Annotated in this window: 48 protein-coding genes, 1 tRNA gene and 1 riboswitch (2 of these 50 cut by a window edge); of the genes, 9 read left to right on the forward strand and 40 right to left on the reverse strand. The window is 57.9% G+C overall.

Going from position 1 to position 57,671, the window contains the following annotated elements:
* Together PM3016_RS35915 and PM3016_RS35920 are read right to left on the reverse strand one after the other, a co-directional pair.
* Positions 1–158 carry the start of a winged helix-turn-helix transcriptional regulator gene (locus PM3016_RS35915; protein ID WP_013921443.1) on the reverse strand. The gene continues 658 nt to the left of window position 1, outside the view, so 158 of the gene's 816 nt are visible here — the first part of the coding sequence; it begins with the start codon at positions 156–158; its stop codon lies beyond the left edge, outside the window.
* Positions 128–520: a Fur family transcriptional regulator gene (locus PM3016_RS35920; protein ID WP_014372694.1), complete on the reverse strand. Its 393-nt coding sequence runs from the start codon at positions 518–520 to the stop codon at positions 128–130. Before PM3016_RS35920 ends, PM3016_RS35915 begins: the two co-directional genes overlap by 31 nt.
* Positions 521–624: 104 nt before the next feature.
* Here PM3016_RS35920 and PM3016_RS35925 point away from each other — a divergent pair, with 104 nt between their 5' ends.
* A complete protein-coding gene (locus PM3016_RS35925; RefSeq protein WP_014372695.1) occupies positions 625–1,221 on the forward strand; it encodes a YdeI/OmpD-associated family protein in 597 nt (198 codons plus the stop codon).
* Positions 1,222–1,415: 194 nt separating this feature from the next.
* On the opposite strand, the gene PM3016_RS35930 is transcribed toward PM3016_RS35925, so the two are convergent.
* From PM3016_RS35930 to PM3016_RS35975, 11 genes are all read right to left on the reverse strand, one after another.
* On the reverse strand, positions 1,416–1,628 hold the full coding sequence (locus tag PM3016_RS35930; protein WP_014372696.1) for a hypothetical protein: 213 nt from the start codon (positions 1,626–1,628) through the stop codon (positions 1,416–1,418).
* Between the two features lie 123 nt (positions 1,629–1,751).
* Positions 1,752–2,087 (reverse strand): hypothetical protein, encoded by a 336-nt coding sequence (locus PM3016_RS40625; RefSeq protein WP_238540402.1) that lies wholly within the window; start codon positions 2,085–2,087, stop codon positions 1,752–1,754.
* Entirely contained in the window at positions 2,084–2,776 is a 693-nt protein-coding gene (locus PM3016_RS35935) for a dienelactone hydrolase family protein (RefSeq protein WP_238540403.1), read from the reverse strand. The genes PM3016_RS40625 and PM3016_RS35935 overlap by 4 nt, the downstream gene beginning before the upstream one ends.
* A 130-nt stretch (positions 2,777–2,906) precedes the next feature.
* The gene (locus tag PM3016_RS35940) at positions 2,907–4,427 is read right to left on the reverse strand and encodes a glycoside hydrolase family 28 protein (RefSeq protein WP_014372697.1); all 1,521 of its coding nucleotides are present in this window, start codon (positions 4,425–4,427) and stop codon (positions 2,907–2,909) included.
* Positions 4,428–4,448: 21 nt separating this feature from the next.
* Complete coding sequence (locus tag PM3016_RS35945) at positions 4,449–5,570, reverse strand: glycoside hydrolase family 88/105 protein (RefSeq protein ID WP_014372698.1); 1,122 nt, start codon at positions 5,568–5,570, stop codon at positions 4,449–4,451.
* Between the two features lie 64 nt (positions 5,571–5,634).
* The gene (locus PM3016_RS35950) at positions 5,635–6,867 is read right to left on the reverse strand and encodes an MFS transporter (protein WP_014372699.1); all 1,233 of its coding nucleotides are present in this window, start codon (positions 6,865–6,867) and stop codon (positions 5,635–5,637) included.
* Between the two features lie 6 nt (positions 6,868–6,873).
* Positions 6,874–7,995: a hypothetical protein gene (locus tag PM3016_RS35955; protein ID WP_014653115.1), complete on the reverse strand. Its 1,122-nt coding sequence runs from the start codon at positions 7,993–7,995 to the stop codon at positions 6,874–6,876.
* 81 nt (positions 7,996–8,076) lie between these two features.
* On the reverse strand, positions 8,077–9,522 hold the full coding sequence (locus PM3016_RS35960) for a family 43 glycosylhydrolase (RefSeq protein WP_014372701.1): 1,446 nt from the start codon (positions 9,520–9,522) through the stop codon (positions 8,077–8,079).
* Between the two features lie 22 nt (positions 9,523–9,544).
* On the reverse strand, positions 9,545–10,426 hold the full coding sequence (locus PM3016_RS35965; protein WP_014372702.1) for a carbohydrate ABC transporter permease: 882 nt from the start codon (positions 10,424–10,426) through the stop codon (positions 9,545–9,547).
* 30 nt (positions 10,427–10,456) lie between these two features.
* Positions 10,457–11,413 carry an ABC transporter permease gene (locus PM3016_RS35970; protein WP_013921453.1) on the reverse strand — a complete coding sequence of 319 codons (957 nt, stop codon included), beginning with the start codon at positions 11,411–11,413 and terminating at the stop codon, positions 10,457–10,459.
* Between the two features lie 101 nt (positions 11,414–11,514).
* Positions 11,515–13,038: an extracellular solute-binding protein gene (locus PM3016_RS35975; RefSeq protein WP_014372703.1), complete on the reverse strand. Its 1,524-nt coding sequence runs from the start codon at positions 13,036–13,038 to the stop codon at positions 11,515–11,517.
* 315 nt (positions 13,039–13,353) lie between these two features.
* Between PM3016_RS35975 and PM3016_RS35980 the strand changes: the two genes are divergently transcribed.
* Positions 13,354–15,666, forward strand: coding sequence for a helix-turn-helix domain-containing protein (locus PM3016_RS35980; RefSeq protein ID WP_014372704.1), 2,313 nt, complete (start codon positions 13,354–13,356; stop codon positions 15,664–15,666).
* 169 nt (positions 15,667–15,835) lie between these two features.
* Here PM3016_RS35980 and PM3016_RS35985 read toward each other — a convergent pair whose 3' ends face one another.
* The 3 genes from PM3016_RS35985 to PM3016_RS35995 form a co-directional block, all read right to left on the reverse strand.
* On the reverse strand, positions 15,836–16,447 hold the full coding sequence (locus tag PM3016_RS35985) for a hypothetical protein (protein WP_014372705.1): 612 nt from the start codon (positions 16,445–16,447) through the stop codon (positions 15,836–15,838).
* Positions 16,448–16,624: 177 nt separating this feature from the next.
* On the reverse strand, positions 16,625–18,289 hold the full coding sequence (locus PM3016_RS35990; RefSeq protein WP_013921458.1) for a sensor histidine kinase: 1,665 nt from the start codon (positions 18,287–18,289) through the stop codon (positions 16,625–16,627).
* Positions 18,286–18,969 (reverse strand): response regulator transcription factor, encoded by a 684-nt coding sequence (locus PM3016_RS35995; protein WP_014372706.1) that lies wholly within the window; start codon positions 18,967–18,969, stop codon positions 18,286–18,288. Before PM3016_RS35995 ends, PM3016_RS35990 begins: the two co-directional genes overlap by 4 nt.
* A 278-nt stretch (positions 18,970–19,247) precedes the next feature.
* Between PM3016_RS35995 and PM3016_RS36000 the strand changes: the two genes are divergently transcribed.
* Both PM3016_RS36000 and PM3016_RS36005 read left to right on the forward strand, forming a co-directional pair.
* A complete protein-coding gene (locus PM3016_RS36000) occupies positions 19,248–19,979 on the forward strand; it encodes a helix-turn-helix domain-containing protein (RefSeq protein ID WP_014372707.1) in 732 nt (243 codons plus the stop codon).
* 242 nt (positions 19,980–20,221) lie between these two features.
* Positions 20,222–21,076 (forward strand): ABC transporter ATP-binding protein, encoded by an 855-nt coding sequence (locus tag PM3016_RS36005; protein ID WP_013921462.1) that lies wholly within the window; start codon positions 20,222–20,224, stop codon positions 21,074–21,076.
* Positions 21,077–21,170: 94 nt separating this feature from the next.
* On the opposite strand, the gene PM3016_RS36010 is transcribed toward PM3016_RS36005, so the two are convergent.
* The 4 genes from PM3016_RS36010 to PM3016_RS39055 form a co-directional block, all read right to left on the reverse strand.
* Positions 21,171–23,561: a putative bifunctional diguanylate cyclase/phosphodiesterase gene (locus PM3016_RS36010; protein ID WP_238540658.1), complete on the reverse strand. Its 2,391-nt coding sequence runs from the start codon at positions 23,559–23,561 to the stop codon at positions 21,171–21,173.
* A gap of 166 nt (positions 23,562–23,727) precedes the next feature.
* Positions 23,728–25,779, reverse strand: coding sequence for a methyl-accepting chemotaxis protein (locus tag PM3016_RS36015; protein WP_013921464.1), 2,052 nt, complete (start codon positions 25,777–25,779; stop codon positions 23,728–23,730).
* Positions 25,780–25,959: 180 nt separating this feature from the next.
* The gene (locus tag PM3016_RS36020; protein WP_014372709.1) at positions 25,960–31,272 is read right to left on the reverse strand and encodes an OmpL47-type beta-barrel domain-containing protein; all 5,313 of its coding nucleotides are present in this window, start codon (positions 31,270–31,272) and stop codon (positions 25,960–25,962) included.
* Positions 31,273–31,366: 94 nt separating this feature from the next.
* Positions 31,367–31,463: riboswitch (cyclic di-GMP riboswitch) on the reverse strand.
* Positions 31,464–31,683: 220 nt separating this feature from the next.
* A complete protein-coding gene (locus PM3016_RS39055; RefSeq protein ID WP_187297991.1) occupies positions 31,684–31,845 on the reverse strand; it encodes a hypothetical protein in 162 nt (53 codons plus the stop codon).
* A 460-nt stretch (positions 31,846–32,305) separates the two neighbouring features.
* Here PM3016_RS39055 and PM3016_RS36025 point away from each other — a divergent pair, with 460 nt between their 5' ends.
* Positions 32,306–32,563, forward strand: a complete 258-nt coding sequence (locus PM3016_RS36025) for a GlsB/YeaQ/YmgE family stress response membrane protein (RefSeq protein ID WP_013921466.1) — start codon at positions 32,306–32,308, stop codon at positions 32,561–32,563.
* A 286-nt stretch (positions 32,564–32,849) separates the two neighbouring features.
* Here the strand turns inward: PM3016_RS36025 and PM3016_RS36030 are convergent, their stop codons facing one another.
* The 13 genes from PM3016_RS36030 to PM3016_RS36090 form a co-directional block, all read right to left on the reverse strand.
* Positions 32,850–33,074, reverse strand: a complete 225-nt coding sequence (locus tag PM3016_RS36030) for a cold-shock protein (RefSeq protein ID WP_013921467.1) — start codon at positions 33,072–33,074, stop codon at positions 32,850–32,852.
* A gap of 146 nt (positions 33,075–33,220) precedes the next feature.
* Positions 33,221–33,421, reverse strand: a complete 201-nt coding sequence (locus PM3016_RS36035) for a cold-shock protein (RefSeq protein ID WP_014372710.1) — start codon at positions 33,419–33,421, stop codon at positions 33,221–33,223.
* Positions 33,422–33,683: 262 nt separating this feature from the next.
* Entirely contained in the window at positions 33,684–35,396 is a 1,713-nt protein-coding gene (locus PM3016_RS36040; RefSeq protein WP_014372711.1) for a methyl-accepting chemotaxis protein, read from the reverse strand.
* Positions 35,397–35,527: 131 nt separating this feature from the next.
* A complete protein-coding gene (locus tag PM3016_RS36045; RefSeq protein ID WP_014372712.1) occupies positions 35,528–37,216 on the reverse strand; it encodes a glycerol-3-phosphate dehydrogenase/oxidase in 1,689 nt (562 codons plus the stop codon).
* Between the two features lie 159 nt (positions 37,217–37,375).
* The gene (gene glpK / locus PM3016_RS36050; protein WP_014372713.1) at positions 37,376–38,866 is read right to left on the reverse strand and encodes a glycerol kinase GlpK; all 1,491 of its coding nucleotides are present in this window, start codon (positions 38,864–38,866) and stop codon (positions 37,376–37,378) included.
* A gap of 63 nt (positions 38,867–38,929) precedes the next feature.
* Positions 38,930–39,751, reverse strand: a complete 822-nt coding sequence (locus PM3016_RS36055) for an MIP/aquaporin family protein (RefSeq protein ID WP_013921472.1) — start codon at positions 39,749–39,751, stop codon at positions 38,930–38,932.
* 211 nt (positions 39,752–39,962) lie between these two features.
* Positions 39,963–40,529 (reverse strand): glycerol-3-phosphate responsive antiterminator, encoded by a 567-nt coding sequence (locus tag PM3016_RS36060; protein ID WP_014372714.1) that lies wholly within the window; start codon positions 40,527–40,529, stop codon positions 39,963–39,965.
* Positions 40,530–40,808: 279 nt separating this feature from the next.
* Positions 40,809–41,774, reverse strand: a complete 966-nt coding sequence (locus tag PM3016_RS36065) for a siderophore ABC transporter substrate-binding protein (protein WP_014372715.1) — start codon at positions 41,772–41,774, stop codon at positions 40,809–40,811.
* A gap of 78 nt (positions 41,775–41,852) precedes the next feature.
* Complete coding sequence (locus PM3016_RS36070; RefSeq protein ID WP_014372716.1) at positions 41,853–42,611, reverse strand: iron ABC transporter ATP-binding protein; 759 nt, start codon at positions 42,609–42,611, stop codon at positions 41,853–41,855.
* Entirely contained in the window at positions 42,605–43,555 is a 951-nt protein-coding gene (locus PM3016_RS36075) for an iron chelate uptake ABC transporter family permease subunit (RefSeq protein ID WP_013921476.1), read from the reverse strand. Before PM3016_RS36075 ends, PM3016_RS36070 begins: the two co-directional genes overlap by 7 nt.
* The gene (locus PM3016_RS36080; RefSeq protein ID WP_014372717.1) at positions 43,548–44,498 is read right to left on the reverse strand and encodes an ABC transporter permease; all 951 of its coding nucleotides are present in this window, start codon (positions 44,496–44,498) and stop codon (positions 43,548–43,550) included. Before PM3016_RS36080 ends, PM3016_RS36075 begins: the two co-directional genes overlap by 8 nt.
* A gap of 256 nt (positions 44,499–44,754) precedes the next feature.
* Positions 44,755–45,933: an NAD(P)/FAD-dependent oxidoreductase gene (locus tag PM3016_RS36085; RefSeq protein ID WP_013921478.1), complete on the reverse strand. Its 1,179-nt coding sequence runs from the start codon at positions 45,931–45,933 to the stop codon at positions 44,755–44,757.
* Between the two features lie 31 nt (positions 45,934–45,964).
* Complete coding sequence (locus PM3016_RS36090; RefSeq protein ID WP_013921479.1) at positions 45,965–46,411, reverse strand: DUF1641 domain-containing protein; 447 nt, start codon at positions 46,409–46,411, stop codon at positions 45,965–45,967.
* Positions 46,412–46,828: 417 nt separating this feature from the next.
* Between PM3016_RS36090 and PM3016_RS36095 the strand changes: the two genes are divergently transcribed.
* Positions 46,829–46,905: transfer RNA gene (locus tag PM3016_RS36095), tRNA-Asp, on the forward strand.
* A 157-nt stretch (positions 46,906–47,062) separates the two neighbouring features.
* Positions 47,063–48,028, forward strand: a complete 966-nt coding sequence (gene gluQRS / locus PM3016_RS36100) for a tRNA glutamyl-Q(34) synthetase GluQRS (RefSeq protein WP_014372718.1) — start codon at positions 47,063–47,065, stop codon at positions 48,026–48,028.
* A 155-nt stretch (positions 48,029–48,183) separates the two neighbouring features.
* Here the strand turns inward: gluQRS and PM3016_RS36105 are convergent, their stop codons facing one another.
* The 4 genes from PM3016_RS36105 to PM3016_RS36120 form a co-directional block, all read right to left on the reverse strand.
* Entirely contained in the window at positions 48,184–49,707 is a 1,524-nt protein-coding gene (locus PM3016_RS36105; protein WP_013921481.1) for an extracellular solute-binding protein, read from the reverse strand.
* A gap of 265 nt (positions 49,708–49,972) precedes the next feature.
* The gene (locus PM3016_RS36110) at positions 49,973–50,650 is read right to left on the reverse strand and encodes a YceI family protein (RefSeq protein ID WP_014372719.1); all 678 of its coding nucleotides are present in this window, start codon (positions 50,648–50,650) and stop codon (positions 49,973–49,975) included.
* Between the two features lie 106 nt (positions 50,651–50,756).
* Positions 50,757–51,578 carry a M56 family metallopeptidase gene (locus PM3016_RS36115; RefSeq protein ID WP_238540404.1) on the reverse strand — a complete coding sequence of 274 codons (822 nt, stop codon included), beginning with the start codon at positions 51,576–51,578 and terminating at the stop codon, positions 50,757–50,759.
* Between the two features lie 36 nt (positions 51,579–51,614).
* A complete protein-coding gene (locus PM3016_RS36120) occupies positions 51,615–52,028 on the reverse strand; it encodes a BlaI/MecI/CopY family transcriptional regulator (RefSeq protein ID WP_014372721.1) in 414 nt (137 codons plus the stop codon).
* 242 nt (positions 52,029–52,270) lie between these two features.
* Between PM3016_RS36120 and PM3016_RS36125 the strand changes: the two genes are divergently transcribed.
* Positions 52,271–53,176: an SDR family oxidoreductase gene (locus PM3016_RS36125; protein WP_014372722.1), complete on the forward strand. Its 906-nt coding sequence runs from the start codon at positions 52,271–52,273 to the stop codon at positions 53,174–53,176.
* Positions 53,177–53,254: 78 nt separating this feature from the next.
* On the opposite strand, the gene PM3016_RS36130 is transcribed toward PM3016_RS36125, so the two are convergent.
* The 3 genes from PM3016_RS36130 to PM3016_RS36140 all read right to left on the reverse strand — a co-directional run bounded on the left by PM3016_RS36130 (position 53,255) and on the right by PM3016_RS36140 (position 57,430).
* Positions 53,255–54,610 carry a dicarboxylate/amino acid:cation symporter gene (locus tag PM3016_RS36130; RefSeq protein ID WP_013921486.1) on the reverse strand — a complete coding sequence of 452 codons (1,356 nt, stop codon included), beginning with the start codon at positions 54,608–54,610 and terminating at the stop codon, positions 53,255–53,257.
* A gap of 157 nt (positions 54,611–54,767) precedes the next feature.
* Positions 54,768–56,486 carry a methyl-accepting chemotaxis protein gene (locus PM3016_RS36135; RefSeq protein WP_014372723.1) on the reverse strand — a complete coding sequence of 573 codons (1,719 nt, stop codon included), beginning with the start codon at positions 56,484–56,486 and terminating at the stop codon, positions 54,768–54,770.
* Positions 56,487–56,653: 167 nt separating this feature from the next.
* Entirely contained in the window at positions 56,654–57,430 is a 777-nt protein-coding gene (locus PM3016_RS36140) for an AAC(3) family N-acetyltransferase (RefSeq protein WP_014372724.1), read from the reverse strand.
* 166 nt (positions 57,431–57,596) lie between these two features.
* On the opposite strand from PM3016_RS36140, the gene PM3016_RS36145 reads away from it, so the two are divergent.
* On the forward strand, positions 57,597–57,671 hold the 5' portion of the coding sequence (locus tag PM3016_RS36145; RefSeq protein WP_014372725.1) for a hypothetical protein. Its footprint extends 225 nt past the window's final position; the window shows 75 of its 300 coding nt (coding positions 1–75); the start codon lies at positions 57,597–57,599; its stop codon lies beyond the right edge, outside the window.

Here is a 57,671-nt window from a genome sequence, read left to right on the forward strand (position 1 = left end):
CTCAGCAGGCCCACGCGGCGCGGGGCGGTGCAGCGGTCACCGGCGGACGTCGACTGGCTGCTGCCCGGCGTCTGCGGCATGCCGCTGCCCGTCCAGCTCTCGTAAGCGCCGGCGCGGGAGGGAGCCGTTAAGGTTTCACTGTTAAACAAGCTGCACACACCCCTTCTAACACCGCATGGGCATGACTGACCGCATATCCGGTCACCTGCTCGACTTCCTTGACCCATGTGGCTGGAATTTCGTTCATGACTTCATCCACCCGGCCGCAGCGCTGGCAGATAATATGATGATGATCTTCGGTCCGGGCATCGTAACGGGAAGCCGTCTCGCCAAGCTTCAGTTCGCGGATCAGCCCCATGTCGGTCAGATACCGGAGCGAATTGTAGACCGTACCGTAGGCGAACTGGTCTCCCTTGGCACGGAGGCGTTCGATGACCTCCGAGGCCGTGGGATGGTCTTCCGACGCCTGCAGCACTTCATACACAGCCCTGCGCTGTGTCGTCCAGTTGATTTTAGCCATGGCTTTGTCATTCCTTGTCTTGTATCGTAGTATTTAGACTTAGTATAAATTTAATGGAGTCAAAAGTCAAGATATTCCCGCCTGATTCGAAGGAGGAAGGACTCATGAATCCCATGTTTTTTGCCTCGCCGGCCGAACTGCGCGCCTGGCTCGAATCTCATCATGCAGACGCTTCGGAACTGTGGGTGGGCTATTACAAAAAAGGGACCGGCCGTCCCAGCCTCACGTGGCCCGAATCGGTGGACGAAGCCCTGTGCTTCGGATGGATCGACGGAGTCCGCAAGCGCATCGACGACCAGAGCTATACCATCCGGTTCACCCCGCGGCGGCCGGGGAGCATCTGGAGCTCGGTGAACATCGCACGGGTAGAGGAACTCACCGGGCAGGGCCGGATGAGGCCGGCCGGCCTCAAGGCGTTCGATGGGCGCTCGGAGGAGAAGTCGTCTGTCTACGCCTACGAGCAGAAGGAAACGGCGGTGCTGACTGCTGAGTATGAAGCGATGTTCCGTGCCAGACCCGGGGCTTGGGCCTACTTCCAGGCCCAGCCTCCAGGCTACCGCAAGACAGCGGTGTGGTGGGTCCTCTCCGCCAAGAAGGAGGAGACGCGGCTGCGGCGGCTCATGCAGCTGATCGAAGATTCCGCGGCCTGCTGCAGGATGCCCCAGCTGACGTGGGAGAAAAAACGGCAGCCGGACTCCTGAGGAGCGGCTCTCCGCAGCAGCCGGGTAATCGGCGGGTGATCCAAGCGCCTGCAAGCGGGCAGTACTCCCCCGGCACCGTCCTGGTCCCGGGAAACCCGGCCATGCCAAAAAGCAGCAGACCGCCCTGAGGGCCGCTGCTGCTTTGCCGTTTGCTATATGGCTGTGTGTGAGCCCCTCTTCGGATCCCCGCCGTGTTACACTTTCACGGTAGTCCGCTTAAAACGCTGAGGCTGGCTGACATAGCTCTGAATGATGATGCCGCAGTCGGTACAGAACACGTGCACGATCGGCGAGCCCGGCTTCAGCGGCTTGCCCCGGTGTCCCATCTGCGAATATCCCGCCTGCTCTCCCTCCGCCAGCTCCGTACCTCCGCAGGCCGGACAGGCCTTCCCCTCTACGATTGCCATGCTTATTCCCCCTCCTGCCGTACTGACCTGCTGTGCGATGATCCCGGCATGCAGACATGCTCAGTGCCAGGAAACGCTTTGGTCTTCGGGCCATTCTCTTACCTCTGCGGTCCGCCGTATCCGCTAAGCCTTGAGCCGGGAAGCGATCCAATCGAAGGACCGGCGGCCGCAGATTTCATGCTTGCCTTCGAAGACGTCCAGACCTATGGCATCCCCTGCCCCCAGTGATTGATACAGTTCCGCCAGCCCCTGATAGACCGCTTTGACCTGTTCGACAGGGAACAGGTGATCTTCCGTCCCCGCCTCGAGATACAGCTCCCTTGGGGCGATCAGCGCCAGCAGATCCGGCATTTCCGCTTCCGCCAGGATCCCCGGAATATAATTGTCGAGACAATGGCGTCTGTCCAGAATGCTCGTCTTATACGTATTGCTGTAACCCGTGATGACCGTCGCCTTCATCCGGTCACGAGCGCCGCGGACAGCGAGGCCACCATCCCGCCGCCCGAGAAGCCGAAGCAGCCGATCCGCTGCCCGTCCACGTCGTCCCGGGTGAGCAGATAATCCGCTGCCCGGCGGGCTTCCCACGCCCGCAGACCGGCAATCGTGCGGCCGGCCAGGAGCAGCGCAGCCCCGATCGGGAAACAGGAGTTCGAGCCGGGCTCGCCGTCCGCTTCCTGCCGGATGCGCCGGTCCCCGAAGCCGACGATCTCCGGCACGAGAACGACAAGCCCCCGCCGCGCCAGCTCCACTGCGAAGTTCCGGTGAATGCCCGGCGGGCCCGGGTTCAGCGTGCCGTCCGGCAGCAGGCCGACCGCTTCCCGGCTGCCATAGCCATGGCCGTGCCAGGCGAGCACCGCCGGCCGGCGGCCGGTGCGGGCTTCCTTCGGCAGGAGCAGATAAGCCGGAACCCGGAGTCCCTCCGCCGTGGAGTATTCGATCCGCTGCCGCGTGATGCCGTCCGCCATCTCTTCGCTCTCAAGAAGCTTCGGCTGCAGCGGCGCTTCCTCCTCTTCGAAGCGGCCCAGCAGATCCTGCAGCCGGCCCCGCAGACGCTCGCGCTCCGCCGCGGACGGCCCCTGCGATGCCGTCTTCCTCTGTTCTTCCAGCTTGCGGTAGAGTCTTTCCAAATAATCGTCCGGATGCCACATGAAGCTCTTCCTCCCCATCGGTCATAACGTTCTCCACCCACCCGCATCGGCCGGTTCGTTTGTCCGGCTGCCTGCGGCGCAGTCTGCTGATAAAAGAGAGGCCCGCCCGCTAGCCGGGCCGGCCTCCTGATTACTTCGCGGCGGCCGGGTCGGCTTTCGCCAGATAAGGAGCCTGCCCCTTCTCTTCCCGGAAGCCGGATACTTCCACTTCGTCGGTATTCTTCATCGTGATGACCGGCGTATCCGCGTGGCGCTTCTTCATGCGCAGACCGTCGATCTCAATCTCGCGGCTGTCCTCGAGCAGCAGAGCCGGGCCCTGCCGGGTCTCCACCCGCACGTGATGGAGCTCGAGGCCCTGGACATGACGGCACAGGATGCCGTCGCCGGCCATGATCCGCTCTTCCCGCACCATGTCGGGCTCTCCGCCCTCTTCAGCCGGATCGAGGGTCATCTCGAAGGTTACGTGACGCAGCGCGACATCCTCGATCGGCATCTCCGGCAGGCCGTAGATGAAGCCGGCGGCCGCCCGGGCGTTCTTCGCCGTCACATCGCTGATCTGGATGTGGCGGATGACCGGCGTGCCTTCGGTGACCGGTACGGCCTCGGGGCTCGTCAGCAGCGGGTTGCTCTCGTCGATGCCGTGCTTGTAGAAAGCGTTGATCGCCAGCGGGCACAGCACATCCTCCATATAGATGTTGCTGATCCGCACGTTCTCCACGCCGCCGCCCCGCGCCCGGTTCGTCTTGATCCGGATGCCCCGGTCCGTACCGATGAAGATGCAGTTGGAGATCGTTACATTACGGATCCCGCCGGCCGTCTCGCTGCCGAGCACCACGCCGCCGTGGCCGTGCAGCATCGTGCAGTTCGTGACCGCTACGTTCTCCGTCGGCCGTCCGACCCGGCGGCCGTCCTCGTCAATGCCGGACTTCAGGCAGAGACAGTCATCCCCTACGTCGAAGTGGCAGTCGGAGATTCTCACATTGGAGCAGGAGTCCACGTCCAGGCCGTCCCCGTTCGGGGTCGTCGACGGGTTCTTGAATTTGACGCCGCGTAGGGACACATCGTCGCAGTAGACGAGGTGCGTATTCCAGAATGGTGAGTTCTGCAGGGTAATGCCCTCCAGTACCACCTCTTCGCAGTGCATGAGCTGCAGAAGCGGCGGACGCAGGAACTGCGTCTGCCATTCGACGATATTGCTTTTGACCGTATCGGTCAGCACCCGGTTGAGCTCCACCAGCTTCGGCAGATGCTCGGAGGCCGGTGCCGCGCCGCCTGCGCGGATAACGCGGTAGGCGTCCCACCAGGCTTGGCCCTGGCCCTCGATCACGCCTTCGCCCTTGATCGCCACCTGCTTCAGCCCATTGCCGTAGATGAGCGGCGAGTAGCCCCACATCTCGTAGCCGGACCAGCGGGTCTGCACCGGCGGGTACGCATCGAAGCGCGGGGTGAAACGCAGCACGGAGCCCGCCTCCAGCTGCAGTGTGATATGGCTTCGCAGCACAATCGGTCCCGTTACATAATCGCCGGCCGGTACGTAGACCGTCCCGCCTCCGCCTGCCGAGCAGGCTTCAATCGCAGCGGCAATGGCTGCCGTGTTGTCCTGCAGCCCGTCGCCCTGTGCACCGTAGCTTGTAATATCATAAATGGCCATCGCTTCTCGTCCCGCTCCTCTCTATTTCTGCAGACCCTGCAGCTTCTGCATCTCGGCGCACGCCAGAATGAACGCGCCGACGCCGTGCAGATCGTTCTCGCTGACAGGCCGCGTCACGTAGTTGGTGTAATCGCCGGCCGACGTGCCGATGCAGATCTCCGGCACGACAAGACCGAACTCATCCGTACGGGTGCGCCCGATCAGGCCTTGGTAGGCCCGCTCGGCCGCTGCCCGGCACTCTTCGCCTACGGCTCCATAACGGATCGCCTTGGCAATCGTATAGATGAACAGCGAGGTGCAGGAGGTCTCGAGCCAGTTGTCGGCTTCCGATCCCTTATCGACCACCTGATACCACAGGCCGGTCGCGCTGTCCTGATAACGGATCAGCGCCTCCACGAACGGCCTCAGCGCCGCCTTCACCACTTCACGGCCCGGATGCTCCGGCGGAAGTTCATCGAGGAAATCGGCGAGCGCCATCCCGTACCAGCCGAGGGACCGTCCCCAGAACTCCGGCGAGCAGCCGGTTTCCTCGTCCGCCCACGGGAAGCTCCGGCTCTCGTCCCATGCATGGAACAGGAGCCCGGTCCGCTCATCCGTCATGTGCCTGCGCATCAGGCTCTCCTGATAAAGCACCATGTCGAAGAGGTCCGCTTCACCAAAATACCGCGCATACTGCATGGCGAAGACGCCGCCCATATACAGGCCGTCCAGCCACATCTGGTAAGGATACTTGTCCTTGTGCCAGAAGCCGCCCTCGGATGTGCGGTTCAGCGTATGGAACATGCCCCGCAGCTTGGCCGCGGCGATCCGGTAGCGCTCCTCGCCGAACTCCGCATGAAGCGGGAAGAGCAGCAGTCCCGGCATCATCGCGTCAAGCTCGTCGCGGGCAAACTTGAAGCTGCCGTATTCGTCGATCAGCTTGTCGACATACTCCTTCGCATAGACCAGATATGCCTCATTACCTGTCGCTTCCCACACCTTCAGCATACCGTACAGGAAGATCCCTTGATGATAGTGCCAGCGGCCCTCCGGCGGTAGCTGCTCCGGCCGGTATTTGGCCATCAGCGCATCACAGGAGGCCTGGGCCCAGTCGATCGGGTTCTTCAGCGCAGCAGCGGCGGCATTCGATTCGATTCCGTTCATGAATGGGATACCCCTTTCCTAAGATTGTCACTCGATTTTCAACTCCAGCGCCGGCTCCGCCCTTCTATCCGGCAGCCGACACCCGTGCCGCAGCCGGCGGATCGGTTAACCGGGCGATCCACAGCTGCGAGGCCATCACCGCCACCAGCACCCACGGCATCCAAGCCTGCGCCTGCGGACCGGAGAACATCATGAAGATCAGCACACCCAGCGCGCGGCCCATATTGATCGCCGTCTCCCTCATGACCACGGCCTCGATCCGGTAGTGCCCGCCAAGCGGCAGCCCGCTGCTCAGGTCGTAGTAATGCGCCGTGAAGGCATTGCCCTGCAGCGGCTTCACCCACGAGTACACCGCCATGAAGAGGACGACCGTCCACAGCTGCAGCCCCCACAGGAGCGGCAGCGAGGAGAGCACGAAGCCCAAGGCCGCTTGCGTCAGGTACGTCCGGGTTCCCTCCGTCCGGGCCTTCCTGGCCAGCAGATAAGATGAGAGCACCGCAAGTCCGGTGAAGCCCACGTTCATATAGCCTACGAACGATTCCTCCGGCAGCGCCTGGTAGAGGATAATCGACGGCACATAGGCCATGATCCCCTGCGGCAGTCCGGCGACGAACCAGCCGGCCAGGGCCCGTCCGTAGGAGGGGTGCTTGCGCACCATGAGACCCGTATATCTCAAATAGTAGGTTTTGTGATGCATCGGCGCCGGCTTCAGCTTCAGGGACAGCAGCGATGCGGCCAGGAAGAGCGCGAACGCCAGAGAGTAAATGACGGTATATCCGTGCAGCGCATCGAACCGGGAGATCAGGATTCCAGCGAGCGCCGGACCGGCCAGCATCGCGCTGTTCGTGATGATTTGATTGAAGCCGATATACTTATGCCGGCTGCCGCTTTTCGTCACATCATAGATCATCGTAAAGTGACCGAGCCAATAGAACGCCGTAGAGACCCCCTTCATCAGGGCGAAGAGGACATAATAATCGACCATGCTTTCCCTGGCCACGAGGATCATCAGGTAGAACAGCGCCGTCAGGAAAATGCCCATCCGGTAGGCGAGCAGGCGGTCCTTCTGCTTGGCGATCCGGCCGATATAGATGGTGGCCAGCGGAGCAGAGATCAGTGTGATGAGATTGAACGCCCCGTTGATCCAGAGGTCGTTCGTTAATCTCCAGAGATACAGGTTGACGAAAATGACCGACAGCGCATTCGCGAACTGGTAGATGCCGTGGTTGATCTGGGTGAGCTTGGCCTGGGAGAGGCCCCCGCTGCCGGAGGCCTCTCTGCTATGCGCTTTGTCCATGGTCTGCTACCGTACAGCCCCGTACTTTGCGAAGAGCCCTTCGGGCAGCTCGAGCGGCGGAACAGGCAGACCGGCCAGCTCATAGCAGAGCCAGCGGATCAGGATCGCCTGGGTTCCGGCATTCATGTCTCCCTCTGCGAGACCGAGTCCCAGATGAACGGCCTTCGGCATATCCGGGTAGAACTCGTTCGCCTTCACCTGGGCGACGTTCGGCGCGGTCGGCGAATGCCCGAGCTCCCGGGAGAAGCCCCCGTCCGCCTGCTTCAGCCGCTTCATGTTGGCGAGCGTAATCTCGGTGATCTCCCGCATTTCCTCCGGCGGGATCGCCAGCTTCATGGAGTGAAGCAGGTTGATCGGGTTGCGGATGTAGCACATGTCGAACGCCTCTTCGGTCCGCAGACAGCGGAGGATGCTGGCGTACATCTCCCGCACTCTCGGCATCGGCACCCCGAAGCGGTTGTAGAAGGTGTGCAGCTTGAACGTGCCGGAGATCTGCACATAGAGCGAGCCCTCGCCCCACAATCCGCTCTCGCGGTCCTGGATCCGCTCGAAGAAGCCGAAGGCTTCCTGCAGATACGGTGCACGCTCGGCCTCGTTCATCTGGAAGATATACGGCGCCGAGTTGCAGAGCCGGTCGCAGCCGCGCCACGAGTTGACGAGCTCGATGCTCTCGAGCCAGCGGGCATACGTCTCGGGCGTCGCCATATAATCCGGTGCGGCGCTCGAGCGGCCCGGCAGCGGATACAGGGGCTCCGCCCCCAGCTTAGCCAGGGCATGCGAGCTGTATCCGATCGCCCGGCCGACCATCACTTCGTCATCCTTCATGTTCGGGTCCGCATCATAGAAATAGCCTGTCGGATCCTGCTTGCTCTGATAGAACCGGACCGCTGCTGCCTTCAGCTCCGGATCCCAGCCCTCGAGCAGGCCTACCCGTTCCATAATATTGATCGCCTGGGAGGTGGATTCGATATCCGGCGTGAACCGGCCGCTCTCCTTGGAACTGCGGGCGTAGAAGAAGCCTCCCGTTGCCGGATCATACTGCTCCTCCAGCCACTCGAAGAATGCTCCGAACTGGCCGTCCATTTCCTTCAAGAGCTGGGTCGTTTCCTCGCGTGCTGACTTCATCATCTTTTGTTCCCCTTCCCGTAGAGGCTCTGGTAAGTAAACCCGAAGTGCGCCTTAAGCAGGCGCCCGTAAGGGGCGCCTGCCTTACAGCGGTCTGTAGACAAAATCGGTAAACGTGACGTTCCCTTCCCCTGCCGCGTCCAAGCCGATGCGGAGGCTGAGGAAGCCGCCCAAGGTGTTGTGATGAAGACCGGAGGCTTCCACCACCTTGTCATATTTGCTCCATGCCGTGCCGTCCGTGCTGAAATAGAAGGACACGGTGTTCTCACGGTTGCGGATCTTGAGATAGACAGGTGTCTCCGGGCAGGGCATCGCCCCGTAGTTCTTGAACGACCGGAAATGCCGTACGCCCTTGGACGAAGCCCCGATCCCGAGGTAATGGGCATCATTGTAGTAGAGCATGAGCCTGCCTTCCGCATCGCCCTGCACCGTAACCTTCACCTGCACTTCGTAGCTCTCATGGCCGGCCATATAGAGCAGCGGGGACCCTTCGGTCCTGCCGTCCCCCACCAGGCCATCGGCTCCGGGATGGAACCGCTTCTGCGGCAGATGCCCGCTGCACTGCCAGTGCAGCCCGATCTCCCCGCCGCGCAGCCCGTCCTCGGTCGGCCAGCCGTGAGGACCGGCCGCCCCCGGCGGCTTGGCGATGGAGAGGTGCGAGGCAATGTCCGGCTGGATCGTGAACCAGCCGTCCGGCGTCCACTCCACCGGCTCCAGCATCGTTACCCGGCCCAGGGTATGCAGTCCCTTCTCATAGGCATGATAGACCATCCACCATTCGCCTTCGGGCGTATCAACCAGGGTTCCGTGCCCCTTCGACCACCAGCGGTCCTTCTTGGAGGCCGCACGGACGATCGGGTTGTAGGGGGAATGCTCCCAAGGGCCGAAGGGCGATACGGCACGGGACGAGACGACCATATGGCCCGTCGCCGGACCGGCCGTGCCCCCGACGGCCACGGTCAGGTAGTAATAACCGTTGCGGTACGTGATCTTGGGTCCCTCGAGCGAGTAAGCCTCGACTTCCCAATCCTCGGGATATTTCCATCCGTCGTAGACATGCTGCGGCTCTCCGATGACGGACAGCCCGTCATCCGCCAGGCGAACCAGTTCGCCGCCCGACATCACCAGATACCGCTCGCCTTCCGGCGTGACCAGATGCCCGGGGTCGATCCCCTTGATTTTCAGGTCGACGGGCTTGCTCCAGGGCCCTTCGGGAGAAGAGGCCGTGATGACCCAGTTCGTGCGGTTCGCCGGGAAATAGATGTAGAACAGACCCTGGTAGTGAATGAATTCCGGCGCCCACACATCCCCGACATTCTCATGAAGGGCCGCACCGATCGGACTCCAGTGAATGAGATCCTTCGAATGCCAGATGATCAAGCCCGGCAGGGCATGGTATGACGTATGCGTCATATAATAATCGGTGCCGACCCGTACAATCGACGGGTCGGCATAGTTGCCGCGGAGCACGGGATTGAGATACATCCCATTCCCGAGATCCGCGGAGAGTGATTTGGTTACAACGTTCATAAGTCAGACAGCCTCCCAGCCATTAACCTTTGATCGATCCGAGCAGCGCTCCTTTGGCGAAGTGCTTCTGAAGGAACGGGTAGACAAGCAGGATCGGAAGAGTCGCTACCACGATAACCGCCATCTTCACCGTCTGCTCCGGAGGAGCGGTGAAGCCGTCGCCGAGATCCGACGTATCGGCGCTCATGCCGCTGGCCAGGATGACGATCTGGCGCAGAATGACCTGCACCGGCCACTTGGTGGAATCATTGAGATACAGGATGGCCTGCTGATACGTGTTCCAGTAAGTAACCGCGTAGAACAGGGAGATCGTTGCGATCGCCGCCATGGAGAGCGGAATCACAATACGGAACAGGATGCCCCAGTCGCTGCAGCCGTCGATCTTCGCGGACTCTTCGAGGCCGTCCGGCAGGTTCTGGAAGAAGTTGCGCATGATGATCAGGTTGAAGGCGTTAATCGCACCAGGGATGATCAGCGACGCATAAGAGTCGATCAGGCCCATTTCTTTGACCACGAGGAACGTTGGAATCATGCCGCCGCTGAACAGCATCGTGAAGACAACCATGAACATGATCGGCCCGCGGCCGTCCAAGTCGCGCCGTGCCAGTCCGTAAGCCATCAGCGAAGTAAGGAACATACTCACGAAAGTACCGACCGCCGTTACGCCGATAGAAACACCCATGGCTTTGAAGAGCGTATTGGTTGAAAGAATATACCGGTAGGCATCCAGCGAGAAGACCGTCGGGATAAGAACGAACTGCTTCTCCGCCAGCTCCTGCACCGTGGTGAACGAACCGGCAATGACGTGGACGAAAGGCAGAATGGTAATCAGACCGACGAGGGCCAGAAGGGTGTAGTTGACGGCATCGAACACGCGGCTGCCGAAGGATTTATCTTGGTTCATAGAGGTGTCTCCTCCGTTCTCTCAGAGTTTTTAGTAGATGCCGTCTTCGCCGGCTTTCTTCGCGAGCCAGTTTGCTGCCATGACCAGCATCAGGCCGACAACCGACTTGAAGAATCCGATGGCGGTCGAGAAGCTGTACTGCCCCTGCTTCAGACCTGCGGTGTAGACGTACGTATCGAAAATTTCCGCCACTTCACGGTTCATCGAGTTCAGGAGCAGGTAGATGTGCTCGAAGCCGAGCTCCAGAACGTCACCGATCTTGAGGATGAGCAGGGTCATGATGACGCTGCGTACGGACGGAAGCGTAATATGCCAGATTTGGCGGAACCGGCCGGCGCCGTCCATGCGGGCGGCTTCGTACAGGCCCGGGTCGATCGCGGCCATGGCCGCAAGGTAGATGATCGTCCCCCATCCGGCTTCACGCCAGATCACCTGCAGAATGTACATCGGGCGGAACCATTCGTTGCTGAGCAGGAAGTTGATTTTTTCAAAGCCCATCATCACCAGAATTTCATTGATGAGACCGCGGTCCATCGAGAGCATGACGAACGTGATCGACACGATGATAACCCAGGACATGAAGTGTGGCACGTAGACAAGGGTCTGGACCCATTTCTTGAACATCGCATGACGCACTTCATTGAGCATCAGGGCGAGAATAATCGGTACCGGGAAGTAGAACAGCAGGTTCATCCCGAAGAGCAGCAGCGTATTGCGCAGAATCGTAAAGAACATATCGTCGGAGAACAGCCGCTCGAAGTGCTCGAAGCCTACGAAGGGGCTTCCTGTAATGCCGAGATACGGTTTATAGTCCTGGAATGCGATGATAAGGCCCCACATCGGGACATACTTGAAGATAAGGAAGAACAGAAGTCCGGGCAAAATCATGAGGTAAATGGCGCGGTTTTTCAGCATGCGTTTGAACAGTCCGGATTCGTTGCCCCGCTTCTTGGCGATGGCGTTTGACTTGGCTGCAACTTGATTCATGACTCGCACTCCTCTCCTGGTAGTAGGGGGGCGCCCGGAGGAAACCTGCAGGCCGCCCGGCATGTCCTACTGTCTCTATAGTTGATTTATGTGATTTATGGTTATTTCTTGGACTGCTGGTACGAAGCGTTGTATTCTTCGATGATCTTGTCTCCGCCTTCTTTCTGCCATTTCTCAACGGCACTGCGGAAACCGGCTTCGTCGATCGCACCCAAGATGAATTTGTACGTGGCGTCTTTGATGCCTTCCTGCAGCCTCGCACCCTTCTCCGTGTACGTCTTGGAGTCCAGCGGAGCGGTCGGGTCGTGGATCAGGATCGAGTTATTGTCTTTGACCAGCTTCTCGGCTTTATCTTTAACCGGGATCTTGAAGTAGCTTTCCTTGAAGCCCTTGATCGTGTTCTCGCCGCCCACCTGAAGCGCCTGATAAGGCTTGATCTCGCGGTCGGTCAGCTTGAGGTCGTCCACCTGGGACACTTTGCCTTCCACCAGGGTGAAGTGCTTGCCCTCGATCCCGTGGTAGATCAGGTTGCCGAGCTCGGCGCCCATCAGCTTGTCATAGAAGGAGAGGATCTGCTTCAGCTCCGCCTCCGTTTTGACCGCGGATTTCGGGAAGAGCACCGCCGATCCATAGCCCGGGATCGCCCAGATGCCCGCTTTGCCTTCCGGCCCGGTGATCCGGTTGGCCACATCGAGCTTCATGTTAGGATTCACCGTGATCAGCTTCTGGTACAGCGACTGCGAATCCGAGAGCGAGCCGATATACATTCCCGCCTTGCCGGTAATGAAGAGATTCTGCTGGTCCGTCTTGCTCGTGACCGGGAAGTCCTGGTTGATCAGCCCTTCCTTATGCAGTCTCTGGAAGTACTTCATCGTCTCGAGATACTGCGGGAACATGAACTCGGGAGCCAGCTTGCCGTCCTTCTCGCCCCAGCCGTTCGGCGTGCCATAGTAGGAAGCTACGGTCTTAAAAGCCCCATAGACGAGATCGTTGCGGTCGGTCAGGCCCATCGTATCGTTCTTGCCGTTCTTGTCCGGGTCCTTTTCTTTGAACGCCTTCATCATCTGATACAGGTCTTCGGTGGTCTTCGGCTCGGGGAGCCCCAGCGCGTCCGCCCAGTCCTTCCGGTAGATGACGCCCTGCCGGGAAAGCGGCCGTTCCTGATAAAGCGAGTAGATCTTCCCATCGACCGAAGTGTTGTTCAGCACGTTCGGATCGAGGTTCTTCAGGTTCGGGTAGTCCTTGAGCAGCGGACCGATCTCCCAGAACTGGCCGCCTCGGATCGCATCACGGAACATAAGCAGCGAGGTCTGGTTCTTCAAATACGTGGCCTGCGGCAGCGAGCCGGTGGCAAACGCGGCGTTGAGCTTCTCTTCGTAGCTGCCGTCCGGCACCCATTGGATCGTGAGCTCGGTATTCGTCTTCTCCTCGACCATCTTCTCGATGGTATCGGAAGGCACTTCCGCCGTGTGGAGATTCGCCATAATGGTGATCTTCGCAGGACCGGCTGGCGCCGACGAGTTACCGCTTTGATCTGACGGAGCCGACGATGGATTCGCACAGGCCGTCACCATGGATGCCGTAAGCGTAGTGACGAGGAGCAGGCTGCCGTGTGACTTTTTCATATCGAAGTTCGACCTCCCAAGTTAAGTTCGTATGCATAGTCCGTGATGTATGGCTTGCCCCTTGGATAGTGCGGTTTGCCGTTGTCTTGCACTCAGCATATAATGGAGTTTGGCGGTACGTACATAATCCTGCGATTGGGAGCTGCCGCGCCCCGCGCAAATCGCCTTCCCGCCGGGGGGATCACCCCTGTAACACGGGCGGAACCAATCAAATGATTATTTTGGCGCAAATGATTATTGCCAGCTCTTCGCAGTTATCCCTACAATGGTTACTTGAGAAACTGTCTTGTACCCGACGGAGAAGGAGGACGACACTTGAGCAAGTACAGTTGGTATACCAAGATGATTTTGTTCGGATGCCTGCTGAGCATCCTGCCCGTACTCGCGCTCGGCTTCTTCTCTTACCTGAAATCCGCCGAATCGATCCAAAGCCAGGTGAACCTCGGCAACATTCAGATCATGAAGCAGACAAACGGCAACGTGGAACAGGTGCTGAAGCGCCTGGACCAGAACCTCACGAACCTGAGCAACTCGACCTTGATGCAGGATGCGCTGTACAGCCATCTGGATTACTACAACTTTCAGATCTATAACAACCTGCGGCGCGAGATGAGCCTCATGCAGTCGATTGACACGCAGGTTACCGATATCGTATTAATGAATGCGGCTAACGGCTGGGTCATCAACAACTCCGGATTGTTCGCCCTCGACAACTACCCGGCAAGGGACAAGCTGCTCGAATTTCAGAAGCTGCCGCTGAACTCCACCTGGGTGCTGCATGAGAGCGGCATTCTGGGTGAGACCATGCCGGGCCGCTGTGCCTACACGCTGTCACAGGTGCGCAAGCTCCCGCTCCTCAGCTCGGAGAAGCGCGGTGTCGTATACGCCTCGATCCCTGCCTGTTCCCTGGCCGCCATGATCAAGGATGACACCGAGAAGCAGGAGGTCATGATCTTCGACAAAGACTTCCGCATCATGGTGCATCCGGATGAGACGCTGATCGGCAAACGCTTACCCGAAATCGGTTACATGAATGAACAGGATCTCGCCCAGTTCACGGAGGAGAAAGTCGGGCAGTTCGAAGCGGATCTTCCTGACGGACGCGCTTCGGTCACTTACGTGCGCTCGGAATTCAACGGCTGGATCTATGCCTCCTTCACGGAAATCAGCGCCATTACGGAAGAAGCCCGCTCGATCGGCTGGTTTACGCTCGTCGTCTGCCTCGTGCTGGCCGGCATGTCCGTCGGCGCAGTCTGGCTGGGCTCCCGCCGCATGTATACCCCGATCCGGGGCATTGTGCGCGCGATCTCGGACAGGCTGCCGGATCCGACGATGAAGGAGCAGAATGAATTCCAGCTGATTCATGAGCATATCCAGGACATGTTCCGCTCGAACACCAGCCTGAAGCATGAGCTTCATCAGAATACCCAGCAGGTGCGTACCTTCTTTCTCACCCGCTGGTATCAGGGCAACGTCAAGCAGGGCGAGCTTGAGGACAAAATGGCACTGTACGGCTATGCGCCTGTCATCGCCTCCTGGGAGCATCTGGCCGTTCTGACGCTGCAGATCGACCGGCTGGAGCAGACCCGCTATGACGCCAAGGATCTCGATCTGCTCCTGTTCGCGGCCAACAACATCATCGAGGATCTGATCCCTTCCCAGAACCGTCTGACTCCCGTCATTGTGGATCAGACCCAGGCTACCCTGGTCGGCCAAGGGAACATGACGCCGGAGGAGTTCAACGCCTACCTGTACGAGGTGACGGAGTCCATCCAGACGCATATCCGTTCCTTCCTGGATCTCGTCGTCTCCATCGGGATCTCCCTGCCCTTCCGCACCTTATCCAAGGCGCCGCGGGCCTATCATGAGGGCATGGAGGCTCTGAAGCACCGGCTCAAGCTGGGGGAAGGCGTCATTATCCACTATGCCAACGTCAACTCAGGCAAGCATACGCTGATCTCCCCGTTCCCTCAGCAGGTGGAGAACGAGCTTATCGATTCCATCAAGCTGGCCGATGAGGAGCGGGCCGATGAGCTGCTCCAGCAGTGGATGGGCGAAGTGTTCCATAAGGAGCGGTCTCCGCAGGAGTACCAAACCTCGTTGATCCGGCTGCTGAACCACCTCATGGGGGTTATGCAGGAGTCGGGCATAGCGCTTAACGTTATCCAGCCGGAAGACGGCTCTCTGTATGAGGAGCTGCTCCAGCTCTACGTGCCGAAGGATATCGAGAAGTGGTTCCGCAAACGGATTGTGGGCCCGATGATCGGGGTGTTCCGCGACCGCAGCGACTCGCAGTTCCGCAGCCTGTCCGAAGAGATTATCGATCTGATCCACCAGCATTTCGATACGGATCTGACCCTGGAGGAATGCGCGGCCAAGCTGCACTACAATGCCTCTTACCTGAGCAGCGTCTTCAAAAAGGAGACGAATCTGTCGTTCAGCGACTATCTGACGACTTACCGGTTCCAGATGGCGAAGCAGTGGCTGGTCGAAACCGATATACCGATCAAGGATATCGCGCAGAAGCTCGGTTACAACAACCCGCAGAACTTCATCCGCTCCTTCCGCAAGCTGGAGGACATGACGCCGGGCCAGTACCGGACCAAGTATGCCGGTAAAGAAGGATAGCCGATCTGACGGAAAGTGCGCAGCAACGCCCGGGATCAAGTCGAATCCTGGTGTCGTATTTTCCCGGGAAATAACCAGAATGCCCCATATCCAATCAGCTCAAATAGGGCAAAAAAAGCGGACCTCCGAAAGGGAGATCCGCTTTTTCTCTTTATGGCTAATGCTGCTCTTATTCGTTGGTTTCGCTTGCCTGCTCCGCTTCACGGGCCGCACGTTCCTGCTCCATCTGGGCCTTCAGCTCATCAACCGTCATGCCCTTCTCCGCTGCGCGCTTTTCAAGCTTCGCCTGACGCTCCTGCTCCATCTGAGCCTTGAGTTCATCGACGGTGATACCCTTCTCCACTGCCAGCTCAGCCAGCTTCGCTTCGCGCTCCTGCTCCATCTGCGCCTTCAGCTCGTCCACGGTGATGCCCTTCTCTGCCGCGAGAGCTTCGAGGTCCTGGCCGCCGCGCGGGCCGCGCTCTGCACGCTCCTGCTCCATCTGCGCTTTCAGCTCGTCGACGGTAATGCCCTTCTCCGCTGCCAGCTCGGCCAGCTTCGCTTCGCGCTCCTGCTCCATCTGCGACTTCAGCTCGTCCACGGTGATGCCCTTCTCCGCCGCCAGCGCTTCAAGGTTCTTGCCGCCGCGGTCTTTCTTGAACGTCATCGACTTCATTACCGATGGGGACCCGGCATCCGTCGTTGTGGTGGTCGCTTCTGCTGCGAAGACCGAGCCCATCGCTCCGATCGCAAATACGGCACCCAGTGTTGTGGCGATGACTTTCTTGTTGAAGTTTTTCATGTGTAATTCCTCCTGTAATTGAATGATGTAAGTTCGTTTTTAGTTGTTCGTTGTTCGGTGGTTTAGGTTCGCGCTTGTTTGTTGTCTTCTATACGCCGCCTTGAAGCACACACAAAAAAACGGCATCCGTCTGCACCTGTAAAGTGCTTGACGAATACCGTTTAATCCGTGACCTGCTTACTTACGCTCCTCCGGCAAAGACAGCGGGTGCTTCGGCAGGATCACCTGGAAGGTGCTGCCTTCCCCTTCGATGCTGCTTACCCCGATCGTTCCGCCATGCGCCTCCACAATGGATTTGGTGATCGCAAGACCGAGACCCGCGCCCCCGTACTTGCGGGTACGGGAAGAGTCGCTGCGGTAGAACCGGTCAAACAGATGCGGCAGATGCGCTGCGCCGATCCCCGGACCGTTATCCTGTACCGACAAAGCGACGCCTTCCTTGGACGGTCCGGCAGCAATCCGGATCCGCCCCTGCTCCGCATCGGTATGCTGAACCGCATTGTGGAACAGGTTGAGAACGACCTGCTTGATCTTGTCGGCATCAAAGGAGCACCGGGTGTCCGGCTCAAGCTGCAGCTCAAGCTCCCGGCTGCCTGCCAGCAGGCGCAGCTGGGGCTCCATCTCACGCAGCACACCCTCCAGGCTGCCTTCCTTGAGCTCGATATGCGGTGTGCGGTCCAGCTTCGCCAGCTGCAGCAGATCGTTCACCAGCTTGTTCATCCGTGCCGACTCCCCGTGCATGCTCTTCAGCGCCTTGTCGAGCTGCTCCGGATGGTGGGCCGCTCCGCGAAGCAGCACCTCCAGGAAGCCGTGAATCGACGTCAGCGGCGTCCGCAGCTCATGGGAGGCATCCGCTACGAAGCGGCGCATGCCTTCCTTCAGTTCCTTCTCGGCCTCGAACGAAGTCTCGAGGCGCTCCAGCATGCCGTTGAACGATTCCGCCAGCCGGTCGATCTCATGCTGCCCCTGGTAAGCGGGGAAGCGGGTCGCGAGATTCCCCGCATCGATCTGCTCCACCGTGCTCACCATATTGTTCAGCGGCACCAGCGTCCGTCTCAGCACCGGCAGGAACCCGATCAGTCCGGCCGCCATCGCCAGTACGGACAGCAGCAGGAAGGTAAGCAGCTGACGGATCAGCACATCCTTCATGGTTCCTGTCGGGGTGCTGATCTGCACCAGCGTATCCGTGCGGCCCGGTCCCGAAGGTACGGCCTGCACTACGACCAGCTGCTCTACCCCTGCGCTGTCCGGCAGGATCCAATAGTTCGGGCCGGGACCACTCTTGCGATTCAGTGCCTCGCTGTACTGGGCCGGATCCAGCTTGGGCGGCTCCGCGCTGCCTGGCCAGTTGGTCAGCACCGTGAATTCGCCGTTCGCATCAATGCGGGCGACCGCCGAATCCGGGAAAACCCAGGGCTGGCGTCTGCCGCCTCCTCCCTGCGTGGCGGACCCGGCTCCGGCGGCCTGTCCTGCATTCCCATCCTGCACGCCGGCCTGCCCCGTACTGCCCGCTCCGCCTGCAGTGCCCCCATCCGCCGCCGAAGACGGCTGACCGCCTCCGGTGCTGCCCGGCTGACTCGCTCCCTGCCCGGGATTGCCCTGCATCGGGCGCTCCTGGACCGCAGCGTCTCCCTGCAGCAGATCCCGCGGAATGGACATCATCTGCCGCTGCATCGTTTCGGCCTTGTTCCGGTAGATGAAATCTTTCATCACCACATACTGGAACACACCGATGAAGGTCAGCAGGACGGCCAAAATGAGCAGGGAACGCGAGAGGAGCTGGATACGGAGAGAGCCGCGCTCGGGAACCAGGCTTCTTCTCCTGTTCCCCGCCCCTCTCATGACAGATCCAGCCTGTAGCCTGCGCCGCGGAGCGTGCGGATCAGCGTATGCTCTTTATCCTGAAGCTTCTCCCGCAGCGAGCGGATATACACCTCGACAATGTTCTCTTCCCCGCCGAAGTCGTAGCCCCATACCTTGTCCAGAATCATCGACTTGCTGAGCACGAGCCCATGGTTGGTCACCAGGAACTTGAGCAGTTCGTATTCAGTCGGAGAGAGCTCGAGCAGCCGTTCGTTCAGCCGGATCTCCTTCCGGCGGTCATCCATGCGGAACGGACCCTTCACCACTTCCCCGAACAGGTGCGGGAACTGGTTGCGTACCCTGGCCTGAATCCGGGCGAGCAGCTCATCGAAGCTGAACGGCTTTACCATGTAATCGTCGGCCCCCAGGTTGAGTCCCTTGACCCGGTCGTCCACTTCGTCCTTGGCCGTCAGCATTATGACGGCTATGTGGTCCGTCTTCTTGAGCATCCGGCATACCTCGAAGCCGTCCATCCCCGGCATCATGACATCGAGAATGGCAATGTGCGGCTGAAATTCTTTGGCTAACGTAATGGCGGTCATCCCGTCCGGGGCCGTTCTCACCTCGAAGCCCTCGTTAAGCAGTCCGAGTTCCAGAAACTGCAGAATATTCGGTTCGTCATCCACCAGCATGACGCGAATGCCTTTTAATTGTCCCATGGCTGTACAACCACCTCTTCGTTTCCTTATGGATATAGTATCGCCGTTCTTCCTGAATACCGGCTGAATGCCCACTGAGAGACCCATGAAAAAAAATCATCTATCCCCCCATTGTACCTCAGTCTGGCGGCTTGTAACAAAAGGGTCTCTCCCTTCTTCCAGCATCATTCCATCAAAGGAGACTGGTCTCTTGAAGGGAATAAAAAAAAGTTCTGGAGAAGCAACCTGTGGATAGCCATCATGGCTCATCCATGCCGTTCAGTGAGCGAGGTTTCTCTATGCAGCTGTATAATCTGTTGACTCCAGAAGAAATCCAGGCTCTGGTCCAGCCCCCGATTGACGGGGCGCAGCCGCTCGCCGCCCCTCCGCCGGGGTTTCAGGGCAGCGGACAGAGCATCCGTTCCATCCGGGAACGCCGAGGCTGGAGCTGCGCGGAGGCCGCCTCGCGTACGGCCCTCCCTCCGGATCTGCTGCGGGCCTGGGAGCAGGGGGAAGCGGCCCCCACTTTAACCCAGCTGCTTCAGCTGGCAGGAGGGCTGGGCGTATCCGTGGACGAGCTGCTGCTCGGCAGCCAGCCAGCCCCCAGCCCTGACAGGCCGCCGGGCCGGCTCCCGCAGGGCATGAACTCCCTGGCCGAGCGGCTGACCTATCTCCGGACGGCGCGGCGCTTGTCCAGGTCCGATGCGGCGGCGGAGATGGGCTTCTCATACTCGGAGCTGACCTCGTACGAAAACGGCTACCGGCTTCCCGAGCTCAAGGCTTTTTTGGCACTGGTGCAGTTCTATAACGTATCGGCCCATCTCCTGCTGACCGGTTCTTCCCCGGCTGCCGTTCCCCAGGAACCCGGACCGGACCGGGGGGACTCCTCCGCCGCAGATCTGTCCACGCTGCTCGACGAGCCCCTGTATTATAGAGGGGTCCCGCTCGACCCCCAGATCAAACAGAGAATCTCCGATCTGCTTCAAGGCTATGAAATCGCTATGAAGCAGGTCGGGCCGGAAATGCACTGACCTCCGTCAGCCTGCTTGGCCGTCTGTCTTTTCCTCATCCAGGCACCCGGTTACGCCTGTCTCCCGTACCATCCTTCAGCTGCTTATATGTAATGCGGGGCCGGGCGGCCCCTATTTTTTGTACACTCCTCTTGAATTCGTCCCCTGCCGTGCTATAATCAAATCTAATGATAATGATTATCGTTCTTATCATCATATAGAGCGGCTGCTGTGCCGCATTTCTCAGGCTGGGAGGACATACCTTGGAACGCTTGTATACCGAAGGACTGACCATCGCTTACGGAGAACGTCCGATTGTAGATAATTTGAACCTGCCGGTGCCGGAAGGCCGAATCACGGCGCTTGTCGGGGCCAACGGGTCGGGCAAATCGACCATTCTTAAGACCATGGCGCGCATCATGAAGCCCCAGAAGGGCGGCGTCTTCCTTGATGGGAAGTCCATCCACGGGCAGTCCACCAAAGAGGTGGCCAAGCAGCTCGCCATCCTGCCCCAGAACCCCGTGGCGCCCGACGGCCTTACCGTCTCCGAGCTCGTGACCTACGGCCGTTTTCCCCACCAGAAGGGCTTCGGCTCCCTTACGGCGGAAGACCGGGAGATGGTCCGCCGGGCGATCGAGCTTACCGGGATGGCCGAATTCCATGACCGGCCTGTCGACCAGCTGTCCGGCGGCCAGCGGCAGCGGGCCTGGATTGCCATGGCTCTGGCTCAAGGGACGGATATTCTGTTCCTCGACGAGCCTACGACGTTCCTCGATATGGCCCACCAGCTTGAGGTACTGAAGCTGCTCGAGAAGCTGAATGCGGAAGAGAACCGCACGATCGTCATGGTGGTTCACGATCTCAACCATGCTTCCCGGTATGCCCACCATATGGTGGCGATCAAGCGGGGGCGTGTAGTGAGCAGCGGCTCGCCGGCCGAAGTAATGACGCATGCGGTCCTTCGGGAAGTGTTCGGTATTGAAGCCGACCTGATTCCCGATCCCCGTACGGGTGTACCGCTTTGCCTTCCTTTTGAACTGGCCCATGCTGCTGCCTCCGGGCTTAGCGTACCGCAGCAGCAGCAGCCGGCTGAACGCAGCAGAGTCCTTGCTCGCTAAGCTCTTCTTGACCAGCATAAGTTAACCCCAAAGAACGTCCGGCTTTGAACACCGGACGTTCTTTGGCATGCTCAGGAGCAGTGCGGCGGGCGGCTTATACCCGAGACTCCCTTCTGGCCTTCAGCCACGCGAGCAGTTCTTCCTCCGGCAGAGGCCGGCTGTAATAATAGCCCTGCACCGCATCGCAGCCCAGCTCCCTGAGCACCTCCACCTGTTCGGCGGTCTCCACCCCTTCGGCCACGACCCTCTGATTCAAGCTGTGGGCCATGACAATCATCGCCTTCACGATATGACGGGTGTGCGGAGCCGAGACGAGGTCATCAATCATTGATTTATCTAGCTTGAAGATGTGGAACGGCAGCGACTGAATCACCGAGAACGTGGAATAGCCCGTCCCAAAATCGTCCATGGCCAGCCGGATCCCCCTCCCTGCAATCTCGGTGAACAAGTGCAGCTGATGCTCTTCCTCCGTGAAGGTGACGCTCTCGGTCATCTCCAGCTGAAGATGCTTCGGCGGAAAGCCGGTCTCCTCCAGAATGGCATCCACGTGGTCCAGATAGCCGCGGCCCGCCAGTTCGCGGTTCGACACGTTAATGGAGATCGACCACTCGCTCCGCCCCCCGCCCGGCTCCGGTCGGGTTATGCCGTCCGATAATTCCATCCAGGCTCGGCCTGTCCGGCACGCTCTCTCCAGCACCCACCGGCCCAGCGGGACGATGGCCCCGTTCTCTTCAGCCAAGCGGATGAACTCTCCCGGCGGGCGGACCGTCCCGTCCTTGTCCACCCATCGGATCAGCGCCTCCACACCGCACACCTCTCCGGTCTTCAGATCGACTTGAGGCTGATAGTACAGGACGAACCGCTCTTCTTTGAGCGCTTCGGCCATTTGCAGCTCCAGGGTATGGACCGCCTCCTGGGCCTGCTTCAACTCGCCGGTGAAAAGCGCATACCGGCCGCGCCCGCTGTTCTTCGCATCGTACATGGCCATGTCGGCATACTGCAGCAGCTGCTCAGGGTTCGTCCCGAAGGCCGGGGAGAGACAGACCCCGATGCTCGCGGATACCCTCAGGCTTTCCCCCTCGTGCCGGAACGGCTCCCGGAATCCGCTCAGGATCTCCTCGCAGAGCCTTACGGCCTCCTCTTCAGTGCCCCGCAGCAGCAGGGCAAATTCATCCCCGCCGAGACGGCAGATCACCTCGGCCCGCCCGGCCTTCTGGCTCAGCAGTCCGGCGACATGCCGCAGCAGCAGGTCGCCGACATGGTGTCCCTTTGTATCATTGACGAGCTTGAACCGGTCCAGATCCATGAGCAGCAGAGCAACCGACGCCTCCTCGCCTCCGGCTGTCCGTTCGAGCATCTCCGGCAGCGTCTCCTGAAGACGCCGGCGGTTGCCGAGGCCCGTAAGCGGATCATGATATGCCATGAAGGTGATCCGTTCCTCGGCTCGGATGCTTTCGGTCATGTCACGGATCAGCAGGTATTCGTACGGCTCCCCGCCGGTGACAATGCGCTCCCGTTCGACTTTGACGATACGCGCCGAACCTGCGGGCTCCGAAGGAACGGTAACCTGGAGTTCACCGCCGTCTCCGATGCTCCGCAGGCTCCCCTTGTAAGCGGCGAGCAGCTCGGAATACTCCGCCTTGAGCAGGAACGCTCTTGGTCGTCCGAACAGCGCCTGGGCCGCCGGGTTGGCGTCGATCACCCGATCCTGCCTGTCGGTCAGAAGGATCGCAAGGGGAGAACGCTCATACAGAATGCGATATCTCCGCTCGATCGACGGAAGGAATTCATATCGCGTCATCGCATAGCGGATCATGAAGGCGAACAGAACGAGCCCGAACAGGCTGGGCTCCGGATAGCTGAAGGCCGAAGTGAAGTAGAGCTTATGATTGAAATATGCCAGACCGATGCAGAGCAGGCCGCCGACCAGAAATGCCATCCGGACCACACGGACTTGTCTGCGCTTGATCAGCATCGCTTCCGAACCGCCCACAAACTTGATCCCCTTATAGAGGAACCATGTACAGGCAATTACGGTATACAGGGCAGTCGAAATAATCACCACGAACAGCAGCGCGCTCGGCTGGGCGTCCCGCCACATTCCCCTCTCTATGAATTGGATAGAGACATAAGGGGACGGGATCATCAGAACGAGCGAACCGAGCAACGGCCAATAACAGAGCAGCGCTGCACGGGTCCGTGACCAATGATCGAAGCAGCCGCTGACCCGCACCGTCAGATGAAGCGCGAAGGACATAATGAAGAAAGCCGGAATCAGCTTAGTCCAGAGCACCATCACCTCCGCATGCTCCTCAGGAAAGACACTCGTCAGGAAGCCGGAAGCAAAGATCAGCATGATCGAGAAGAATAAATAAGACGACAGCCTGTTGAGCAGCGTATGAGCGCGAAGCCGGATCTCCACCGCTATGTAGAAGAAATACCCGATCGGGATCAGATAGCACAGCAGAGACAGAAGAAAGAACACCGCTGACAATGGAACACACCTCCCTGCACCTCAACGTACAAAATCCCGAACGACCCTGCAGCGCTTTGTACCAGGTACAGTAAGCGCTGCGGTGGGTCCGTACGGGCAAGTAGAACATAATGCCGTTTTTTATCGGATCATGATAACAATCCCCATGCTGCTCGTCTTACATCCGGAATGCCCGGACAACATCCTGCAGCTCGTCGGCCATCTTGGACAGCGTCTGTGCGGCTGCACCGACCTCCTGCATCGAAGCCAGCTGCTCTTCCACAGCCGCGGCAATGCTCTGCGTGCTGTCCATCGCCGTATTGGAAATCTCGGAGATCTGCTCCACCGCATCGACCATCGTCCGTGTATCCGAGCGGATGACGGAGGCGGAGCCGGATACGGCCTGCACACGGCGGAACGTATCCTCAACGGCTGTAATGATGTCGCCGAAGGCTGCCGACACGTTCTCAGCGAGAGCCGTGCCTTCATTCACCGCCTGATTGCCTTCCTTCATCGATTGAACGGCACGGTTGATCTCGCTTTGAACCTCGCTGATGAGGCCACGGATATGGTCTGCCGCCTGGGCCGACTGCTCGGCCAGCTTACGGACCTCGGAGGCGACTACGGCGAACCCGCGTCCTTGCTCTCCCGCACGAGACGCTTCGATCGACGCATTCAGCGCGAGCAGATTGGTCTGGCTGGAGATCGTGGTGATCAGGGAGATCATCTGTCCGATTTCCTGGGACTTCGTGCTCAGCACGCCTACGATCTCGGTAGACTGATGCACATTCGCTTGAATCCGCTTCATATGCTCGGTAACTTCCTCGACGGATCGGCTGCCGTTCTTCGCTTTCTCCGCCGTACGGGAGGCGCCTTCGTTCACTCCTTCGATCCCCTCTGCAATGGAGAGGATCTGCTGCGTGATCCCGGTAATCGCTTCTTTGGACGAAGCTACGACCGCAGCCTGCATATCCGTACCGCTGGCCACCTGACCTACGGAATCGGCAATCTGCTCGGTGGCTTTGGAAGTCTCTTCGGCACTGGCGGACAACTGCTCCGCCGTTGATGCCACCAGGTGCGTGTGCATGGAGACCGAGCCGATCATCTCCTTGAGCTTCGCCGTCATCTCGTTCAGATTGTGGCCCATATGACCGAACTCGTCGACGGTTTGAACCTCAATGCTGTGCGTCAAATCGCCGGAAGCAATCCAGCCCGCCATCTCATTGGCATTGCCGATCTGCTTCTTGAGATACCGGCTGAAGAACACAATGATCGCGGCCATCACCGCAATCGCCAATACCCCGCAGACAGCCAGCGATACAACAAGCTTGCGCGTCGGCTCTTGAAGCTCTTTCTCCGGGATAACAAGCGAGAGAACCCAGCCGGTTTCCGCCACCTTCTTGTAATACACCCGGTTGCTGCCGTTCTCGTCCTCGTAGGTTGCTTCTCCCATCGTTCCAGCAAGCATATCCTGCCCGATAGCGGCCAAGGAGGCATTCGGATCCTTCCGGAGGCTGACCTTCATGATCTTGTCCGCGGCCGGATCAGACAGGTAGTTGCCCTCCGCATCGACCAGGAACGCCCAGCCCGTCTCGCCCACTTTCGTCTCCTGAACGAGCTTCTGCAGATTCGCCAGGTCGATATCGCCCGTGGTTACTCCAAGCAGCCCTCCCTTATCGTCATAGAAAGGAACCGATGTGGTCACCATCGTTACTTTGGTCACTTCGTCGTAATACGGAGCCGTATAAGCGAACGTGCTCTTCGTATTCGCTACGATTGTGTACCAGGGCTGCTTCAGATAATCGTAGGACGCTGCGCTGTATTCTTCCGTATGCGTAATTTTGCCGCTATCCTTGAAGCTGTACGTTGAGAAATAGCGCGTACCCGCCTGATACTTGTCAGGTTCGAAGAACACTCCGATCCCGAACGTATCCGCACTGCTGCCAAGCGCCTTAGCTGTGGCCGTTACATAATGGTCCAGTGTCCACAGGGATGGAGCCGTTTCGATCGAACGGGCCAGCATCTCCGCCGTTTTCCGATGGGACAGCAGCTTCGCGTCAATTTCCCCGGCTACGCTGCCGAGCTGCTGCTGCATCTTATCCTGAATCTCCCGGTTGATCAGGGTTTCGCTGCTGTTATAAGCGTACGTAATCATGGACACCAAGGTTATCGTAATTAATGGAACGATCGCCAGCATCGTTTTCGTCTGGATACTCTTCAGTTGAAACACAGTGAATCCCCCTTTGGGCAGATGCGGTTCTAAGCTGTCATGATGGATATACTGAATATATCGACAAAGGATAGAAGCTTGCTTATACCCATGAGGAATGTAAGTTTTGTAAGAGCGTCCTGTTCTCTGGGAAAAATAAAAAAATCCCCCCGCCCAGGGCGGAGGGACAAGCTGAGTGATTTACTTCTGTACTTTAACGGTAGTCTGGCCCGTGACGAGAATGCCGTTCACATAACCTTGGAATACCAGTGTGGCTTCGGAACCGCTCCAAGTGAAGTGGGAACGCTCGAACTTGAACTGTCCGTTCTTCGCCTGGTTGAAGTAGCCGTTATTGTCCGTCAGGGCCTTCACGCCGTTCACCCGGGCCGTGTTCAGATCGAAGCCCTGCGTGCTGTAGCCGGATGGAAGGGTGACGCGGACGGTGAAGACACCGCTGTTGCCTTTGATAACGCCTGGCGTAACTTCAATCGTTGCCGGTACCGCGACCGTCACTTTCTTGGTGAGGGTCGTCGTGAGCCCAGCTGCGTCAGCTGCCGTTACCGTGATCGTGTACGTTCCCGCCTGGTCCAGCTTCAGTGCCGTGCCGTTCGCCACGACCGTGCCGGCTGCAGCGTTCGGAGCCGTTACCGTCATCGTTTCGGAAGCGATACCCGACTGGCTGTCTTTCGCTGTGTAAGAGAGCGTCAGAGAGTCGCCGAGGAGGAAGACCTCTTTCAGATCCATGGTTACTGCCGGTGCAGTACGGTCGATGCTGACCGTAATCTGCTTCGCTTCTTCCACGTTGCCTGCGGCATCGGTGGAGTAGAAGGATACGACATTCGCGCCTTCAGCCGTTACGTTTACTGCCGTGCCTTCGGCGTATGGTGCACCGTTCACGGAGTAGTAAGTCTTGGCCACACCGCTTGCCGTATCGGCAGCATTCAGTACGACCTTCACGTCTTCTTTGGACCAGCCCGCTGGTGCGGAGGCTTCGGTCACAGGTGCCGTACGGTCAATCTGTACGGAAACCTTGCGTGCTTCTTCCTTGTTACCGAAGGTGTCGACGGAGTAGAAAGCAACCTCATGGACGCCGTCCGTACCGATCGCAGCGCTGGTTCCTTCTGCGAATGGTGCGCCGTCTACGGAGTAGTACGTGCTTGCTACGCCGCTGAGTGTGTCTGCTGCCGTCAGCCTGACGATAGCTTCGCCTGCAGTCCAGCCGCTAGGTGCAGCAGCTTCCGTAACCGGAGCCGTGCGGTCAATCACCACATCGACGGTTTGTGCTTTTTCTTCGTTGCCTGTCAGGTCTACCGAGTAGAACGATACAGTGTGCTTGCCTTCGTCTGTTACCTGGACAGATGCGCCTTCAACATATGGAGCGCCGTTTACAGAGTAGAACGTCTTGGCGGTTCCACTCGCAGCATCCGCCGCGGTGAAGCTTACTTTGCCGTCTTCCACGTGTGCTGTGGTTACAGGTGCCGTGCGGTCAATAAGGATCTTCACGCTGCGGGCCTCTTCTTTGTTGCCGGCTTTGTCTACGGAATAGAACCATACTTCCGTTGCCCCTTCGCTGCTGACAACAGCGGAAGTGCCTTCTGCATACGCGCCGCCGCCGATGGAATAGAACGTGCCTGCTACGCCGCTGCCTGCATCGGCTGCTGCGAAGGTAACCGTAACATCACCGGCAGACCAGCCTTCAACTGCCGCCGCTTCCGTTACCGGAGCGGTAAGATCGATCACAACTTCAAGGCTTTGTGCCGTTTCTTTATTCCCTGCAGCATCCACCGAATAGAAGGAAACCTGATGGGTGCCGTCCATGCCGATCTCAACCGTGGCGCCTTCGGCATAAGGAGCACCGTTCACGGAGTAGTACGTTTTGGCCACACCGCTTGCCGCATCCGCTGCCGTCAGGGTAACTACACCCTCAGTCGAAACCTGGGACTGCGTGACCGGTGCCGTACGGTCGATTTTGACTGCAGCCGTGCGCGGCTGTTCTTTGTTGCCTGCTTTGTCCACCGAGTAGAAGGCAAGCGTATGCTCTCCCTCTTCAGTGAAAGTAACCGCAGTGCCGGTCTGGTATTCTCCGCCGTTCACAGCGTAATAAGTTGCCGCCACACCGCTGTCAGTATCAACTGCAGAGAGGGTGACGACCGGCGAACCGCTGACCCAGGAGGCGGAAGCATCCGACGAAGTCACCGGAGCGGCCGTGTCCGTCACAAGACGGGCTGTCACCTTGTTGGACGGTACGGATTCACCGAAAGAGTTGCTGTAGGATGTTACATAGAACTCGTGATTCGCATAAGGCAGATTAGTTACCGTGTAAGACAGGTTGTTCAGGTTCTTCGTCAGCGCGACCGGCTGGCCGTCCACGATCTGGAACACATTATAACCGTTCGCATAGGTAGCGAATGTCCAGGTGAGCTGCGCGGTCTTGCCGTCGATCAGCTTGATGCTCGCTGTTGGCGGCTGCATCTCCGGATAGATGATATTCTCGCTCCAACGCACCGATGGAGCCGACTCGCCGAACCGGGTGCTGACGGCCGTTACTTCGTAGTGATGCGTCGTTTCCGTCAGGTTATATACCTTGTAGGTCAGTGCCGTGCCTTTGTAGAGCAGCTGTCTTGTATTGCCGATCACTTCATAGAGGCGGTACTCGTTCGCCCAAGTAACCGGGTTCCAAGTAAACGTCATGTTATTGGCATTGAACACAGAGCCTTTGAGTGTCGGCGGCTGAACCACCGGCCATACGAGAGTGAAAGCCACCTTGGAAGCTACCGGCGATTCGCCGAAGCGGTCGCTGTAGGAAACCACTTCATACTCGTAGCTGCCTTCCGGCATATTCGACTCTACCATGGACGTGCTCGTTACCGACTTCTTCAGTACGCGCTGACCGCCTTGGATGGCATATACGCGGTATGCTGTTGCGTAGGAGACCGTGTTCCACGAGAGCACGATATCATTGCCCGAAGAAATCGCATGGCGGAAGTTCCCCGGTGCCTGCATGACAGGGAAGTCCAGCGTGAACGTCAGTGTGCTGCCTTCCGGCGATTCGCCGAAGCGGTCGCTGACCGAGTGTACGACATAGGTGTAGTCCGCTTCCGGCTGATTGGCCAGGATAGCCGAAGTGGTTGTAACGGTGTTCACCAGTACCTTCTCGGTACCTTTCATCTGGTACACTTTGTACGATGTGGCATAAGTAGAGGCCGTCCATCTCAGCGTTACATCATTGCCGCTCGAGATCGTGTGCGTCAGGTTGGCCGGCGGCAGCATCGTCTGCTCATTCACCGTTACAGACACCTGGCTTCCCTCCGGAGACTCCCCGAAACGGGTGCTGACGGAGTGAACGACAAACGTGTGCTCACCGTTCGTTAATTTGGAGATCGTAGCATAAAGGGAAGTCACTGTGGTTTTCAGTACCTTTTCCCCGTTCACGAGCTCGTATACTTTATAGCTGTTCGCATAGGTAGCGGCGGTCCAGGTAAGAGCCGCATCGTTGCCGTTCTGGAGCTTAACCGTCAGGTTGGCCGGAGGAGCCACGACCGGATGCACGACCGGTACGATGATTTCCGCACCGCTTGGGGATTCGCCCAGAGTATTGGACACCGAGTGAACGACATAAGTGTATTCCCCAGCCGGAAGGTTCGAGAACCCAACCGATGTTGCAGTAACCGTGTTCTTCAGCACTTTCTGATCGCCGGAAACCAGGTATACCTTATAGCTGTTGGCGTAAGGAACCGCGGTCCATTTCAGCGTCAGATCATTGCCGTTGGCAATGGTATGCGTCAGCCCGGTTGGGGCGGCCATCGTCTCACCATTCAACGTGAACGTAAGCTGTGTGCCCTCTGCCGATTCACCGAAGCGGTTCGAATAGCTGCGAACCTCGTAGGTATAGCTGCCCGGCTGCTGATTATAGAACGTGATGTTGGTGGTGGACACCGTACTCTTGAGCGTGCGCTGTCCATTGACGATTTGATACACCTTGTAAGAGTTCGCGTTGGCGGCCGCATCCCAGGACAGGACGAAGTCCGTCGCGTTCTTGGCCGTCTGGATCAGGTTGGCAGGAGGCTGCATCACCGGAACCTCGACGGAAATGGAAACTTCGCTGCCTTCAGCGGATTCGCCAAACTTGGAAGAATATGAGTGCACTTTGTACGTATACGTGCCGCTTGGCTGATTGGAGAACGTGACCGTCAGCGTGCTTACCGTGCTCTTCAGCACAGGCTGTCCGTCCACGATCTGGTATACCTTGTAGCCGGTTGCGTTCGCAGCGGCAGTCCAGGTCAGGACGATGTCATTCACATTCTGAAGCTTGGCGGCCAGTGCCCCTGGCGCACCCATGGTGACGGAGCCAACGGTGATCGATACGGAGGCCGCCTCGGCGGAATCCCCGTAACGCGTGCTCGTCGAACGGATCTCGAACGTGTAATCGCCTGCCGGCTGGTTCGTGTAGGTTACCGACGTGCCGGTCACCGTACCCTTCAGTACCGGCTGACCGTCTACGATCTGGTACACCTTGTAGCCTGTTGCATTGGCGGCGCCCGTCCAGGTCAGGACGATGTCATTCACGTTCTGAATCTTGGCTGCGAAGTTAGTTGGAGCAAGCATCGTAATGCTGCTTACCGTGAAAGAAACCTTGGCGCCTTCGGCAGACTCGCCGAAACGGTCGCTGTATGAGCGGATTTCGTAGGTATAGTCACCTGCGGGCAGGGCCGTAAAGACCGTGCTCGTGGTGGTTACCGTCTTCTGCAGTACGGGTTGTCCGTCGATGATCTGGTATACTTTATACGAATTGGCATAGGCGGCGGAGTTCCAGCGAAGCGTTACATCACTGCCGTTCGACAGCGTGTATGCAGGATTCGTCGGTGCAGCCATAACCGGTGTTCCCACGGTCACCTGAAGCGGATTGCTGCGCTGGGATTCGCCATAGAGCGAGTTCACAGCGGATACTGCATAGGTATAAGTTCCTGCTTGAGTGTTCGTTATAGTGAACGTCCGTGCAGCCGTAGTCGTGATCAGCGAGGCATTGCCATCGGCCGAAATGCTGTACAGGCTGTACGTCTGGGCGTTCGCGGAGGAACCCCAGCTCAGTACAATATCGTTACCATTCTGGATGGTGTGCGTCAGTGTTGCAGGCGCAGCCATCTCCGGATAAACGACATCCACTTGAACCGGAGCACTCGGTCCCGATTCCCCTTCGGCGCTCAGCGTCGACACCACGTAGGTGTAGCTGCCTTCGGCCAGGTTGTTCAGCGTGTAAGAGGTTGTCGTCGATTTGGCGAGGGGCTTCAACTGACCCTCTCCGATCTCATAAACCTGATAGCCTGTGGCTCCATACACGGAGCTCCACGAAAGCTTTACGTCATCCGGGGTCACAAACTGCGATGCCAAGTTGCTTGGCGGCAGGATGGACGAATTCGTTTCTGCGGCAAAGGCGCTTACTCCCGGAAGAATCAGTTGAAGGAGCAGCATCAAGGAAACAAAGAAAGAGAAATGCGAGCGATACGGTTTGCCCATGAATTTAGTCCTACCTTTCTTGGTGTGTGAGGGGCATTGGTCCAATAAAAAAAGAACCCCGGACAAGGTTCATAGGCATTGAGCTATGATTCCTTGTGGCAACCGGCTGCCTTCCATCAAGAGAATCCCTTGAGGGTTCAGGCCCTGTGGCTTTGCGTCACGCAGTTTCCTGCGTTTTGCCCTTTTCACTAGAATATGATTTGTACATCTCTATCATATTCGATTTAGGGCGAACTGTCTATAGAAAAGCACTAGGTTTCTAGGTACAAATACCTTAAATCATAAGTTTTTGTCGAAAAATATCGAATTACGCGCAAGGATCTCCTTAACTTGGAAAACCCTTTCCCCCGGCTGTTCACTTCACTTGCCGGTACCTGATAACTTACAGCTTTATTCCCCTTTATTACTCTGCTAGAAGAACCGATCTCTCCCCGAAAGGCCCGGCTCCACGCGGCCGATGAGCCGGCGGCCTGCGTGCCGCTCTTGGAAGCAGCCTATCTGCACGGTGTCGATGTGCACATCCAATACGTCGGCGGCACGGTGTCCGCTGCCGTCCTGTCTCTGCTGAATCACGGAGCCCGCATTCCCTATACAGCCAGACTCCCGGTATAAACCGGAGCCGCCCGCCTCGGTCTACGGATGCAAACGGCGCCCCGGGTCAACAGCGCCCTCAAGAAGGGGTTCCAACCAGCGATGACACCCCGCTTCGCCGAAGGATTCAGCACTTGCCGGCCGTCGGGAAGGAGATCTGAAGTACGCCGGGCACCTCATTGAAAGCTTTAAAGGCTTCGATAAGATGCAGGCCGCCTCGCCCTGTTCTCCGCCGGCAATCTGAGCAAGCAGTTCGTGATAGTGTCCGATTGATGGGTAACGTTTGAAGCCTCCTTCCCGAATTCTCTTGTCGCCGGTCTTTGCGGCTGCCCCTGTTCTTGTACGGGGACTGCTTCTTTTATCGGCGTGATTCTACCGCGATTTGATAGGTTAATAGTAAGCATCCAACGCTTCATACACAAATAAAAAGGAGGTAGTTCAAATGGGTTTCTTGTGGTCCTTGATTATTGGCGGTATCATCGGTTGGCTGGCTGGCATGATTATGGGGAAAGATCTCCCCGGCGGCATTATCGGTAACATCATCGCAGGTTTTGTAGGCGCATGGCTCGGTGGTCTTCTCCTGGGTGACTGGGGTCCGGAAGTCGGCGGCTTCTATATCGTCCCTGCGTTGATCGGATCGATCGCGCTGGTCTTTATCGTAAGCCTGATCCTGCGCTCCATTGGACGCAACAGGGTCTAACGAAGCGATACGGACAGCACTGCCGCCGCTATAGTGGAAGCCTTCGCTTTCACTATCACTTTCGACAAGATAAGCAAAGAGCGCCGAAGCTGGATACTTCGGCGCTCTTTGCTGTGCAGGAATAGAACCAGTAAAGACGGGGATCAAGCCGTGGGCTTTATGCCGCAGCAAGCTGCGTCGGTCCCATCCCAAGCCTTAGGACATGCAAAAAACGGTACGGCCCACTCCCAACCGGAGAGAGGCCGTACCGCTGTATAGGGTCATACTTCAGGAGCAGACAGGAACGTCAGGACATCGTAGCGCTTTTCTTCTTCGTTTCACGCTGGGGGACGACAAGCTGCGGGACCATCTTCATGCTTCGAACCATGGGGACATTGCACAGCGGGCAAGCCGGCACATGCTCCATCGCATAGTGATCCCGCATCCAGCTGCGGCAGCCTTCCTGCTCGCAGGACCATACCGCCGTGTTCTCGAGCGGCGCCGCGGGAGCAGGTTTTCTTCGAAAATACATGATTCTCCTCCTTATGATTTTCCCTCAGGAAAGGGGCGCTTCCACCCTGTTCTTCAGCCGAAAAACAGGAAGCCCCCCTTCCATTTGACCATAAAAAACTGCCCCTAACACCGGTTAAGGGCAGTTTTTCTTTTGCATTGTGGGTATTACAGCTTTACAACGTTCTCAGCTTGTGGACCACGGTTGCCTTGAACTACGTTGAACTCTACGCGCTGACCTTCGTCGAGGGTTTTGAAGCCGTCGCCTTGGATTGCGGAGAAGTGTACGAATACGTCGCTGCCGCCTTCAACTTCGATGAAGCCGAAACCTTTTTCTGCGTTGAACCATTTCACTGTACCTGTTTGCATGTGAGAAAACCTCCAAAGTTTGATTTGTAACATGTTCTTTTATCTTCATTTGAAATAAAAAATTCACACATTACAAAAGGTTCCATCTTACAAATGATAACCCTTTACAATATGTGAATTCAGGTTACAAATATATGATATGCTTACATCTTACCACAGCGCGAAAGGGATTGCAAGGCGTGTGCCCAGAAAAAAGAAAAAAAGTTATTCCATAGAGAAGAGGCTGCCGGCTCCCCGGCAGTCTCCCTGTCTCCTGGCTGCATTATACTTTGAAACGGCTGACCAGCGACTGCAGCTCCGCGGCCATATGCGCCAAGTGCTGTGAAGAGGCGGACATCTCCTCCATAGTCGCCAGCTGCTCCTCGGTAGCCGCCGAAACATGCTGCGTCCCCGCTGAAGCCTCTTCGGCGATCCGCAGAATCTCCCGGATGGTCTCCGTCATCTGCTGCGTGCCGGCGGCCATCCCGCGTACTCCTGCCGAGACTCCCGCCATGCGTTCGGCCAAGTCGGCCACAGAGCGCTCGATCTGCCGAAACGACCGCCCCGCTTCCTCTGTGCTGCCGATACCTTCCTGCACCTGAGAGGTGGTCTCACGGGTGGATTGTACCGCCTCCCGGGTCTGTTCCTGAATCCCCGTAACCAGCACATCCACCTCCTGCGCGGCCCGGATCGACTGATCGGCAAGCTTGCGCACCTCACTGGCCACCACGGCGAAGCCCTTCCCATGCTCACCGGCACGGGCGGCTTCTATGGATGCATTGAGCGCAAGCAGGTTCGTCTGCCCGGCAATGTCAGTCATCAGACCGACAATGCCGCTGATCCGCTCGGACTGACCGTCAAGCTTCTGCATGACCTCCGCCAGCCCATCCACCGTCCGGTGGATCTCTTCCATCCGGGCCGCAGCCTCCTGCACGCTGCGGCTGCCTTCCCGCGCCGCACCGGCCGTCTCGGTTGCGGTCTTCGCCGCGTTGTCGGCATCCCCAGCCACCTTCATCGAGTCCTCCGACATGTCACGCGCGATTCTCAGCCCCTCCGCCACCTGGCGCGTCTGGTGAACGGCCCCTTCCGCAACTTCATGGGAAGCGGCCGTGATCGTCTCGCTTGCTCTGCCGGTCTGCTCGCTGCTTGCGGTCAGCTGCTGCGAAGAAGCGGCTACCTGCTCGGAGGTCAGGTGCACCTGGCGGATGACCTGCCTCGTATCTTCCAGCATGGCATTGAAAGAGGCTGCAAGCTGTCCTAGCTCGTCCTTCGACCGGTAGCTGGAGCGCACGAGCAGGTCCCCGGCCGCTGCCTGGGCCGTCAGGCGCTGAAGATCCCGGGCCGGACGCACGACGGAACGGGTGATATAGAGACCCATCCCGACCGAAAGGATGATGGCACAGAGAATAATGCCCATATTGATAAGAACCGCCCGGGTAAACTCGGTCTCCTGCCGCAGCAGCAGCTGGTCCGCCTGCCCGGAATTGTACTCCGCCAGATCCACCAGGATCGTGTTCAGCTCATCCAATGCCTTACCGGCTTTACCCTGAAACTGGGCGAACGCGGTTTGGCCCTGCCCCCGAAGCGTCATTTCGATCGTCAGCGCACGCTCCGACCGGTATGCGGCGGAAATTTCATTCAGCTTGGTTACCCGCTCTTGTTGATACACATCCATGGGCATCGAAGTATAGTTCGTGATCATCTGATCATACTCGGTTACGCGCAGGGCAATTTCATTGACCAATGACTGCTGCTTGGTTTTATCTTCCGTCTGGAACAGCTCATAGGTATTGGCTTCAATCGCCCGGGAATGCGCACGGGCCGCGTTAATCCACTTAACGGTCAGCAGTCTTTCGTAATACATGTCCTTGGATGCCTGGTTCATGGTTTTCATGAACTGGTATCCGCTGAGCCCGACACCGATCAGGAAGACGGTGGTAACGGTGATCAGCAGAAGCAGCTTCTGCTGCACTTTCATGTCGTGAAACCATTTCATACGCCCTGCTCCTTGTTCCTGGAATAACGTCCCCCAATGAGCTAGTCGTGGCTTGTAAGATGGAGACTACTTCCTTATATCGGACAGAAGCCGGGCAAATTGTAGTAAATTTTGGTTAATTGGCGGTACGATCAGATCGCGAACCGGCGCTGCTGCTCCTCATCCGACGGAACCACCGCATCGTGAAGGTGCTTCTCGAGCTCGGCGGCGTACCGCTCCTTCTGCTCGGACGTCCAGCCCAGCCGGCGGGCCATCACTTCCACGGCCGGCGCCTTCCACTTCCTCACCCAGGCGATATCGAAGAACAGGGCACCGGTACGGCGGATGAAGAAGTCCACCGGCCGGGCGGCCATCTCCTCTTCGATCGCATAGAGCAGAGGTACGAATACTTCCAGCGGCAGGCCGCTTACCTCCGCCTCCGCGCGGCAGGTCTGCGCCATCCCGAAGAGACGGTCGACATTGGAGCCGTACATGCGCGCCCAGGAGGCCGCCGTCTCCCGGGGCAGGCCGAGCTGTTCGCCTTCCGCCGTCTTCGACTGAATGAACTGCGGGAATCCCGCGGAGCCGCCGACGGAGCCGCCGGAGATCGGCATATGCTTGGTAATACTGGCTCCATACGCACCCGATCCTTCCGCGGACAGCAGCTGGGCCACCAGATCGACGACGAGCTCCGCCATCTTGCGGTAGCCTGTCAGCTTGCCGCCCGCAATCGTAATGAGGCCGGATTCGGACTGCCAGATCTCGTCCTTGCGCGAGATCTCGGACGGATCCTTGCCTTCCTCATGAATCAGCGGACGAACCCCCGCCCAGCTCGATTCCACGTCACGAACCGTAAGGCCCACGTCAGGGAACATGTAATTGACCGCATCGATCACGTATTTGCGGTCCGCCGTGGTCATCCGCGGATGGGCGATTTCTTCCTTATACACCGTATCGGTTGTACCCACATAGGTCTTCCCGTCCCGCGGGATGGCGAACACCATCCGGCCGTCCGGCGTATCGAAGTAGACCGCCTGCCGGAGCGGGAACCGCTTCTGGTCAATGACCAGGTGGACTCCCTTGGTCAGCTGCAGGGTTTTGCCCTTCCTCGAGCCGTCCATCTCCCGCAGCGTATCCACCCAGGGGCCTGCGGCGTTAACGACTTTTTTGGCGTACACATCATAGCCCGTTCCGGTTTCCCCATCGACTACATGCGCCCCGACGACCCGGCCGTTATCGTACAGCAGACGCTCGACCTTGGCATAGTTCACCGCATGGGCTCCGCGGCTGACCGCTTCCTTCAGCACCTCAATCGTCAGCCGGGCGTCATCCGTACGGTATTCCACGTAATAGCCGCCACCCTTCAGCCCCGCGCTCTTCAGCAGCGGCTCCCGGCGCAGGGTCTCAAGCGCCGTAAGCATTTTCCTTCTTTCGCTGCGCTTTACCCCTGCCAGGTAGTCGTACATGCGGAGCGCGATAGACGTCGTGAATTTGCCGAAGGTGCCTCCCTTATGCATCGGCAGCAGCATCCACTCCGGTGTCGTCACGTGCGGTCCGTTCTCGTACACGATCGCCCGTTCCTTGCCGACCTCGGCAACCATTTTCACCTCAAGCTGCTTGAGATACCGGAGTCCCCCGTGCACCAGCTTCGTCGACCGTGACGATGTGCCGGCCGCAAAGTCCTGCATCTCCACCAGTCCCGTTCTCAATCCGCGGGACACGGCATCCAGTGCAATGCCCGACCCGGTAATGCCCCCTCCGATGACAAGAATATCAAGCGGTTCCCGGCTGATCTCCTGTAATTGGCCTACTCTGCTTCTGCTAGAAAAGATATGTTCCACGTGAAAACCTCCCAGGTCTTGTTCCGGAGAAAAGAGTATAAAAAAAAGAGACTACGAAACATGCACGGGGGCCGAAATTGATTCAGCCGTGCTGTAACGTAGTCTCTCCGTTTCTCCTGACAGAGTATTAACTTGCCTTTATCTTATCACACTTCCCGGTTATTTGAAAGCCATTGCTGCAGAAACGGCTTTTTTCCATCCGCCGTACAGCTTCTCCCTGCGTTCCTCCTCCATGGAAGGCTCGAACCGTCGGTCCACCTGCCACTTCTCGCAGATCTCATCCTGGCTGCTCCAGTAGCCCACGGCAAGACCCGCCAGGTAGGCGGCACCGAGCGCCGTCGTCTCATTGATCACCGGCCGCTCCACTTCAATGCCGACAATATCGCTCTGGAACTGCATCAGGAAGTTGTTCGCGACCGCTCCGCCGTCCACGCGGAGCGTCTGCAGCACAATGCCGGAATCCTCCTCCATCGCCGTCAGGACATCCCGCGTCTGGTAAGCAAGCGACTCCAGCGTCGCCCGGATGAAGTGTTCTTTGGAAGAACCGCGGGTGAGGCCGAATACCGCACCGCGCACATCGCTGTCCCAATACGGGCTGCCGAGACCGACGAAGGCCGGAACGACATAGACGCCCTCGGTGCTCTCCACCTTCGACGCATAGCTCTCGCTGTCCTTGGCACTGCGGAACATCCGCAGCCCGTCACGCAGCCACTGGATGGCCGACCCCGCCACGAAGATGCTGCCCTCGAGGGCATATTCCACCTTGCCGTTCAATCCCCAGGCAATCGTCGTCAGCAGGCCGTGCGAGGAGTTCACAAGCTTTTCGCCGGTGTTCATGAGCATGAAGCATCCGGTGCCGTACGTGTTCTTCACCATGCCTTGAGTGTAGCAGGCCTGGCCGAACAAGGCGGCCTGCTGGTCCCCGGCCGCTCCGGCAATCGGCACCTCGCAGCCGAAGAAGTGGTAATCGATCGTGGTGCCGTACACCTCCGAGGATGGCCGCACCTCCGGAAGCATCGACTTCGGCACCGTCAGAATCTCGAGCAGCTCGTCATCCCACTTCAGCTCGTGAATATTATACATCAGCGTACGCGACGCGTTCGAATAGTCGGTTACATGCACGCGGCCTCCCGTAAGCTTCCAGATCAGCCAGGTATCGATCGTTCCGAACAGCAGCTCGCCGCGTTCCGCCTTCTCTCTCGCCCCCTCGACATGATCGAGAATCCACTTCACCTTCGTGCCGGAGAAGTAGGCGTCGATAAGCAGCCCCGTTTTGTCATGGAACAGATCATTCAGCCCCTTGGCCTTGAGCTCCTCGCAGATGCCCGCCGTCTGGCGGGACTGCCATACGATGGCGTTATAGACCGGTCTGCTCGTCTCGCGCTCCCAGACGACGGCCGTCTCCCGCTGGTTCGTGATCCCGATGCCCGCGATCTGCTGCGGCTTCACCCCCGACTCGGACAGGCAGGAAGCGATGACCGCCAGGATCGAGCTCCAGATCTCCTGCGGATTATGCTCGACCCAGCCCGGCTGCGGGAAGTACTGGGTGAATTCATGCTGGGCCGTATGCACAATCTCCCCGTTCTTGTTGAACAGAATCGCCCGCGAGCTTGTGGTGCCCTGGTCTAAGGAAAGAATATATTGCTCCATGAGTGCATCCTCCTATGGGTTCATTCTAAAGTATGATATGAAATAGAGCGGAAACTACGCAGGTCAGGCAGCTGCCTTATTAGGCATCCGGCTCATACGCCGAAGTCCCATACGGTATGTAAACAGCAGTGCAAGCAGGCAGGCGCCAAGGATATACCAGAGCAGCGGCGGCATGGCCCCCTCGAAGAAGGCTTGGTAGAATACGCTGCCAAGCATCCCGCCGAGCAGCGGACCGGCTACCGGAATCCATGCGTACCGCCAGTTCGACGGTCCTTTGCCGGCGATCGGAAGCAGGTAGTGCGCCAGGCGCGGGCCGAAGTCACGGGCCGGATTGATCGCATACCCCGTCGTACCGCCAAGCGATAAGCCAATGCTGACGACGAGGAAGCCGACAAGCAGGGGGTTCAGCCCTTCGGTGAAGGTATTGGCCCCGAGGGCGAGCAGTGCCACGATGAAGATGAACGTCCCCATCATCTCACTGAGCAGATTCGAGAACGGATGGTCTACCGCGGGCCCTGTTGCGAATACCCCCAGCTTCGTACCGGCGTCCTCTGTCTCTTTCCAGTGCGGCAGATACTGCAGATAGACGATCGCCGACCCGAGCATCGCGCCGGCGAGCTGGGCAATCACGTACACCGGCACGAGAGCCCAGTCAAAATCCCCCTTCACGGCCAAAGCCAGGGTGACTGCAGGATTAAGGTGGGCCCCGCTGACTTTGCCTACCGCATACACGGCGAAAGCCACGGCCATCCCCCACCCCATGGTGATGACGATCCAGCCGCCATTATTTGCATACGACTTCTTGAGCGACACTCCCGCACATACGCCTGCACCCAGTGTGATCAGAATCATCGTGCCAATCAGCTCTCCAAGCCATGGTACCATGAACCCATCCTCCTTTAATAGAACAGTCACATTCCGCGGCCAAAGAAAAAGAGAGCCACAACAAGCGATCCTCCCTGCAGGCAGGGGGATCATTGCTGTGGCTCTCCAAGTCTCCGTCACGACTATTAACTTAATGCCATTCTAATACAATAATGTAAGCGATGTCAATGTGAAGTTTTCATGAAGTGTGACTTATCTCCTTGCTTGCGCTTCACTGCACGCTCCTGTCGTAATGCTTGAACAAGCTTTCATTGGACGTCGTCACCGCCGTGGCTCCCGCTTCCAAGGCCCGCTCCACATCCTCCACCGTGCGGATCAATCCCCCGGCAAAAATCGGAATGCCGCTGCGCTGGTGCACCTCAGCAATAATGGAAGGCATGCCGCCCGGCAGCACCTCGATGAAGTCCGGCTTCGTTTTCTCCAGCAGCGTGTAGCTCTTCTCCAGTGCAATCGTATCGAGCAGGAAGATCCGCTGAATCGCTTGAATGCCCTTCTGCTTGGCCTTCAGGATCACGCTTGTCTTCGTCGAGATGAGCCCATAGGGCTTGATATCCTGGCACAGGTACTCGGCCGCATACTCGTCGCTCTTCAGCCCCTGGATCAGGTCCGCATGAAGGAACATCTTCTTGCCCCGGCTGCGGGCCATCGTATAGATGCTCTTCAGCTGGCCGATATGGGTATCGAGGAACACTCCGTACTCGTAGGAGCTCTCCAGAATCTTCTCAAACTGCTTCATCGTCTTGGCTGCAGGCAAAATCTTCTGTCCGTGAAAAGTCACCGCCGTTCCTCCTTCGCTCACTCCAGGGTATTACCTACCATACCCAAAGAAAAGCAATCTGGCAATGGTCATCCCCCAGCGGGGGTATATTCCGATATAACAAACTCCCGCTGCCTGTTCAACAAACGGGATTTCCATAAGAGATGGATACCATTTCGGAAAACGGCACACAGCCCCTCCCAGGCGGCAGCACACTGCAGGGAATAGAAAACCAAAAATACCTGCCCGGTTTCCCGGAACAGGTATTCTTCTTTCGCTTCTTCCTATGAAGCTTCCCGCTTATTTCAGGGATGCTTCAACTTCCTTCACCATGCCCTCTACCGAGATCAGGCCGCCTCCGGAGAGGTACCAGAAGTTCGGATCGAGGTACACGATATGGCCATCCTTGAAGGCTTTCGTGTTCTTCACGAGGTCGTTCTCAATCGTCTGCTTCGCATTGGATTGTCCGCCCACTACCGCATCACGGTCTACCACGAACAGGTAGTCCGGATTCTTCTCTGCAATATATTCGAAGGAAATGCTCTGGCCGTGTGTCGTGACTTCAATGCTCTTGTCTACTGGAGTGAACCCAAGGACGTCATGAATAAGACCGAAGCGCGAGCCTGCGCCATATGCGCTCACTTTGCCGCCGTTGCTCAGAATGATAAGAGCTTGTTTGCCGCTGGCGGACGCCTTTTCCTTAACAGCCTTCACCGTTGCATTCACTTTCGCCAGCTCCTGCTCGGCAGCCGCTTCCTTACCGAAGATCTTCGCGAGCGTCTTCGTATTGTTCTCGAACGAAGTCATGTAGTTTTTTGTATCCAGTGCAACATACAGCGTAGGAGCGATCTTGCTCAGCTCTTCGTAGGCTTTGGACTGTCTGCCGGAGATGATGATCAAATCGGGGCTCATCGCGCTGATTTTCTCAAAATCCGGCTCCGTCAGGGACCCTGCATTCTTGTACTTCGCATCCTTGTACTTCGAGAGGTAAGACGGGATGTTCGCCTGCGGAACGCCGAGCACTTCCACTCCAAGCCGGTCGAGGGTATCGAGGGCACCGAAGTCAAATACAACAACCTTGGACGGAACGCCTTTGATCTTGGTTTCGCCGAGCTCATGCTTGAAGGACTGCTCTACAGGTGCCTTGGCTGCTTCGGGAGCAGGGGACCCGCTGCCGGCAGCATTGTTCTCAGGTGCAGCTGCACCGCAGGCGGATGCGATCACGGCAATGATCAGGGTCAGAAGCAAAACGGATAATTTTCTCATGGTTGATCACCTCTATGTTTAGTGGGACTGGCATACGAAATGGATGATGCAGGATCATATATAGGGTTGTGTCATGACTCACTTGTAGTAAATGCAAATCCGGTTCCCGTCAATCTCCTGGATTCGGATATCCATGTCGTACACTTCTTGAAGCAGCTCGGAGGTAATGATCTCCTCCGTCACCCCATCGCCTACGACACGGCCGTCCTTCAGCGCGACAATATAGTCGGAATAGCAGGAAGCGAAGTTGATGTCATGGATGACGATGACAACCGTCTTGCCGAGCTCGTCGGCCAGCCTCCGCAGTACCTTCATGATCTGCACGCTGTGCTTCATGTCCAGGTTATTCAGCGGTTCGTCGAGCAGGATATATTCCGTATCCTGGGCCAGCACCATCGCCAGATACGCCCGCTGGCGCTGCCCACCGCTGAGCTGGTCAATGTACTTGTCCTGCATGGGACCGAGCTCCATGTAATCGATCGCTTCGGTAATGTACCGCTGATCCTCCGGCGTCAGGCGCCCCTGGGAGTAGGGGAAGCGGCCGAAGGCGACGAGCTCGCGGATCGTGAGGCGGATGTTGATATGGTTGGTCTGCTTGAGAATCGAAATCTTTTTGGCGAGATCGTTGCTCTTCCAATGCCCGATCTCCCGTCCTTCGATGAACACCTCACCGCTGTCCTTCGACAGCAGCCTGCACATCATGGAGAGCAGAGTGCTCTTGCCCGCCCCGTTCGGACCGATGAAAGAGGTGATCTTCCCGGGTGTAATGTTGACGGATACGTTCTCAACGACATTCTTGTTCCCGTATTTCTTGGATACGCTCCGAACTTCTACCACGACCGATTCTCCTTCAACAGCAGATAGATAAAGTAAATACCGCCGACCAGATTGACGATAACGCTCACGGTCGTCGAGAAGGTGAACACCCGCTCCACGACGAACTGGCCGCCGACCAGGGCGATGATGCTGATAAGCATCGCGCCGGGAATCAGCACGCTGTGCTTGTAGGTGCGCAGGAACTGGCAGGTCACGTTGGCTACCAGAAGACCGAGGAAGGTGATCGGCCCCACCAGAGCCGTCGAGATCGAGATGAGCACGGCCACGATGATCAGCAGTCTCTTCACGACATGATCGTACGGGATGCCGAGCCCTACCGCATGCTCCCGGCCCAGCGACAGCACATCCAGAAACTTGGCGAACCGGAGGTAATACAGACCGGTCAGGGCCATGCCGATGCTGCCGAGCACCAGCAGATCCGTATTGATATTATTAAAGCTGGCGAACATCCGGTCCTGCAGGATCAGGAATTCATTAGGGTCGATGAGCACCTGCATGAAGGAGGCGAAGCTCTGAAACAAGGTTCCGAAGATCAATCCCACGAGAAGCAGGTAATAAATATTCCGGCCTTCCCCCCGGAACAGGAGCTTGAACAGTATGCCGGCAAAGACCACCATGAGCGATACCGAAAGCACGAAGTGCACGTTCTTGCTCATCAATGTCAAGGTCGTTGACCCGAACGCATACACGATGAACGTCTGAAGCAGCATGTACAGCGAATCGAGACCGATAATGCTCGGCGTCAAAATCCGGTTGTTCGTAATCGTCTGGAAGATCATGGTCGAGAAAGCGATGGCCCCTCCCGTCAGGGCAATGGCCAGAATCTTCTTGGCCCTTCGCGGCATCACGTATCCCCAGTTGCTTCCGATGTCAAAGAGCAGGAACAGGCCGATAACCCCCAAGGCCAGCAGGGCAAGCACAGTGAGCTTGGCGGTGTTATTCATATGCCTTTCTCCTCATTAGCAGGTACAGGAAGATCGCGCTGCCGATGACCCCGACTGTCAGACCGATCGAGATCTCATACGGATAAATGATGACGCGTCCGAGCACATCGCAGAACAGAACGAACACGGCGCCGAGCATGGCCGTATCGGGCAGGCTCTTCCTCAGATGGTCGCCCCGCAGGATCGTCACGATGTTCGGTACGATGAGCCCGAGGAACGGTATCATGCCGACTGTCAGGATCACGACCGCCGATACCAGAGAGACCAGCACCAGGCCGAGATTGACGACCTGCTTGTAATTCAGCCCGAGATTCATGGCGAAGTCCTCGCCCATTCCCGCAACCGTGAACTTATCGGCGAACACGTAAGCCGCAATCACGAGCGGAATGCTGATATACAGCATCTCGTACCGCCCTTTGACGATCATCGAGAAGTCCCCCATCAGCCAGGCGGACATGCTCTGGACGAGATCGTACTTATAGGCGAAGAAGGTCGTGATGGAAGAGACGATATTGCCGAACATCAGCCCCACCAGAGGAATGAAGATCGAATCCTTGTACTTCACCTTGTCGAGAATTCGCATGAAGATGAACGTCCCGGCGAGGGCAAAGACGAAGGCTACCAGCATCTTCTCAAGCGGAGAAGCGGAGGCGAACAGGAGCATCGCCACCATGATGCCGAACCGCGCCGAATCCTCCGTCCCCGAGGTGGTCGGGGACACGAACTTGTTGCGGCTGAGCTGCTGCATGATCAGTCCGATGATGCTCATGCTCACACCGGCCATCAGAATGCTCAGCAGCCGGGGCAGTCTGCTTACCAGCAGAATCTGAAGCTGATCTTCCCTTAAGGTAAAGATATCCAGAGGTGAAATATCTTTCACTCCGATGAAGACGGAGCAGAATGACAGAAAAATCAATGCAATCACTAGATATCTTCTTTTCATGCGGCTCTACCTTTACCTTTTCTTCCCTGATCGTCAGACTGTAAGCTGTCACGCGGATTGATATGTATTATCATTACGTCAATAATGATATTCATTATCATTTACGGATATGATTGTATCCCGATCGCTTTAAACTTGTCAATCCCATTACAATCTATGACATTTGTGTTACAAAACCATGATCATTCCATGAAAAAAAGGGCGCCCAAAGGGCACCCTGTAAGACTGAAAGGAATGATTGCTGAAGGTATTTCTATTAGTAAGCCAGCGTGAACAGCCCGTTGATGTGCGACAGGTAGCGCATATTGCTCGCTTCCTTCATCAGCGTAGCCGGAAGTCCCTTCAGACGCGTCTGGTTGGCACCGATCGTACCGATGCCGTCCTTGCGGCCGAGGCTCGCCAGGGTACCGGAGAATACCGGCGTGAACGGATCCATCGGAGCGCCGTTCAGGTAAGCGAAGATGTTGTAGCCGATCGTCTCGCCCATCTGCCATGCCAGCTGTGCCGTCGGAGGATAAGGACGTCCCTCTGGGCCGAAGACCACAGCGGAGTCGCCGGCCAGGAATACATCCGGGTGGGATGTGGACTGGAGACCTTCCGTAACCGTCGCACGGCCGCGGTTGACTTCGATGCCGCAGTTCGCGACAACGGAGTTGCCCTGCACGCCGCCGGTCCATACGAGCGTATTCGTGTCGATGGTGCTGCCGTCCTTCAGGTGTACCGTCGTAGCCGTCATCTCGGTGATTGCCACACCGGTCAGGAACTGTACGCCGCGTTTTGCCAGGGAAGTCTGCGCACGCTCCACGAGTTCAGGAGCAAATCCGGCCAGGATGGACGGACCCGCCTCAACACAGTAGATGGAGATATCGTTGAAGTCCACGCCCTTCTTGCGGCACAGGCCAGGAAGCATGTCGGCGAATTCTCCCACAAGCTCGATGCCTGTCAGACCGCCGCCGCCGACAACGAATGTGGCGTCCGCTTTGTCCTTGGACTGGACATAAGCGTCGATGCGGGCTTCCACATGGGCACGCACACGGTTGGCATCCTGTACGGACTTCAGCGTGAAGCTGTGCTCCTGGAGTCCAGGAATGCCGAAGTAGGCTGTCTCGCTGCCGAGAGCAATGACCAGAATATCGTAAGAAAGCGTCTTGCCGCTTCCGAGAAGCACCTGCTTCTGGTCCAGTTCAATCTTCTCCACCGCATCGATCCGAAGATCGACATCCTGGCCGCGCAGCAGCTTCTCGAGCGGCAGAGCCACGTTCTTCTCCACGAGATTGCCTGCTGCAAGACGGTGCAGTTCCGTGATGATTTGGTGTGATGGTGTCTTGTTGACCACCGTGATGGATGCTTCTTCCGCCGACATATACTTACGCAGCGTGGTAGCGCTGAGCAGACCGCCATAACCGCCGCCCAGGATCAAAATTTGCTTTGACATACGTATCCTCCCGTCTCGTTTCAACGATAACTTAGCGCTGCTGATTCTTCTCGCCGACAACTTCCAAGAACGCCTGTGCGAAGCGCAGGGTCTTCTGTACCTGAGGATCCTTCAGCATCTTCAGGATGCCGAACAGGCCCACCGTGGAAGCTTCAACCTGGGTACGGTCGTTCGCTTCAATCGCTGCAGCCGCCAGACCCTTCGCCTTCTCACCGATCGGCTTCACGAATTCTTCGACGCCGCCCTTGATATCTTCGATGAGTACTTTATCCGTTACCACATTTTGAACAATGTCGTACGTCTTGGTGAGCAGGGTCACCATTTCCGCCAGCTTCGGCAGGTTCTCGACCAGTACGGTCAAGGATTCCTGAACCTCAGGCTTCATCAGTTGATCAAGCACGTCGAGCTGTTCGCGTACAACCGGCTGAACTTCGGCACCTCGGTTATCTAGCACCGCTTGTTTGGATGTCTCTGACATAGTAACGTCCTCCTATGCATGAAAATAGTAGCCCCCGGTATCGCGTTACCTGATTTCTCCCTACTACCCATTAGAATTGTTACATTTTTCACAAAGATAAACATACGAACCCAACATTATCTTGTTGGTCAATTCATGTCTATTCAAGGGATACCCTTGCAACCCATAGGGATGCCAAGGGGGAGCAGGCCGGAACCGAACCCTATGTACCTCCTATTATACTCCCGTAATGTTTAGGAGAGAAACACCACTTATCTACATTTGTGAACATTGCATGAATAAATTGTGTCGAAAATCCAGTCTTTTTCCAGGTTTGAGAGGAAGGCGTTTCCATTTTGACACCAGAAGATATTGCCATCTGCCCCGCATTGTGCTATGATACTGTTTGTCTGAATGTAACAGACAACCTTCTATCGCGGAGCCGTGGTGTAGAGGCCTAACATGCCTGCCTGTCACGCAGGAGACCGCGGGTTCGAATCCCGTCGGCTCCGCCATTTCTTATCTCATCCGGCCCGCTGCCGGCATGATCATGACACCGACTGAATCGGGCAGGAATTTATTCCTGCCTTTTTGCTATATCCGGAAGCCTGGACCTCCGGCAGGCTTCCCCCTACCTCTCCCTGCCCTTACTTCTGATCGAGGTGACGATAGATGAGACGCGGACGCTTCGCCCCGACGCCTTCGGGGCTTCTTCATATCGGCAATGCCTTCACGGCCCTGCTCGCCTGGCTGCAGATCCGCGCGGCATCTGGCTCCTTCGTGCTGCGCATCGAAGACATCGATACGGCCCGCTCCCGGCCCGAATATACCCGGCAGCTGCTGGAGGATCTCGCCTGGCTCGGGCTCGATTGGGATGAAGGGCCGGACAGCGGGGGCCTCCATGCGCCTTACGAGCAGAGCCTCCGCCTGGAGTCATACGCTGCCGCCGCCCGGCGGCTGGAGGAGGGCGGCTGGCTGTACTCCTGCTTCTGCTCCCGCGCCGAGCTGAAGGCCGTCGCCCGGGCCCCTCATGGGCTGGCCTCCGAAGGGGCCGCCTACCCGGGGCTCTGCCGGCACCTCACCGCCGCGGAGCGGGAGCAGCGGGCGGCACGCAAGGAGCCGGCCCTCCGCTTTGCCGTTCCGCCGCGGGAGGTTGTCTTCACCGACGGCGTACAGGGCGGGCAGCGGGTGGCGGCCGGAAGCCTCGGCGACTTCGTCGTGAAGCGCGCGGACGGCGTGTTCAGCTACCAGCTGGCCGTGGTGCTCGACGATGCCGCGATGGGCGTCACCGACGTGCTCCGCGGCGCGGACCTGCTCGACTCCACGCCGCGGCAGCTGCTCCTCTGCGAGGCGCTCGGTCTGCAGCCGCCGGCTTACCACCACGTGCCGCTGCTCTGCGCACCGGACGGCAGCCGGCTGTCGAAGCGCGACCGCAGCCTGACGCTCTCGTCTCTTCGCGTGTCGGGCATGCGCCCGGAGCGGCTGCTCGGCCTGCTGGCCTTCCTGGCAGGCCTGACCGACCGGCCGGAGCCGGCCTCGGCGTACGAGCTCACCGCCTGCTTCGAGCCGTCCCGCATCCCGCGGACGCCCGTCCGCATTCCGCGAGAGCTCTGGGCCGGGCTTCCCTCGGTCGGCTGACCGCAATGCGGCCTTACAGCTCTGCGCAGCCCGGACGTTCTCCGGACCCCGGAGGCGGTTCGGCTGACCGCCCCCCAGCTCCGCCACACCTCAAGAAAGGGCGGCAGGGACCATCGTCCCTGCCGCCCTTTCTCTTATCTTTGGCTTATCGCAGCTTACTTCTTGTTTACCGCCTTGTAAGAAGCCGTGAACTCCTCGATAATCTTCGAGCCGCCTTCTTTCTTCCAGCGCTCGACTTCCTTCTGGAAGCCGGCTTCGTCGATGCTGCCCAGCATGAACTTGTAAGTGGCGTCTTTGATGATTTCCTGAAGGCGTGCGCCTCTCTCCGTATACGTCTTGGAATCGAGCGGCAGCGTCGGATCGTGGATCAGGAAGCTGTTGTTGTCCTTCACGAGCTCCTCAGCCTTCGTACGCACCGGCAGCGTGAATCCGGAAGTCAGCATCTTGATCGTGCTCTCGCCGCCAACCTGCAGCGCTTGATAAGGCTTCACATCGCGCTCCCACAGCTTCACATCATCCGTAAGCATCGCTTTGCCGTCCTTGATCGAATAGTGCTTGCCCTCCTGGCCGAAGAACAGCAGGTTCGCCGTTTCGGGTGCCATCAGCTTGTCGAAGTAAGCCAGAATGTCCTTCAGCTCCGCTTCGGTCTTCACTGCCGATTTCGGGAAGACTACGCCGGAGCCGAAGCCCGGAAGCGCCCATACACCCGGCCCCTTAGATCCTTCGATGCGGTTGGCCACTTCAAGAACCGCGTCCTTGTTCACAGCGGAGAGCTTCTGGTGAAGCGTCAGCACGTCCGGCAGGGAACCGATATAAATCCCGGCCTTGCCTGTCGTGAACAGGTTCTGCTGATCGGTCTTGCTGGTTACAGGGAAGTCTTTGTTGATCGCGCCGTCCTTGAACAGCTGCTGGAACCACTTCATCGTCTCAAGGTAAGCCGGATCTTCGAATTCCGGATAGATCGCCCCATCCTTCACACCCCAGTTGTTCGGCGTGCCGAAGTAGGAGGATACCGTTTTGAATGCACCGTAGATCAGGTCGTTCCGGTCGGTGATCCCCATCGTGTCCTTCTTGCCGTTCTTATCGGGATCGTTTTCTGTAAACGCTTTCGCCATTTTGTATAAATCATCAAGTGTCTTTGGAGCCGGCAGTCCGAGCGCATCCGCCCAATCTTTGCGGTAGATCACGCCTTGGCGGGACCATGGTCTTTCCTGATAAAGCGAATATACTTTGCCGTCAACCGACATGTTCGTCAGAATCTTGGGATCCAGGTTCTTCAGGTTCGGGTAATCCTTCAGATATGGACCAACCTCCCAGAACTGGTTGTTGCGGAATGCATCTCTCAAAGTAATGAGCGAGGTCTGGTTGCGGAGGAAGACCGCCTGTGGAAGCGTGCCCGTTGCGAACGCTGCGTTCAGCTTCTCATCATAGTTGCCGTCCGGCACCCACTGAATCGTCAGATCCGTCCCGGTCTTCTCTTCGATCATTTTCTCGAGCTCGGTATTCGGTACCTCCGGTGTATGAAGATTGGCCATAATCGTAATCGGCGTAGGACCCTTCTTGGCGGCTTCACCCCCACCTGCTGCTGCAGGCTGCTGGGTTCCCGCCGAATTCGAACAGCCTGCGGCGAGCGACACGGCAAGAGACGACACTACAAGCGCTTTCAAACGGTGGTTCATGGATATTTCCCCCTGATCTCTGATAGGCTGTGGTCTGACTTGCCCTAACTATAGTAGGAACGGGGCGATTACGTAAATAATCAGCGCATTGGATATTGAAGATGCCTGTACCGGCGCGGGTTTCGAGGGAGTTCGGGAGAAATCGGGGCCGTTGTAAGAGGGCCCGCCGCTAAGCATAGAACCCTTCATCCAATGAAATGATAATGGTGTACATCACGGCAAAAAGCACCGGATGGGTTCATCCGGCGCTGTTCAGGTTCGGTTACTACTTGGCCATCACGAGGCGCAGCTGCAGCGTGATGTTATTCTCCGTATCCACGACGACGGCGTGAGGATTCTTCAGACCGAAATCCTCAAAGGTCACGACCGAGCTGCCTTCCAGCTTGATCGTTCCGCCGCTGTATAAAGCATCGGTCTTGAAGGTTACGTCCTTCGAAACGCCTTTTACCGTCAGTGTGCCCGGAAGATCGAAGGTTACCTTCTCGCCTTCCTTCCACTCCTTCGGCAGTCCCTCAAATGACTTCGCCTTGAACTCCGCCTTAGGGAAGGCTGCGGCATTCAGAAACTTCTCGCCGGCCACGTGGCTGTCCCTTGTTGCATTGCCCGATTGGACCTTGGCAATCTCAATCGATGCGCTGGCGGCATTCTTCGTCAGATCGCTTACATCCAGCGTCCATTGTCCCTGCACTTCACCGCTCTCGAAGTTGACTGTCTCTTTGGACGTTGTCACAGAGAAGTAGACCTTGGACTCCGGCTGAATCTTCCACTCTCCGTTCAGCTTGGCGGCATCCACCGCCGCACCCCCGGACGCCTGTACGGAAGCATTCGCCGGGATAACCTCCTGCACGGTAACGTGATTGCCGGCAAAGTAATCATAAGCGGCATAAGCACCGACCAGCACAACGATAACACCTGCGGACAAAGCGATCATTTTTTGTTTCATAAATTGTTACCTCCTAAGGTTGGATTGGTTTGGGACCAGCAATGATTCCTCCAGCCTGCACTACGCAATGTAGTGCAGATGGTTAAAAAAAATTAGAGATAAACCACTAGAGATATAGAAACTCTATAAGAAACATAGCCGACAGTACGGCTGCGACCTTCAGAGATATCATCATCCGTTTCAGCGGAAAGGACAGGGCTTGTACGGCCTGCGGGTCGATCAGCTGTTGGATTCTATAATTGATGGATGTTTCGGCAAACGAAGCATAGGCAAAAGCATAAGAATGAACCTGCTTGCGCTTCAGCAGCTTGAGCAGCGCGCTCCCCAGATGAACGGGCTCGCCCGTCTTCCGGATGGCCGCGGCATCAGCCAGTACCTCCCTCGCTGCGCTGTACTGCTTGGAATTCCACTTCAGGATCGGGATATACCACAACACATCGGCACATCCGGTCATCAGCATCGTCTTCAGCGGATCCCGGTGCTGCAGGTGAAACTGTTCGTGGTAGACGATCGCCTCCAGCTCCCCCGGCTCCAGCATTTGCAGAAGGCCTGTGGACAGAACGATCTTCGGACGAAGAAGCCCCATGGTCAGTGCGATGGCGTCCGGGTGATCAATCACCTGAAGCTCGCCGGGACCGAGACCGTACCGCTCTGTGAGCAGCGCCGTCAGCTCCGCATCGTGCAGACGACTGAGCCTGCCCTTCGCACGCAGGGAGAAGTAGATCTGCTTGGCAGCGCCCCAGAAGAGCAGCAGCATCGTGAAAACCACAACCCCATCCAGCACGTAGACCACCCATGCGAGACCCAGCGACTCGGCCAGGGCCGTGCAGTGAAGGAAGAAGTTATACCCGACCGGCTGTCCCGTGATTCCTTGAACCACATAGAGCCCCATCTGGGCCAGCAAACACATCGAGGTGCACAAACTCAACAGGAAAAGAATCCTCGATCTCCGTTCCCACATCGCTTATTTCCCCTCTTTGAGTTGTTTGATTTTCTGCTCCAGCTTGGCGAGCAGCTGCGGATCAGCCTCATCCAGTGCATCCAGCATATGGTTGACAACCAGGGGACCGAAATCCTCGACGAGGCTGTGCGATATTTCCTTTGATTGGCTCTCGAGAAAATGCGCCTTGGACTGCACCGGAGAATACATCGAGGTGCGCCCTTCCATCGTCTTGGTCAGAATCCCTTTCTCCAGCAGGCGGTTCATGACGGTCATGACCGTGTTGTAATTCAGGTCCTTCTCTTTCTCCAGGCGGATCTGCACATCCTTGATGGACTGGTGGGGATGGGCCCACAGGATTTCCATAATCTTCGCCTCAAGCGGTCCGAAGAAGCGCTCGAGCCCTCGCTGATGATAACCCGATTTTCCTGTACGCATAGGATACACACCTTTCACTACACATTGTAGTGATAAATGGCAGGAAAAGTCAACCCCAACTTTTCCTTCCCGTATTGTAATACCCGAACCTGAAACGAGTCTGAAGGAAACCTTAATTTTTGCTGAAAATGGGTTCGGGAATCCACCGCGGGTTTGATCCGCCCCCCTCCAATCCCGCACCCTTGCGCCCAGAGAAGAATACCCTGAGTCATAGGCAGTTACCCTTATCTTTGGAGGTTCCCATGAGCACCTATCCCGTGTATCCCTATTACAGCACCCATACCGAATGTGAACAAAAGCCCGTCGCCTTTCCCCCGCAGAAGCAGGAGGAGCAGCCGGGGCTTGAATATCTCATGACGCCGAGGCCGATCTATGAGAATCCGGCGTACTCCGGGAGCCGGAAGCTCGAGAACCGGGTCACCCTGATCACAGGAGGCGACAGCGGGATCGGCCGGGCCGCGGCGATCGCTTTCGCCAAGGAGGGGGCCGACGTGGTCATCGCCTACCTAAGCGAGCATCCCGACGCGATGGAGACGAAGAAGCGCATCGAGCAGCTGGGGCGGCGCTGTCTTGCGCTTCCTGCCGACCTGCGGGTCAAAGCAGCCTGCACTGCCGTCGTGGAGAAAACCGTGCAGGCCTTCGGCCGGCTGGATGTGCTCGTGAACAATATCGCGGTGCAGTATCCGCAGGAGCAGCTGACCGACATCACCGAAGAGCAGCTGGAGCAGACCTTCCGCACGAACATCTACTCGTTCTTTTTCATGACGCAGGCCGCCCTTCCTTACCTCAGAGAAGGAAGTTCGATCATCAATACAGCCTCCATCACAGCATACCGCGGCGAAAAATTACTGCTCGATTATTCCACCACCAAAGCGGCGGTCATCGGGTTCACGCGCGCCCTGTCCCAGAACCTGGTGGCCCGCGGAATCCGTGTCAATGCTGTAGCCCCCGGCCCCGTCTGGACCCCGTTCATCCCCGCGACCTTCCCGCCGGAGCGGCTCGCCGTCTTCGGTACGGATACACCGATGAAGCGGGCCGCCCAGCCGTTCGAGCTCGCCCCCGCCTATGTGTACCTGGCCTGCGACGATTCCCGTTACGTGACGGGGGAGACCATGCATGTGAACGGCGGGGATTTTGTCGGGGGATAGCGGCTCCCGGGAACAGCACGGGCATAATACAAAAGAGCAGGGCAAGTACCCTGCTCTCTCGATTCTGATACATTCGGATTAAGCTGTAGCCGTCTCGAGCGGATCTTCTTCACCGCGGTTGAAGGACTCGCGGTCGAATTCGCCTTCGGCGTTCGCTACCAGCAGGGAGGTTACGGTGGTTCCCGTCGCATTGACCGCCGTGCGGCCCATATCGATGACGGATTCCACCGCGATCACCAGCCCCATGCCCTCCAGCGGCAGCCCGAGCGCCGTCAGGACAACGGTGGTGGAGATCGTTGCCGGTCCCGGTACCCCGGCCACCCCGATGGAGGAGATGACCGCAACGAGGATCAGCACGATATATTCCGAAGGGCCGAGCGGGATATTATAGACCTTCGCGACGAACACCGCCACCACGGCAGGCCAGACGCCGCCGCACCCGTTGAAGTTCATCGTGGCGCCGAGCGGGGCCACGAAGGAGGCGATCCGGTCCGATACGCGCAGGCGCTTCGTAATGACCTCCAGGTTCACCGGCAGCGTGGCATAGCTGCTGCGGGTCGTGAAGGCGACGGCCGCCGTAGGATAGGCCTTGCGGAAGAACTTCAGCGGATTGACCTTGGCCACCAGACCGACCAGACCGCCGAAGACAAACACAAAATGCAGGATGAGGGCGATGTAAGAGGCGATGATAATCTTCGCCAGCGGAGCCAGCGTATCGAGGCCGTAACGGGCGGCCATGGAGCCGACTAGCGCGTACACCCCGTACGGCGTCAGACGGATCACGTACTTGACCACCTGGTGCAGAATATCGGCGAGCGAGGCTACGACCTGCTTCACCGGCTGAACGGCTTCCGGCTTCTTCGAGCCGACATGGATGATGGCGACGGCCACGAAGATCGCGAAGATCAGCACCGGCACGACCTTGCCTGTGGCCATATCATTGATCGGGTTCGACGGAACGAGATCGATGATCACCTGGGAGAAGGTCGGAATTTCGCGTGCCTTGAAGTCCTTCGGCACAGCCTGCTGAATCCCGGCGCCCGGATCGACCGCCAGAGCGACGGCCAGGCCGATCGCTGCGGCAATACCGGTCGTAAGCAGGAACCAGGAGATCGTCTTCACGCCGATCTTGCGCAGCTGACCAAGGCTCGACAGCGACGTGATGCTGTGAATAACAAGAACGACGACCAGCGGCATGACGAGCATCTTGATCAGGTTGACATAGATCGTTCCGATCGTCGAGACGCTCTTGTAGTCCAGCTTGAGCGTGTTGAAGGCAATCCCGGCCGCCAGCCCCAGGCCAAGGGCGAGCAGGACACGTGTACCGAAGCCTACGCGCTTGCGTGCGAGGAAGTATAGGAATCCGATAATAACAAGCGAGACGAGAAGCGAAATCCAGTTCGTCTGGAATGCCGTAAAGAGATTGTTTTGCACGATGGAGCACCCCTTTTATTCCGACTTAACTAATCGGTATTTATTAATTTATATGCATTAAGGTACTCCTCTTATTCCGGTTTTGTCAAGACATTCTTCGCAATTTCTTTTCAATACCAATTATTCAAAGCAAAAAGAGAGCCCAAAGGCTCTCCTCTTAGACGCTTATTTTACCTAAGGTTGATTTGAGATCCGAAGCCATGGCCGTCAATTCTTCCGAGCCGGCGGCAAGCTGCTCGATCTCCCGGGAGATTCCTTCCGCGATCTCCAGCACAGTCTCCGAACTGCGCAGCGTGCTCTCGATAGTCTGGTCTACACCCGAGATCAGCCCGATGATCTTCTCAGAGCCGGCGACCTCTTCCGCCGTCACATCCGTAATGCCCGTGATGTTCTTCACGGTACCGCTCAACGCGGCGAGAATCTGCTCGAGCGCCCGGCCGGCCGCTTCGGCCGATGCACTGCCTTTGGCCACTTCAGCGCGGCCCTGCTCATTGGAGCGTACGGCAAGCTCAATGCTGGCCGTGATTTTCTTGATGAGCTCTCCCGCTTCCGCCGCCTCGCGGTTGGACTGCTCGGCCAGCTTCCGGACCTCGCCCGCGACCACCGCGAACCCCCGGCCCGCTTCTCCCGCACGGGCCGCCTCGATCGAAGCGTTCAATGCCAGCAGATTCGTCGAATTGGCAATTTCCGTGATGGAGGAAGCGATGGATGCGATTCTTGCGGAGTATTCATGCAGCTCCAGTATATGCGATTCGGTTTCGGCCGAACGGGCCTCAATGGAAGACATGCATTCGACCGTATGCTGCACGGTTTCCTTCCCCTTCTCCGCAATCGCCTGCGTTTCCTTCGAATCCCGATGGGCCTCCGACGCCTTGCCGTGAGCCGTCTGGATCAAGGCGGAGAGCTCCTGCAGGACCTCGGAGGACTCCCTTACCGAAGCATGGCCGCTTGTCGCATCGCGTGTCACGCTGCGGTTGCGCTCGATGACTTCATTGTAGGCCCGTGTCATGTCTTCGAGCCCCTTGGCCATGCTCTCCGAGGACACGGCCACCTGATCCGCCGAGAGATAGACGTGCTCGTTGATATCCCCGATCATCCGCTGCAGAGAGCCAAGCATGCCCCGCACGGCAGCCGATAACCGGCCGATTTCGTCGCGTGAACGCACTTCCTGCACTTCGATCCGCAGATTGCCCCGCGACACTTCTTCGGCTGCCTTCGTGATAGCGACGAGCGGGCGGGTGCTGCGCGCCACAAAGAACCAGATCACAAGCGCGGCAATCGCCACCTGAAGGACGCCGTAGAACTGCATCCGGCCCCGGAAAGCGGCAATCGCATCTTCATAAGGCTTATTCGCTACGCCCACATACCAAATCCCGATGATCTCGCCCTTCTCATTCTTGATCGGCTCATAGGCCGCCTGGTAGATCTGGCCGACTACGTTGGCCTCGCCGAGATACAGCTCCCCCTTGCGGAGCGTGACTTCGGCAACGACATCCGACACCTGCGTCCCCACGGCCCGGGAACCGTCCGCTTTCTTCACGTTCGTGGCCACCCGGGTATCCCCGAGGAATATCGTGACGGTATCGCCCGTATCGGCACCGAATTCATCAATAAGCCCGTAATTGCCGTCTATGAGCGTCTCGCCCTTATAGAGCTTGCCCTCCCGTACGGACCACGGTCCCGGATACACTTTGTCGAGCAGAAGCCTGCCGCTCTTCAGGTCGCCCTGGAGCTTGGTCCGGGCCGCGGCCAAAATTTCTTTCTTCGCATGCGTGACCGCATATGTGCCCATAACCCCGCTGCCCACTACAATCAGAAGGGTGATGAACAGGATCAATTTGGCCTTGATGCCAAGCTCCATCTGGAATTTCCTCATGCTGCGTTTTCTCCTTCGTCTGGGTTGATCATGATGTGAGTGTGACATACATCACCTATACGGAGTATATCGGCTTCGTACAGCGGTTTGTTTATTATCCACTATGTGGAAGAGGGCGCAGCAAAAAAGACCCTGTCTCTCCGACAGGGTCTTCCCTCATATATCCGTCAGTCCCAGGCTCCCGGGGCAAGCGGCTCGTTGTCCGAGAACAGGTCCGGGTCCTTCTCCAGCATGGCCTTCAATTCTTCGTACAACCGGACAGCGCTGCACACATACACCAGCGCATCACCCAGCTGCCCCCGGTACCAGGCACCTCTGCGTTCCAGCGCCTCCTCCACCTTCCAGAAATGCTGGGACCAGCTTAAGCCGCAGTGGCGCCGGGATGGAACGGGAATCTCCGTCCCGTCCGGCAGTACGGTGAACAGCGCCTCATGATCGTCTGTCATCCGGCCGGGAATGTCCACCCATTCCTCAATCCCATGGATGTAGGTGTTCCGCCGGAAATCGACGCCGACCAGCAGAATCACCGCTTCCCGGTCGAGCAGCCGGCCCCAGGCGGAGCCGCGGGCGCACGGCGTATCGAACCGTTCATCCCCCGCCGTGAATGCCGCGGCGTCCCGGCCCAGCGCGGCTACCGAATGGGTCGGATGCCAGGAGCGGACCACCCCCGGACGCTGACGGAAGAGTTCCGTCAGGATGCCCACACAGGTGGGCGATGCTGCTACGTGAAACCGCGGATTCTGCGCGTTGATATATGACCAGGTATGCGTGGGAAGCACAAGGAGTCCGTCCTTCATGTAGCCGGATAAGGCATCCAGCACGGTGTCGGCCCCGCCCTCCACATCGCCGATCTTCTTCATGGAAGAGTGCATAAGCACCGTTCCCCCGGGATCAATGCCCATCGCTCTAAGCTGGGCGGTCAGGTCCTGCTGCGTATATCCCATCTTCCGATTCTCCCCTTCCCTCCGGCTGTTCCTCTTCCTTCCGCCCGGGCAGAGCTGCACCCGCATCCGGTTGCCTTCCTGCTCCCCTATGGGATACAATGCAAGCAAGAACCCAAGCCTTCGGGCTCATCACGAATTCGATCATCATGGAAGGTAGGTTACAGCCTTGAATACGTTTTCTTCCGGTGACGCTATGGGCCTGCTCATCGTCGCCGTTGTCCTTCTGCTCCTCGGAGCCATG

The organism is Paenibacillus mucilaginosus 3016, from assembly GCF_000250655.1.
GTDB classification, from domain to species: Bacteria; Bacillota; Bacilli; order Paenibacillales; family NBRC-103111; genus Paenibacillus_G; species Paenibacillus_G mucilaginosus.

Excerpts from the sequence above, each read along its gene's own strand:
- PM3016_RS35935 (WP_238540403.1), bottom strand. The coding sequence starts at position 2,776 with ATGTGGCATCCGGACGATTATTTGGAAAGACTCTACCGCAAGCTGGAA.
- PM3016_RS36085 (WP_013921478.1), bottom strand. The coding sequence starts at position 45,933 with ATGTCAAAGCAAATTTTGATCCTGGGCGGCGGTTATGGCGGTCTGCTC.
- PM3016_RS35925 (WP_014372695.1), top strand. The coding sequence starts at position 625 with ATGAATCCCATGTTTTTTGCCTCGCCGGCCGAACTGCGCGCCTGGCTC.
- PM3016_RS36125 (WP_014372722.1), top strand. The coding sequence starts at position 52,271 with ATGAGCACCTATCCCGTGTATCCCTATTACAGCACCCATACCGAATGT.
- PM3016_RS36030 (WP_013921467.1), bottom strand. The coding sequence starts at position 33,074 with ATGTATTTTCGAAGAAAACCTGCTCCCGCGGCGCCGCTCGAGAACACG.
- PM3016_RS35975 (WP_014372703.1), bottom strand. The coding sequence starts at position 13,038 with ATGAAAAAGTCACACGGCAGCCTGCTCCTCGTCACTACGCTTACGGCA.
- PM3016_RS36040 (WP_014372711.1), bottom strand. The coding sequence starts at position 35,396 with ATGAAATGGTTTCACGACATGAAAGTGCAGCAGAAGCTGCTTCTGCTG.
- PM3016_RS35985 (WP_014372705.1), bottom strand. The coding sequence starts at position 16,447 with ATGAAAAACTTCAACAAGAAAGTCATCGCCACAACACTGGGTGCCGTA.
- PM3016_RS36080 (WP_014372717.1), bottom strand. The coding sequence starts at position 44,498 with ATGAAAAGAAGATATCTAGTGATTGCATTGATTTTTCTGTCATTCTGC.
- glpK (WP_014372713.1), bottom strand. The coding sequence starts at position 38,866 with ATGGAGCAATATATTCTTTCCTTAGACCAGGGCACCACAAGCTCGCGG.
- PM3016_RS35990 (WP_013921458.1), bottom strand. The coding sequence starts at position 18,289 with ATGAGAGGGGCGGGGAACAGGAGAAGAAGCCTGGTTCCCGAGCGCGGC.
- gluQRS (WP_014372718.1), top strand. The coding sequence starts at position 47,063 with ATGAGACGCGGACGCTTCGCCCCGACGCCTTCGGGGCTTCTTCATATC.
- PM3016_RS36075 (WP_013921476.1), bottom strand. The coding sequence starts at position 43,555 with ATGAATAACACCGCCAAGCTCACTGTGCTTGCCCTGCTGGCCTTGGGG.
- PM3016_RS36120 (WP_014372721.1), bottom strand. The coding sequence starts at position 52,028 with ATGCGTACAGGAAAATCGGGTTATCATCAGCGAGGGCTCGAGCGCTTC.
- PM3016_RS35970 (WP_013921453.1), bottom strand. The coding sequence starts at position 11,413 with ATGAATCAAGTTGCAGCCAAGTCAAACGCCATCGCCAAGAAGCGGGGC.
- PM3016_RS35995 (WP_014372706.1), bottom strand. The coding sequence starts at position 18,969 with ATGGGACAATTAAAAGGCATTCGCGTCATGCTGGTGGATGACGAACCG.
- PM3016_RS36140 (WP_014372724.1), bottom strand. The coding sequence starts at position 57,430 with ATGGGATATACGCAGCAGGACCTGACCGCCCAGCTTAGAGCGATGGGC.
- PM3016_RS35945 (WP_014372698.1), bottom strand. The coding sequence starts at position 5,570 with ATGAACGGAATCGAATCGAATGCCGCCGCTGCTGCGCTGAAGAACCCG.
- PM3016_RS35965 (WP_014372702.1), bottom strand. The coding sequence starts at position 10,426 with ATGAACCAAGATAAATCCTTCGGCAGCCGCGTGTTCGATGCCGTCAAC.
- PM3016_RS36105 (WP_013921481.1), bottom strand. The coding sequence starts at position 49,707 with ATGAACCACCGTTTGAAAGCGCTTGTAGTGTCGTCTCTTGCCGTGTCG.
- PM3016_RS36000 (WP_014372707.1), top strand. The coding sequence starts at position 19,248 with ATGCAGCTGTATAATCTGTTGACTCCAGAAGAAATCCAGGCTCTGGTC.
- PM3016_RS35940 (WP_014372697.1), bottom strand. The coding sequence starts at position 4,427 with ATGGCCATTTATGATATTACAAGCTACGGTGCACAGGGCGACGGGCTG.
- PM3016_RS36025 (WP_013921466.1), top strand. The coding sequence starts at position 32,306 with ATGGGTTTCTTGTGGTCCTTGATTATTGGCGGTATCATCGGTTGGCTG.
- PM3016_RS36020 (WP_014372709.1), bottom strand. The coding sequence starts at position 31,272 with ATGGGCAAACCGTATCGCTCGCATTTCTCTTTCTTTGTTTCCTTGATG.
- PM3016_RS35930 (WP_014372696.1), bottom strand. The coding sequence starts at position 1,628 with ATGGCAATCGTAGAGGGGAAGGCCTGTCCGGCCTGCGGAGGTACGGAG.
- PM3016_RS40625 (WP_238540402.1), bottom strand. The coding sequence starts at position 2,087 with ATGAAGGCGACGGTCATCACGGGTTACAGCAATACGTATAAGACGAGC.
- PM3016_RS35920 (WP_014372694.1), bottom strand. The coding sequence starts at position 520 with ATGGCTAAAATCAACTGGACGACACAGCGCAGGGCTGTGTATGAAGTG.
- PM3016_RS35960 (WP_014372701.1), bottom strand. The coding sequence starts at position 9,522 with ATGAACGTTGTAACCAAATCACTCTCCGCGGATCTCGGGAATGGGATG.
- PM3016_RS36065 (WP_014372715.1), bottom strand. The coding sequence starts at position 41,774 with ATGAGAAAATTATCCGTTTTGCTTCTGACCCTGATCATTGCCGTGATC.
- PM3016_RS35955 (WP_014653115.1), bottom strand. The coding sequence starts at position 7,995 with ATGATGAAGTCAGCACGCGAGGAAACGACCCAGCTCTTGAAGGAAATG.
- PM3016_RS36135 (WP_014372723.1), bottom strand. The coding sequence starts at position 56,486 with ATGAGGAAATTCCAGATGGAGCTTGGCATCAAGGCCAAATTGATCCTG.
- PM3016_RS36055 (WP_013921472.1), bottom strand. The coding sequence starts at position 39,751 with ATGGTACCATGGCTTGGAGAGCTGATTGGCACGATGATTCTGATCACA.
- PM3016_RS36110 (WP_014372719.1), bottom strand. The coding sequence starts at position 50,650 with ATGAAACAAAAAATGATCGCTTTGTCCGCAGGTGTTATCGTTGTGCTG.
- PM3016_RS36090 (WP_013921479.1), bottom strand. The coding sequence starts at position 46,411 with ATGTCAGAGACATCCAAACAAGCGGTGCTAGATAACCGAGGTGCCGAA.
- PM3016_RS36035 (WP_014372710.1), bottom strand. The coding sequence starts at position 33,421 with ATGCAAACAGGTACAGTGAAATGGTTCAACGCAGAAAAAGGTTTCGGC.
- PM3016_RS35950 (WP_014372699.1), bottom strand. The coding sequence starts at position 6,867 with ATGGACAAAGCGCATAGCAGAGAGGCCTCCGGCAGCGGGGGCCTCTCC.